General features: G+C 36.1%; 49 protein-coding genes and 2 tRNA genes (1 of these 51 running past the window's edge). 20 read left to right on the forward strand and 31 right to left on the reverse strand.

What is annotated here, in order from left to right; genetic code table 11:
- Nucleotides 1–566: 566 nt before the first annotated feature.
- Nucleotides 567–2,522 carry a putative porin gene (locus tag RLT85_RS04975; RefSeq protein WP_311400935.1) on the reverse strand — a complete coding sequence of 652 codons (1,956 nt, stop codon included), beginning with the start codon at nt 2,520–2,522 and terminating at the stop codon, nt 567–569.
- A gap of 100 nt (nt 2,523–2,622) precedes the next feature.
- Here RLT85_RS04975 and rnhB point away from each other — a divergent pair, with 100 nt between their 5' ends.
- The gene (rnhB, locus tag RLT85_RS04980) at nt 2,623–3,243 is read left to right on the forward strand and encodes a ribonuclease HII (protein WP_311400936.1); all 621 of its coding nucleotides are present in this window, start codon (nt 2,623–2,625) and stop codon (nt 3,241–3,243) included.
- A gap of 64 nt (nt 3,244–3,307) precedes the next feature.
- A complete protein-coding gene (locus RLT85_RS04985) occupies nt 3,308–5,776 on the forward strand; it encodes an NHL repeat-containing protein (protein ID WP_311400937.1) in 2,469 nt (822 codons plus the stop codon).
- Between the two features lie 6 nt (nt 5,777–5,782).
- Here RLT85_RS04985 and RLT85_RS04990 read toward each other — a convergent pair whose 3' ends face one another.
- The 3 genes from RLT85_RS04990 to RLT85_RS05000 all read right to left on the reverse strand — a co-directional run bounded on the left by RLT85_RS04990 (nt 5,783) and on the right by RLT85_RS05000 (nt 8,903).
- On the reverse strand, nt 5,783–6,979 hold the full coding sequence (locus RLT85_RS04990; RefSeq protein ID WP_311400938.1) for a bifunctional alpha/beta hydrolase/OsmC family protein: 1,197 nt from the start codon (nt 6,977–6,979) through the stop codon (nt 5,783–5,785).
- Nucleotides 6,976–7,701, reverse strand: coding sequence for a lipoyl(octanoyl) transferase LipB (gene lipB, locus RLT85_RS04995; protein ID WP_311400939.1), 726 nt, complete (start codon nt 7,699–7,701; stop codon nt 6,976–6,978). Before lipB ends, RLT85_RS04990 begins: the two co-directional genes overlap by 4 nt.
- 80 nt (nt 7,702–7,781) lie before the next feature.
- A complete protein-coding gene (locus RLT85_RS05000) occupies nt 7,782–8,903 on the reverse strand; it encodes a T9SS type A sorting domain-containing protein (RefSeq protein ID WP_311400940.1) in 1,122 nt (373 codons plus the stop codon).
- Nucleotides 8,904–9,039: 136 nt separating this feature from the next.
- Between RLT85_RS05000 and lysS the strand changes: the two genes are divergently transcribed.
- On the forward strand, nt 9,040–10,734 hold the full coding sequence (gene lysS / locus RLT85_RS05005) for a lysine--tRNA ligase (RefSeq protein WP_311400941.1): 1,695 nt from the start codon (nt 9,040–9,042) through the stop codon (nt 10,732–10,734).
- A gap of 192 nt (nt 10,735–10,926) precedes the next feature.
- On the opposite strand, the gene RLT85_RS05010 is transcribed toward lysS, so the two are convergent.
- Entirely contained in the window at nt 10,927–11,541 is a 615-nt protein-coding gene (locus RLT85_RS05010; RefSeq protein ID WP_311400942.1) for a DUF937 domain-containing protein, read from the reverse strand.
- 178 nt (nt 11,542–11,719) lie between these two features.
- Here RLT85_RS05010 and RLT85_RS05015 point away from each other — a divergent pair, with 178 nt between their 5' ends.
- From RLT85_RS05015 to RLT85_RS05025, 3 genes are all read left to right on the forward strand, one after another.
- Nucleotides 11,720–12,295 carry a hypothetical protein gene (locus RLT85_RS05015; RefSeq protein WP_311400943.1) on the forward strand — a complete coding sequence of 192 codons (576 nt, stop codon included), beginning with the start codon at nt 11,720–11,722 and terminating at the stop codon, nt 12,293–12,295.
- A gap of 55 nt (nt 12,296–12,350) precedes the next feature.
- A complete protein-coding gene (locus RLT85_RS05020) occupies nt 12,351–14,831 on the forward strand; it encodes a zinc-dependent metalloprotease (protein WP_311400944.1) in 2,481 nt (826 codons plus the stop codon).
- Nucleotides 14,832–14,919: 88 nt separating this feature from the next.
- Entirely contained in the window at nt 14,920–15,282 is a 363-nt protein-coding gene (locus RLT85_RS05025) for a hypothetical protein (protein ID WP_311400945.1), read from the forward strand.
- Nucleotides 15,283–15,310: 28 nt separating this feature from the next.
- Here RLT85_RS05025 and RLT85_RS05030 read toward each other — a convergent pair whose 3' ends face one another.
- The gene (locus tag RLT85_RS05030; RefSeq protein WP_311400946.1) at nt 15,311–15,748 is read right to left on the reverse strand and encodes an exosortase F system-associated membrane protein; all 438 of its coding nucleotides are present in this window, start codon (nt 15,746–15,748) and stop codon (nt 15,311–15,313) included.
- Entirely contained in the window at nt 15,745–16,296 is a 552-nt protein-coding gene (gene xrtF / locus RLT85_RS05035; RefSeq protein WP_311400947.1) for an exosortase family protein XrtF, read from the reverse strand. Before xrtF ends, RLT85_RS05030 begins: the two co-directional genes overlap by 4 nt.
- Before the next feature lie 83 nt (nt 16,297–16,379).
- On the opposite strand from xrtF, the gene RLT85_RS05040 reads away from it, so the two are divergent.
- A complete protein-coding gene (locus tag RLT85_RS05040) occupies nt 16,380–16,838 on the forward strand; it encodes an XrtF-associated fRMsr-like GAF protein (RefSeq protein ID WP_311400948.1) in 459 nt (152 codons plus the stop codon).
- 100 nt (nt 16,839–16,938) lie between these two features.
- Here the strand turns inward: RLT85_RS05040 and hemW are convergent, their stop codons facing one another.
- Nucleotides 16,939–18,063, reverse strand: coding sequence for a radical SAM family heme chaperone HemW (hemW, locus tag RLT85_RS05045; protein WP_311400949.1), 1,125 nt, complete (start codon nt 18,061–18,063; stop codon nt 16,939–16,941).
- Nucleotides 18,063–19,298, reverse strand: a complete 1,236-nt coding sequence (locus RLT85_RS05050; protein WP_311400950.1) for a glycosyltransferase family 4 protein — start codon at nt 19,296–19,298, stop codon at nt 18,063–18,065. The genes hemW and RLT85_RS05050 overlap by 1 nt, the downstream gene beginning before the upstream one ends.
- A 79-nt stretch (nt 19,299–19,377) precedes the next feature.
- On the opposite strand from RLT85_RS05050, the gene RLT85_RS05055 reads away from it, so the two are divergent.
- The gene (locus RLT85_RS05055; RefSeq protein ID WP_311400951.1) at nt 19,378–19,938 is read left to right on the forward strand and encodes a sigma-70 family RNA polymerase sigma factor; all 561 of its coding nucleotides are present in this window, start codon (nt 19,378–19,380) and stop codon (nt 19,936–19,938) included.
- 3 nt (nt 19,939–19,941) lie between these two features.
- Nucleotides 19,942–20,217: a hypothetical protein gene (locus RLT85_RS05060; protein WP_311400952.1), complete on the forward strand. Its 276-nt coding sequence runs from the start codon at nt 19,942–19,944 to the stop codon at nt 20,215–20,217.
- Between the two features lie 8 nt (nt 20,218–20,225).
- Here the strand turns inward: RLT85_RS05060 and RLT85_RS05065 are convergent, their stop codons facing one another.
- The gene (locus RLT85_RS05065) at nt 20,226–21,053 is read right to left on the reverse strand and encodes a UbiA prenyltransferase family protein (protein WP_311400953.1); all 828 of its coding nucleotides are present in this window, start codon (nt 21,051–21,053) and stop codon (nt 20,226–20,228) included.
- A 136-nt stretch (nt 21,054–21,189) separates the two neighbouring features.
- On the opposite strand from RLT85_RS05065, the gene gcvP reads away from it, so the two are divergent.
- The 4 genes from gcvP to RLT85_RS05085 all read left to right on the forward strand — a co-directional run bounded on the left by gcvP (nt 21,190) and on the right by RLT85_RS05085 (nt 26,591).
- A complete protein-coding gene (gcvP, locus tag RLT85_RS05070) occupies nt 21,190–24,033 on the forward strand; it encodes an aminomethyl-transferring glycine dehydrogenase (protein ID WP_311400954.1) in 2,844 nt (947 codons plus the stop codon).
- A 111-nt stretch (nt 24,034–24,144) separates the two neighbouring features.
- Nucleotides 24,145–25,206 carry a 3-oxoacyl-ACP synthase III family protein gene (locus RLT85_RS05075; protein WP_311400955.1) on the forward strand — a complete coding sequence of 354 codons (1,062 nt, stop codon included), beginning with the start codon at nt 24,145–24,147 and terminating at the stop codon, nt 25,204–25,206.
- Nucleotides 25,207–25,217: 11 nt separating this feature from the next.
- Nucleotides 25,218–25,742: a class I SAM-dependent methyltransferase gene (locus tag RLT85_RS05080; protein ID WP_311400956.1), complete on the forward strand. Its 525-nt coding sequence runs from the start codon at nt 25,218–25,220 to the stop codon at nt 25,740–25,742.
- Complete coding sequence (locus RLT85_RS05085; RefSeq protein WP_311400957.1) at nt 25,743–26,591, forward strand: glycosyltransferase family 2 protein; 849 nt, start codon at nt 25,743–25,745, stop codon at nt 26,589–26,591. It begins immediately after the preceding gene.
- 17 nt (nt 26,592–26,608) lie between these two features.
- On the opposite strand, the gene pafA is transcribed toward RLT85_RS05085, so the two are convergent.
- Entirely contained in the window at nt 26,609–28,300 is a 1,692-nt protein-coding gene (gene pafA, locus RLT85_RS05090) for an alkaline phosphatase PafA (RefSeq protein ID WP_311400958.1), read from the reverse strand.
- 112 nt (nt 28,301–28,412) lie between these two features.
- Between pafA and RLT85_RS05095 the strand changes: the two genes are divergently transcribed.
- Both RLT85_RS05095 and RLT85_RS05100 read left to right on the forward strand, forming a co-directional pair.
- Complete coding sequence (locus RLT85_RS05095) at nt 28,413–29,150, forward strand: MlaE family ABC transporter permease (protein WP_311400959.1); 738 nt, start codon at nt 28,413–28,415, stop codon at nt 29,148–29,150.
- Nucleotides 29,150–29,914 carry an ABC transporter ATP-binding protein gene (locus RLT85_RS05100; RefSeq protein ID WP_311400960.1) on the forward strand — a complete coding sequence of 255 codons (765 nt, stop codon included), beginning with the start codon at nt 29,150–29,152 and terminating at the stop codon, nt 29,912–29,914. The genes RLT85_RS05095 and RLT85_RS05100 overlap by 1 nt, the downstream gene beginning before the upstream one ends.
- On the opposite strand, the gene RLT85_RS05105 is transcribed toward RLT85_RS05100, so the two are convergent.
- From RLT85_RS05105 to porU, 11 genes are all read right to left on the reverse strand, one after another.
- Nucleotides 29,911–31,386, reverse strand: coding sequence for a DUF389 domain-containing protein (locus RLT85_RS05105; protein WP_311400961.1), 1,476 nt, complete (start codon nt 31,384–31,386; stop codon nt 29,911–29,913). The genes RLT85_RS05100 and RLT85_RS05105 overlap by 4 nt on opposite strands.
- 6 nt (nt 31,387–31,392) lie before the next feature.
- On the reverse strand, nt 31,393–32,478 hold the full coding sequence (locus tag RLT85_RS05110; protein ID WP_311400962.1) for a mannose-1-phosphate guanylyltransferase: 1,086 nt from the start codon (nt 32,476–32,478) through the stop codon (nt 31,393–31,395).
- 5 nt (nt 32,479–32,483) lie between these two features.
- On the reverse strand, nt 32,484–33,080 hold the full coding sequence (locus tag RLT85_RS05115) for a SprT-like domain-containing protein (protein WP_311400963.1): 597 nt from the start codon (nt 33,078–33,080) through the stop codon (nt 32,484–32,486).
- 9 nt (nt 33,081–33,089) lie between these two features.
- On the reverse strand, nt 33,090–33,779 hold the full coding sequence (locus tag RLT85_RS05120; protein WP_311400964.1) for an SDR family NAD(P)-dependent oxidoreductase: 690 nt from the start codon (nt 33,777–33,779) through the stop codon (nt 33,090–33,092).
- Between the two features lie 5 nt (nt 33,780–33,784).
- On the reverse strand, nt 33,785–34,759 hold the full coding sequence (locus RLT85_RS05125; RefSeq protein ID WP_311400965.1) for a M28 family metallopeptidase: 975 nt from the start codon (nt 34,757–34,759) through the stop codon (nt 33,785–33,787).
- Between the two features lie 70 nt (nt 34,760–34,829).
- Nucleotides 34,830–36,620, reverse strand: a complete 1,791-nt coding sequence (locus RLT85_RS05130; protein WP_311400966.1) for a pyruvate dehydrogenase complex dihydrolipoamide acetyltransferase — start codon at nt 36,618–36,620, stop codon at nt 34,830–34,832.
- Nucleotides 36,621–36,625: 5 nt separating this feature from the next.
- Nucleotides 36,626–37,624, reverse strand: coding sequence for a pyruvate dehydrogenase (acetyl-transferring) E1 component subunit alpha (gene pdhA, locus RLT85_RS05135; protein WP_311400967.1), 999 nt, complete (start codon nt 37,622–37,624; stop codon nt 36,626–36,628).
- A 327-nt stretch (nt 37,625–37,951) separates the two neighbouring features.
- Nucleotides 37,952–38,434, reverse strand: coding sequence for a cytidine deaminase (cdd, locus tag RLT85_RS05140; RefSeq protein WP_311400968.1), 483 nt, complete (start codon nt 38,432–38,434; stop codon nt 37,952–37,954).
- A 47-nt stretch (nt 38,435–38,481) separates the two neighbouring features.
- Nucleotides 38,482–38,916 (reverse strand): PH domain-containing protein, encoded by a 435-nt coding sequence (locus RLT85_RS05145; protein WP_311400969.1) that lies wholly within the window; start codon nt 38,914–38,916, stop codon nt 38,482–38,484.
- A gap of 219 nt (nt 38,917–39,135) precedes the next feature.
- The gene (porV, locus tag RLT85_RS05150; protein WP_311400970.1) at nt 39,136–40,308 is read right to left on the reverse strand and encodes a type IX secretion system outer membrane channel protein PorV; all 1,173 of its coding nucleotides are present in this window, start codon (nt 40,306–40,308) and stop codon (nt 39,136–39,138) included.
- A gap of 43 nt (nt 40,309–40,351) precedes the next feature.
- Nucleotides 40,352–44,119, reverse strand: a complete 3,768-nt coding sequence (gene porU, locus RLT85_RS05155) for a type IX secretion system sortase PorU (protein ID WP_311400971.1) — start codon at nt 44,117–44,119, stop codon at nt 40,352–40,354.
- Nucleotides 44,120–44,331: 212 nt separating this feature from the next.
- Here porU and gldJ point away from each other — a divergent pair, with 212 nt between their 5' ends.
- Nucleotides 44,332–46,020, forward strand: a complete 1,689-nt coding sequence (gldJ, locus tag RLT85_RS05160) for a gliding motility lipoprotein GldJ (RefSeq protein WP_311400972.1) — start codon at nt 44,332–44,334, stop codon at nt 46,018–46,020.
- A gap of 68 nt (nt 46,021–46,088) precedes the next feature.
- Nucleotides 46,089–47,366 carry a UDP-N-acetylmuramoyl-tripeptide--D-alanyl-D-alanine ligase gene (locus tag RLT85_RS05165; protein ID WP_311400973.1) on the forward strand — a complete coding sequence of 426 codons (1,278 nt, stop codon included), beginning with the start codon at nt 46,089–46,091 and terminating at the stop codon, nt 47,364–47,366.
- 57 nt (nt 47,367–47,423) lie between these two features.
- Here the strand turns inward: RLT85_RS05165 and RLT85_RS05170 are convergent.
- From RLT85_RS05170 to RLT85_RS05210, 9 genes are all read right to left on the reverse strand, one after another.
- Nucleotides 47,424–47,498, reverse strand: a tRNA-Val gene (locus RLT85_RS05170).
- A 47-nt stretch (nt 47,499–47,545) separates the two neighbouring features.
- Nucleotides 47,546–47,620: transfer RNA gene (locus RLT85_RS05175), tRNA-Val, on the reverse strand.
- A gap of 62 nt (nt 47,621–47,682) precedes the next feature.
- Nucleotides 47,683–48,900 carry a bifunctional folylpolyglutamate synthase/dihydrofolate synthase gene (locus tag RLT85_RS05180; RefSeq protein ID WP_311400974.1) on the reverse strand — a complete coding sequence of 406 codons (1,218 nt, stop codon included), beginning with the start codon at nt 48,898–48,900 and terminating at the stop codon, nt 47,683–47,685.
- Nucleotides 48,901–48,906: 6 nt separating this feature from the next.
- Nucleotides 48,907–49,767 carry an energy transducer TonB family protein gene (locus RLT85_RS05185; RefSeq protein ID WP_311400975.1) on the reverse strand — a complete coding sequence of 287 codons (861 nt, stop codon included), beginning with the start codon at nt 49,765–49,767 and terminating at the stop codon, nt 48,907–48,909.
- Between the two features lie 2 nt (nt 49,768–49,769).
- The gene (locus tag RLT85_RS05190) at nt 49,770–50,159 is read right to left on the reverse strand and encodes an ExbD/TolR family protein (RefSeq protein ID WP_311400976.1); all 390 of its coding nucleotides are present in this window, start codon (nt 50,157–50,159) and stop codon (nt 49,770–49,772) included.
- Between the two features lies 1 nt (nt 50,160).
- Entirely contained in the window at nt 50,161–50,862 is a 702-nt protein-coding gene (locus RLT85_RS05195; protein ID WP_311400977.1) for a MotA/TolQ/ExbB proton channel family protein, read from the reverse strand.
- Between the two features lie 86 nt (nt 50,863–50,948).
- On the reverse strand, nt 50,949–52,418 hold the full coding sequence (gene nhaB / locus RLT85_RS05200; RefSeq protein WP_311400978.1) for a sodium/proton antiporter NhaB: 1,470 nt from the start codon (nt 52,416–52,418) through the stop codon (nt 50,949–50,951).
- A 31-nt stretch (nt 52,419–52,449) separates the two neighbouring features.
- The gene (locus RLT85_RS05205; protein ID WP_311400979.1) at nt 52,450–53,676 is read right to left on the reverse strand and encodes a Glu/Leu/Phe/Val dehydrogenase dimerization domain-containing protein; all 1,227 of its coding nucleotides are present in this window, start codon (nt 53,674–53,676) and stop codon (nt 52,450–52,452) included.
- A 156-nt stretch (nt 53,677–53,832) separates the two neighbouring features.
- On the reverse strand, nt 53,833–54,906 hold the full coding sequence (locus RLT85_RS05210; protein ID WP_311400980.1) for an anhydro-N-acetylmuramic acid kinase: 1,074 nt from the start codon (nt 54,904–54,906) through the stop codon (nt 53,833–53,835).
- Between the two features lie 85 nt (nt 54,907–54,991).
- On the opposite strand from RLT85_RS05210, the gene RLT85_RS05215 reads away from it, so the two are divergent.
- The 3 genes from RLT85_RS05215 to RLT85_RS05225 form a co-directional block, all read left to right on the forward strand.
- Complete coding sequence (locus RLT85_RS05215; protein WP_311400981.1) at nt 54,992–56,134, forward strand: acyl-CoA dehydrogenase; 1,143 nt, start codon at nt 54,992–54,994, stop codon at nt 56,132–56,134.
- Between the two features lie 290 nt (nt 56,135–56,424).
- Nucleotides 56,425–56,628, forward strand: coding sequence for a hypothetical protein (locus RLT85_RS05220; protein WP_311400982.1), 204 nt, complete (start codon nt 56,425–56,427; stop codon nt 56,626–56,628).
- Nucleotides 56,629–57,249: 621 nt separating this feature from the next.
- Nucleotides 57,250–57,671 carry the beginning of an OmpA family protein gene (locus RLT85_RS05225; RefSeq protein ID WP_311400983.1) on the forward strand. It continues 841 nt past the right edge of the window, so only the first 422 of its 1,263 coding nucleotides appear in the window; the start codon lies at nt 57,250–57,252; its stop codon lies off the right edge, out of view.

The raw sequence follows: 57,671 nt of genomic DNA on the forward strand, positions 1-57,671 counted from the left end.
GCCAAAGCGGGGTGCAAATATACAACCTTTTATTCCTTTCTAACAAAAAAAATCTTAGATTTATTTTATATTTTTTTTAACACATTGGCGGAGAGACAGGTGCGATGTTAGATCTAAGATTTTAGATGCTAGGCCGCTTCGCTGTTAGATAATAGATAAGAGAAAAGTGAGTTCTTGAGTCTTGGGTCTTGGGTTGTCGAGTTATTGAGTTATTGAATTTTACATTTGAAATTAATTTGAGGCTAGAAGCTAAATGTGAGACTTAAGGCTTAGAACGTAAAGAGCAGGAAAAAGGCAAGTGAGTTCTTGGATCTTGGGTCCTCGGTCATAGATTATAGGTCTTAGTTCTTGAGTCTTGGTTCTTGAATCTTGGTTCTTGAGTCTTGATTCTTGAGTCTCAATTTTAAAACCAAACCTTCGTCCTAGCCCCGATTGAAATGGAAAGCCCGCAATGAGCGCAAGCGAAATGAGGACTTGCAATGAAAAGCGGGAAATGACTCCTGAAGAAGAAAAAGACTTTTGAGCTCCTAAAAATTATACTCATATTTTAAATTCTCATATTTTTTCTATAAAAAGAAGTTCCAAACCAAGCCAAAACGAATCACAAAATCGCGATAGGGATACGATGGAGCCGCATAATAGCTATTTCCAGTTAGCAGTGTCGTCATATTTTCTAATTTAAAAAAGATACGCGTTTGCTGGATCTTTGCATTAAAAAAGAAGTCTACACGGTATTGATTCTCTAATTCAAATGCATTTTGAACTACGTAATCTCCCAATATAGGATCGTAAGCATTTGGACTGAATTTTGTAAAATAATTAAATGTAAGTCCGGTTTGGAAGAATAAGGCTCTTTTGAATAAGTGATCTTCATACAACAATGTATTTCTCGTCACAAAATCTGGCGTTTTAAATACCTCTTTTCCGCTACTTACATTTTGGTACATTAATGTATTGTCTAATTTAAAGTTTCCGTAAGAAAAGACCTTATTCACTTTTAGCTTTAAGTAATCTACTTTTTGATTGGATTGAATGGGTTTTACCAAAGTGTCTGCAGCACTTTCTGTATCTGGGTTCTCTGTAAACCCGAAATGCGTGTAATTATTAATCTGAGCGAATAAGACTTCCGCATTCAGCAATTTTTTAGATTTTAAAGAAATCTTTATCTTTTGCTCTTCAATATTTTTAAAATCATTGCTCCAATTATAGTTTACATAATCGCTTTGAAACAGTAGGAAGTTAAAATCTGGTGTTCTACTCGTACTTTGAATGCTTCCCGAAAGCCTATTTTCTTCATCCAAGCTATACCCTGCCTCTCCGTAGAGATTTGACCCCGTATATGCTCCACTTATATTTGCTTCTATGTTTCCGTAAAGATCAAATCCTCCAAATCTATTTTTATAAGCGGCTCCAGCTGAAAATACATCTTCCATAATGCGATTTGGAATAACGCCAGTATTTAATATCAATTTGGTTTGATATCCATAATTGATATTGTAATGAGTCGCTCTTGCACTCAACCTCCCCAATTTTTTATTCTCGTAAATTCCCTTTAGAGTATTGGAAACATTTTGATATTCTGCCTCATCTCTTAACTGCGAAAGCTCAAAAGCTTCTCCAAAACCAACAAATGCCGCTCCTTGTTTGTAATGATATTCTTTATCGGTAAAGTTTAAGGTATGCTCTAACTTTACGAAATTAGAAGATAGAGAATCTTTGGGTGCTATAAGCGCATAATCCTGCTTTAAGAAAAAACGTTTGGCAAATAAAATGGATTCTGCATTTTCAAAATTAACTTCTAATAAATTACGCTCACTAAAATCGTCTGCTTCAGATTGGTACTGTAGATTGGCAAGACCATTTAGACCGCCATTTTCTTCCGTAGATAAATCTTGAGAAACAAAGTGTGTCTTTATATGGTAGCGTTTATTCTTGGTATGAAAACTACCGCCTATGCGAAAACTACCCTGACTCGTTAAATTATGTTGGTAATTACCCAAAGATCGCAAACCTCTATAACCTATAAATAAATTAACCTGCGGACTTATATTAGAAGTGAAAAAAGCATCGAGGTTTTGGCCTTGCTGAAAGGTAGTCTTAAAAAATAGCTCTGATAACGGCGTTGGCACATTGTAATAAAATATATCGCCTACCTTTAAATACGGAAATTGTTTTGCAGAAGCACCAATGTCCGGAACTAAACCATCATCCTCCAGAGAGTAGCCTAATTTTGTGAAAGGCTGTCCGATATTAGAAAAAGGCAACAACTCAAAATTATCTTTTCGGGTATAATTAAACTTGTAGTCCTTATATACATTAAGTGTAGTATCTACATAAGTAGTATCGTTTTCTACCGAAATGATTTTATAATCTGTTATGGGAGGCTTTTCTCGCTTATCTATCACGGTTTTGTTATCGCCTATTGGCGCATTGCTTGTAGTGCCATCATTATTTAACCTCAAATCTTGAGCTAAAACAATCACGGGAAGCAGTAATAGTAATAAAAATAAAATCTTTTTCATGGAGCACTTTAAGTCCACAAAAGTATAATTTTTTCATCAATTTAATTTATCTTAAAAAGATAGCTGCCAACTGTCTGCTAAATATGATAACTTTGTCCTTATGTTAGACCTTCAATTTACGAAAAACAAAGTGGAATGTGGCACAGATGAGGCTGGCAGAGGTTGCTTGGCGGGCCCTGTTACCGCTGCTGCTGTTATTTTAAATAAAAACTTTTCTAACTGCGTTTTAAATGATAGCAAACAACTTTCTCTAAAGAAGAGAAATCTTTTAGAAAAACTTATTAAAGAGGAAGCCGTTAGCTATGGAGTTGCTCACGTGATGATGGAAGATATTGATGAAATTAATATTTTGAACGCTTCTATAAAAGCAATGCATCATTCTATAGATCTATTATCAATTAGACCTGAATTTATTTCAGTTGACGGAAATAAATTTCATCCTTATCCTTCTATAGAACACTCTTGTATTACAAAAGGAGACGCTAAGTATTTGAATATTGCGGCCGCTTCTATTTTGGCGAAAACTGCAAGAGATGCTTTTATGATAAAAATTCACGAGGAATTCCCCATGTACAATTGGAAAAAAAATAAAGGTTATCCCACAAAACAGCATCGGGAAGCTATAAAAAAATACGGAATCACAAAATACCACAGAAGGAGTTTTAAGCTATTACCTACATCACTTCCCGCAAAATCGAAAAAGCAGCGAAACAATTCTTAGTTTTAAATTTTGTTTAACAAAAAAGCGTATCAAAAATTTCTACTTTTACCTTATAAGCTTCTTTATGAAAAAATTACTTTTCTTCTTCTTATGTATTTCTTTATGGTCTTGTCAGGAAGATGAGAAAAGACCTTCAGATCTTCTTAATTTTGTGCCGCCAAATACGGCAGCCATTTTAAGTACAGATAATTTGGAGGAGTTTAGCGAGGAGCTTCAGCGAAATACATACCTCAGCAACAACAAAGCATTTCCTCTTAGTTCTTTCTTTACAGAACATTTTACCAATTTAGAATACATTTCAGTTAAAACAGAAAGCTTACTTTGTTTTAATAGAATAGGTAAAAAAGATGTAGCGCTTACCTTAATATCAAAAGAAAAACCTGCTATAAAAGATCTTTCTAAAATTGCCAATAAAAAAGTGTTGAGCTATACCTACGATGAAATTGAAGTAGAACATTATACATTAGAAGATATGGAAGCCTATGTAGCAGATTTACCTACATTGCACGTGGTGAGTACTTCTAAACTAGTTATAGAAAATATTATCAGAATTTATAATGAGCCTATACCCATAGATACAAATCTTAAGAAAATATATGCTGTAGCCAATGATTCTCGAGCTTCGCTATTCTTTAATTATGAAGATGTGATGCGCATCTATCAAGATTATAGTATAAAATCGCTTAATTCTCTCAAAAAGTTTACCGATTGGAGCGTATTAGATTTAGACGTACAAGAAGATGCGATAGAGCTACACGGCGTAACCCAAACAGACCCAAAAGAAAAAAGACTTCTTTCATTGTTTAAAGATATCAACCCCTTAAAAAGCACTTTAGCAGAAGTGGTACCTCAAAATGCTACGGGATATTTTTCATTTACTTACGATAGTTTTGAGAATATCCAAGACAACCTCAACGATTTTCATCAAAGAGAAAAGAAGGAGATTAAACAAGCTGCACTTTTTGAATCTGCCCAAGAGATAGGAATCATTTATCAGCAAGAAAAACCAGTACTGATAGTCAATTCTATAGATCCAAATATTACTAAAGATGCACTTTTGGCGAGTCAAGAAGTGTTCAAAGAGTTTAGAGGAGTTCCCATTTACAACTATGAACATCCTAAGGTTTTTTCTGAGACTTTTGATCCCTTAATTCAGCTTCAGCAATTAAAATATTACACGGTGGTAGATCATTATTTCGCTTTCGCGGAAACATCTAGCGCCCTAGAAAATATCATAGCTAATTTTCAAAACCGAACCACTTGGAGTGCGAAAAAGTCATTTCAAAATACGTTAGATAAATTAAGTAGCGAATCGAGCATGCTTATCATAGGTTTTAACGAAGAGTTTTACAAAACCTTTAGCTCTTATGTAAAGAAAGATTTGCAAGAAAACGTAAAAGATATTAAGGTGAGCGATTTTGAAAGTACTGCTATACAGTTTATTTATGATACTAATTTTGCGCATACCCACATCATTTCTCAAAAAGCAGATGCGAAAAGTAAGAGCTCTGGTAGCCAACAAATTTCTAGTATTAAGACCGAAGATGAGATAAGCGGAGATCCTTTTCTTTTTACCAATTGGCACAATGAACGTAAACAAATAGTGGTTCAAACAAACGATAATGAGCTTAGAGCTTACACTATTCAAGGTAAACAAAATTGGAAAAAGGAATTGGACGGAAAAATTATTGGAACGCCAAAAGAAATAGATATCTACAATAACGGAAGAATCCAACTTGCTTTTAATACGGCTCATAAATTTTATATTATAGATAGGAATGGAAATGATGTAAAGCCATTTCCATTAAATTTTAAAACACCCATAACGCAAGCGGTATCTGTTTTTGATTATGCAAACAACAGCAAGTATAGGTTTGTTATAGCACAAGATAATGCGGTAAGTATGTGGAATAAAGATGGGAAACAAGTAAAAGGGTTCAAGTTTTCTAAAACTGCTTCAACCGTAAGTCAGTCTCCAAAACACATCCGAATAGGCAACAAAGATTATATTGTGGTTCCGGAAGAAAATGGCACTTTACATATTTTAAATCGGGTTGGCGATACTAGAGTGAATGTGAAAGAAAAAATTGATTTCTCTAGCAATGATTGGTATTTATACGACAATCGATTTACCTCTTCCAGCCTTGATGGTAAACTAATACAAATCAGCGAAAGCGGAAAAGTAACTCAAAAGAATAAAAACTTTACGGAAACCAATCGAATAGATGCTACATCCAATACCTTGGTGAGCCTGTCTGAAAATGAATTAAACATAAAAGGAAAGGAGGTAAAATTAGACTTCGGACTTTATACCGCGCCTAAAATATTTTACCTCAACAACAAGATTTACATCGCCCTTACCGATACACAAGCGAGTAAAGTTTATATTTTTGACAGTCAGGCTGAATTGCTTCCTGGTTTTCCTGTATATGGGAATTCCCAAATTAGCCTAGAGAATATTGATGCTCAGGGCAGTTTGGAGTTTATTGTAAAAGGTGAAGACAATAGTGTTCTTCTTTACTCTTTAAATTAAAAAAGCTTACTTTTTCTCAAAAGTAACCACCTTTGATGTTTGATGTAGTGTTTTATGAACTGGGCATTTATTGGCAATTTCAATAAGTTTCTCTCGCTGTTCCACATCTAATTCTCCTTTCATTTCTATGTGCCTAGTGAAAACGTCTTGTTTTGGGCCAATATCTCCTGTTCTTTCTTTGGTGTGAGAAATATGTACATGCACATTTTGTAAATCCCACTCCTTACGCCTCGCATACATGTGAAGCGTCATTGCAGTACACGCCGAAAGACCTGCAGTTACCAACTCGAAGGGATTGGGACCAAAATCATTTCCGCCAACACTAAGGGGTTCATCGGCTAGCATATAGTGACTCCCCACTTTCATTCGAGTAAGGAAATTGTCTTCTTTAGCCAAGCTTGCCACCACCTCATCTTTTGTATCTAACTCTACAATCTCTGGGATTTCTACATAACGCGAAGCCCAGCTTGCAATGACCTCTCCTACATAAAGAGAATCTTCTTTTCTTGAAAGCAAGTGATCTGCTTGGTCTAAAGTGATAAAGCTTTTAGGATGAAACGCTGCTTTAAAAAGTTTTTCTGCATTCTCTATAGTGACCACACGATCTTGGGGGGAATGCAAAATTAAAAATGGCTTTCTTAAATCTGCCACTAACTCTAATAAAGAGTTATTTTCTAAATCATCTAAAAATTGTTTTTTGATGGTAAAGGGTCTTCCACCAAGAGAAACTTTAGCGTGTCCTTTTTCAGAAATTTCTTCTACACTATCTTGAATTAAGTTTTTTACATGTATAGGTTCACTTGGAGCCCCAATCGTAGCGACTGCCGTTACGCTATCAATCATACTCGCTGCAAAAAGAACCGCCGCGCCTCCCAAAGAATGTCCTATCAATAAACTGGGTGCAATATGTTTTTCTTTTAAGTAATTTGCAGCAGCAATTAAATCTTGAATATTTCCCGAGAAATTAGTTTCGGCAAAATCTCCTTCACTTTCTCCTAAGCCTGCAAAATCAAACCGAAGTACACCAAACCCATGGCTTGTTAGCGCATTGCTTAGGTTTCTTATGGCTATTAAGTTTTTAGTACAAGTGAAACAATGGGCAAAAATGACAAAATTATGAGGTTTTTGATCTACGGGAAGACTAATCTTCCCCACCAATTCTTGTCCTTGTTTGTTGGTAAAATTTACTTTATCTGATTTCATAACGTTTCTAATTCCTGTTCCGATTGCAATTCTGCTTCGAACAAATTACTAAAATGTTTAAGGAGTTTTTTCTTGACTTCTTTTTCTGAAACTTCTATCTTTCCTAATTCTACGTGCAAAGAGGTGACCGCTTTGTCTTTTATACCGCAGGGAATAATGTGGTCAAAATAACCTAAATTGGTATTCACATTTAAGGCAAATCCATGCATAGTGACCCACCTACTCGCTCTCACTCCCAAGGCACAAATTTTTCGGGCAAAAGGAGTTCCTACATCTAACCATACGCCAGTTTCCCCTTCGCTACGTTCGGTTTTTAAGCCGTATTCTGCTAAGGTTAAAATCACCATTTCTTCTAATAAACGCAAATATTTGTGAATATCTGTAAAGAAATTTTCAAGGTCTAAAATGGGATAGCCCACAATTTGTCCCGGGCCGTGATACGTAATATCTCCGCCGCGATTAATTTTATAAAAGGTAGCTTTTTTTGATACTAATTGCTCTTCTGTCATCAACAAGTTGCTTAGGTCTCCACTTTTCCCCAAGGTATAAACGTGAGGATGCTCCACTAAAAGCAGTGTGTTCTGAGTCGGCTCTTGAATAGACTCTCTCCTATTTCTAATTTTGGAATCTATGGTCTCTTGAAAAATCTTCTGTTGATAATCCCAGGTTTCTTTGTAATCTTTTAAGCCTAATTCTTGCAGCTGAACTAAGTGGTTTTTCATAAAGCTTATCTTAGCGGTGTTATCAAAAAACAAAGGTACGATTTTCATCGTACCTTTTAAATCATCGGTTATTTATAAACCTACTTAATCATTACTTTCTCTATACTGGTTATACGACCGCTTTGCAGTTTTATAAAATAAGTTCCCGCAGTTAATGTAGACACATTTAAAGAATAGGTATCTTGGGTTTCTGTAAAGGAATGTGTCATTATTTTTTTTCCTGCGAGGTTATATAATTCTATATTTCCATTTGAATACTGATTTGATATATTAATATAAAGTGTTCCGTTTGCCGGATTTGGATACGCAATCAATTCCGCTTTAGCTAAACCCTGTACCGCTAAAGTTACATTAGATTCTAAATAATCTGCCACGCCACTATTATCGGTATCATCATCGGTAGGGTCTCCATTATTGTTATAATCCTCATCGGCAGTTAAGACTCCGTCACCGTCATCATCATTATCTTCATAATCTCTTAGTCCATCATCATCAGTATCATCATCGTTTAAATTACCGTTGGCATTAAGGTCTTCCTCTGCAGTAGCCACTAAATCATTGTCTACATCTATACTACAGTCCCAAGTTAATATTCCAAAATTTGTTATAGCAGAACATCCCGTATTCATATTTTCAACAATCACCCAAATGCTTTGAGGCTGTACGGTATTTGTGTAAGATGAAGGGTTTACGATTTCATTAGTGTTATTTTCGGCATCTGTTTGACTTTTATAGTAAGTCAGCATAAAATCGGAAACATTTTGTGTCCCTAAAATAATGCTATCATTAAGCGTTAAATCAAAATTTGCTGTTCCATTACCTATCTCACAGTAAATTAATTCGGGTGCTTGGTTGGCGATAGGCGCATCATTTACGATAAGATCTAAGATAGCAGTAGCAAAATTACCTGTTCCTATATCTTGCACCCTAGAAAAAAGAGTTTCATTATAAGGAGTCATATTAACATAAGGCGATGAAAGTTGATTCATGGCAGCATCTGCATCTACTATGGTAGTGTAATAAGAAACGACATAGTCACTGGAAGACTGAGACCCCAATACCTGAGCATCTGCCGCTGTTAAATCGAAGTTAGCAAACCCATCGTTATCGTCATCGCAAACTGCTAGCGTTGTAGGATTGGCGGTTTGAGCAAAGGCATTTATTTGAAATGTAATTACAAAAAATAGTAGTAGTCTTTTCATGGTTGTAGCTTTTTGCTTAGTACTAATAAAACAATTTCATATAAAAAACTCCTACTTGGACTAAAAGCTTCGTTTGCTTTTTTTGATTGCTAAAAAGTTTGTAATTACCTTTGCAGCTTCAAATTAAATAGAAACTATGCAATTATCTGAACAAGAACTTGTACGTAGGGAAAAATTAGCTTCTCTAAAAAAATTAGGCATCAACCCTTATCCGGCAAATGAATATCCGGTAAATCATACTTCAGCAAAGATTAAACAGGAGTTTGAAGAAGGCAAGAAGGTGGTGATTGCAGGAAGATTAATGTCTAGAAGAATTCAAGGGAAAGCTTCTTTTGCAGAATTGCAAGACTCTCAAGGGAGAATTCAGGTATATTTTAATCGCGATGAGATTTGCACTGGTGAGGATAAAACGCAATACAACGATGTGTATAAGAAATTACTAGATATTGGTGATTTTATTGGGATAGAAGGAGAGCTTTTTACTACGCAGGTAGGAGAAAAAACCGTGATGGTGAAAAACTTTGTATTGTTAAGCAAAGCTTTAAAACCTCTCCCCTTACCAAAGAAAGATAAGGATGGAAACGAATACGATAAGTTTAACGATCCAGAAATGCGTTACCGACAGCGGTATGCAGATTTGGCCGTTAACTCTAAAGTGAAAGAGGTTTTTATAAAGCGCACCAAGTTATTTACAGCGATGCGTGATTTCTTTAATGACAAAGGTTATTTTGAAGTGGAAACGCCTATTCTACAGTCTATTCCTGGCGGAGCTGCAGCAAGACCTTTTATAACGCATCACAATGCCTTAGATATTCCGCTTTACTTAAGAATTGCCAATGAGCTGTACCTTAAAAGGTTAATTGTAGGCGGTTTTGATGGCGTTTATGAGTTTTCCAAAAACTTCAGAAACGAGGGAATGGATAGAACCCATAATCCTGAATTTACTGTAATGGAAATCTATGTAGCCTATAAAGACTACAATTGGATGATGGACTTTACGGAAAAATTACTCGAACATTGCGCCATTGCCGTGAACGGAACTACCGATGCTACTTTTGGAGAACACAAAATTAACTTTAAAGCTCCTTATAAAAGAGTGACCATGACAGATTCTATCAAGGAGTTTACTGGTTTTGATATTACCGGAAAAACAGAAGAAGAACTTAGAGCTGCGGCATTAGGTATGGGCTTAGACGTAGACGAAACCATGGGGAAAGGAAAACTCATCGATGAGATTTTTGGTGAAAAATGTGAAGGAAACTACATCCAACCTACTTACATCACCGACTATCCCAAAGAAATGAGTCCGCTTTCTAAAGAGCACCGTGATAATCCAGAGTTAACCGAGCGTTTTGAGTTGATGGTTTGTGGGAAAGAAATCGCCAATGCCTACTCCGAGCTGAATGATCCTATCGATCAACGCGAACGTTTTGAAGACCAATTAAACCTGGCTAAAAAAGGAGATGATGAAGCGACAGAATTTATAGATCAAGATTTCTTACGTGCTTTAGAGTACGGAATGCCGCCTACCTCTGGATTGGGAATTGGAATGGACCGACTTATAATGTTTTTAACGAACAATCCTTCCATACAAGAAGTACTATTCTTCCCACAAATGCGTCCAGAGCGTAAAAAACTAGACTTAACGGAAGAGGAAAAAACAGTATTGGACTTATTAAAGAAAGAATCTCCCCAAGAACTAGAAGTTATTAAAAATGCTTCTGGTTTAAGCAATAAAAAGTGGGATAAAGCCACTAAAGGTCTAAGAAAGCACAATCTGGCTAAGGTGAATAAAACCGAAGAAGGTTTGTTTGTGGAGTTGGAGGATTAGTTTTTTTAGTTTGTCATTATGAAGTTGATTTATTAAGCATTATGAGACCCTGAAACAAGTTCAGGGTGACAGGACATAGTATTTATATAGTTTCCGAAAAGTATAAATTAAAAAATCAGCTCAACAAAAAATCCTTCTCAAAAAGTTTACTTTTTGAGAAGGATTTTTTGTTTAAATCATTAGAATGACCTTCTAGAAAAGACCGCCAAGACCTCCGCCGCCTTTTTTATCTCCGCCTAAAAATTTTCCTGCAAGATCATCCATTACACTTCCATCACCATCGGCATCCAATAAGCTTTCTAGCATAGAAGCATCTTTATCACCACTTGTTCCCATGGCAGAACCAAGCATATCCATTAGACCTCCGCCCCCGCTACTTTGTTTTTGTTTCCCTAAAAAGCCCATGACCAATGGCATTGCCATCTTTATAATCTTGATTACAGAAGATGCGTCAACTCCAGTCATTTTACTAATGTTTCCAGCAAGTGCAGATTCTTTTCCGCCGCCAAGAACGTGACCTAGAATATCGCCACCTTTGCTAAGCAAACTACCACTATCTCCACCACTTAACATTCCGCCAAGGTTACTTAAAATCGAACCATCGTGTTCTTTAGACTCTAATGCGTTGGTAAGACTTTTCTTTCCTTCGGTTGTATTAGCGTTAGATTTCATAGCTCCCAAAATTGCCGGTAAGGCCATAGAAAGCACCGATCCTGTTTTTTCTTTAGAAACACCGGCTTCATTACTGGCTCCGTTGATAAGATTTTGCCCTGCTTCTGTTTTTAATACATCTAAAATGGATGACATACTGTTTGTTTTTGAATTAATGCTACAAGTTAATTCATTTTTGGGAAACAGATTTAAAAAAACTTTATTCTCTTGGTAAGTAAAGAAAAATGCAGTGAAAACGATAAATTATCTTAAATTAGAACCTTAGGGTAATTTTACTCACTATTGTATTAACCAAACCTGCAGATTTCATTTTATGCTTGCCAAAGAAATTCCCGAACAACGACATTGGATTATTTCTTATTTTGACGTAGGAAAGTTGCTCTACCTATCTTTGGGTTTGTTCGTCTTAGAATCTTTCATCTATGGTAGGTTTTTAATACACTCATATCAAAAAGAATCTTCTTTTTGGATCTTCTTTTGGATGGTCTGCTTTATATTTTCTTTTGTTCATATTTTTTTAGTTCTTATGGATGGTTGGTCTCGTTTTCAAAATTATAAAAGAGTAAAAGATCAATTTTATATGTATGGTTTTATCACTAAGACCGCCAATCACTATAAGGGATCTAAATGCCAAAGAAATGCTATTCTTGTGGCTTCAAAAGAATTAGGACTTGAACGAGAGGCGATATCTTTTTACAAACGTCAAGGCATAAAATGGTATTATTTTATTCCGCAGTTTATGGTAAAAGATCCGCTTTTTATGCTGAAAAATAGCTTTTGGTCGAGAACCTTTATGGAGAAAAAATACACTGCCAAAATTGATTTCAGTAAAATCCATTCCGACCAAATACAAAGTACTTTTTCCATAAAATCCCCCGTGAGGGATTAAACCTTTCTACTTTTTTAAAGTCAAATTCACAGCTTCATTAAAATCAATTATATTTATGAATAAATCACTATTAGTTAAAACATGCCTTATTGCCGTATGCCTTTCATTAAGCAGTTGCGCTATTTTTCAGAAAAAGGAAAGTCCGCAAACAACGAAAGAATCCGCTAAAAAAGGGGATATTAAAGACTACAAGAAGGTAATTACCAAAGATGCAAAATCAGATAAAGGTTTATTTACCGTTCATCAAGTAGACAAAAAGTATTTCTACGAAATTCCAGATACGCTTTTTAACCGCGAGATGTTAATGGTAACGCGTATTGCTAAAACTGCCACTGGACTTGGTTTTGGCGGCGGAAAACAAAATACTCAAGTGTTAAGATGGCAAAGAAAGGGTGATGATGTTTTACTAAGGGTGGTTTCTCACGAAATTGTAGCAGCAGATTCTCTTCCAGTACACGAAGCCGTTGTCAACTCCAACTTCGAGCCTATATTATATTCCTTCCCTATTGAGGCATTTCATAAAGATTCCATTAGCAAAAATACGGTCATCGATGTATCAGATTTGTTCGAAAAAGATATTGCAGCGCTTGGTTTTCCGCAGGGAAGAAGAAAACAATATAAGATATCGAGTTTAGACGCAAATAGATCTTATATAGATACGATTAGAAGTTTTCCAGAGAATATTGAAGTTAGACACGTAAAAACGTACAAAGCGAGTAACCCTCCTTCCAATAGTTCTACAGGTTCTATTTCTTTAGAGTTTAGCAATTCGATGATTTTGTTGCCAAAAACTCCTATGAAAAGACGCTATTTTGACGAACGTGTAGGTTGGTTTGCTAGAGGTCAAACCGATTATGGGCTAAATGTGCAAAAAAGTAAGAAGGTCAAATATTTAGACCGTTGGAAATTAGAAGTAAAAGAAGAAGACAAACAAAAATTTTTAGATGGTGAATTGGTAGAGCCTAAAAAGCAAATTGTATATTATGTAGATAGAGCAACGCCAAAACAATGGATTCCTTACATTAAACAAGGGATTGAAGATTGGCAAGTGGCTTTTGAAGCGGCAGGATTTAAAAATGCTATTATCGCCAAAGAAGCGCCAAGTAAAGAAGAAGATCCAGATTGGAGTCCAGAAGATGTGCGTTATTCTGTAGTTCGTTATTTGGCCTCTCCTATTCCTAATGCCAATGGTCCGCACGTGAGCGATCCTAGATCTGGCGAGATTTTAGAGTCAGATATCAATTGGTACCACAATGTAATGACGCTTTTAAGAAATTGGTTTTTTGTTCAAACGGCAGCCATTAATGAAGATGCTCGAGGTGTAGAATTTAAAGACGAAGTGATGGGAAGACTTATTCGCTTTGTATCTTCTCACGAAGTAGGTCATACGCTTGGTTTACCGCACAATATGGGAAGTAGTGTTGCGTATAAAGTAGAAGATTTACGTAAACCAGAATTTACCAGCAAATATGGAACTGCTCCGTCTATTATGGATTATGCCCGTTTTAATTATATCGCTCAACCTGGCGACGGTGATGTGGCATTGATGCCAAACATTGGTATTTACGATAAATACGCCATTAGCTGGGGATACAAACCCATCTTTGATAAAACAGCAAAAGAAGAAAAGCCAATTTTAGATGAGTGGATTTTAGCACACGCAGGAGATCCTATGTATAGATTTGGGAGTCAGCAAAGCGGAAGCACCATCGACCCAAGTTCCCAAACAGAAGATTTAGGAGATGACAGTATGTTGGCTAGTGAATATGGTATTAAGAATTTAAAAAGAATTGTACCCAATCTTATTGAGTGGACCGCAGAAGATGGTAAAGATTACCAAGATTTGGACGATTTGTACACCCAAGTTTTAAGCCAATATAACCGTTATATGGGTCACGTAGCAGCAAATATTGGTGGTGTTTACGAGCACTATAAAACTTACGATCAAGAAGGTGCCGTGTACACTCACGTTGCCACGGAAAAACAAGAAAGAGCAATGCAATTTTTACAAGATCAACTGTTCACCACTCCAAATTGGCTTTTAGATCCTTCCATCTTTAATAAAATTGAATTTGACGGAAGCGTTGAACGTTTAAGAACCTACCAAGAAAGAACCTTAAACAATATTTTAGACTTCGGAAGAATGGCGCGATTAATTGAAAATGAAACCATCAATGAGGATGCCTATGGTTTATTAGATATGATGACTGCTTTAAGAACTGGTGTTTTTCAGGAGTTAAGCCAAGGAAATAACATTGATATTTATAGAAGAAATCTACAAAGAGCTTATGTAGATAGAATGGGGTATATAATGACCGGAAAGCAGAATTCTATACCTGCTAAGTATAGAAATTGGGTGAATCACAGTAATATTAATGTAGAACAAAGTGACATTCGCCCAGTAGTTAGAGCCGAATTGAACAATTTAAAAAGAGATATTCAGCGTGCCATTGGTAGAACTTCAGATAAAATGAGCAGGTATCATTTACAAGATTTACTAGAGCGAATAGATATAATTTTAGACCCTCGAGGTTGATTTTTAAGGTTACATTAACTTTATTTTAAATAAAAATGTATATTTACATTTCATTTTTAACCAAAAATCATAAATAAAAAACCAAACCATGAGAAAAATAATATCCTTTATTGCGCTAAGCATTGCTTTTTTAGCTTTTACACCAGAGATGAATGCACAAGATAGTAAGAAAACTGAAGAGATGGTTCGTGCTGAAACTATGAAGCAAGTAGATATGTTATCTGAGTCTTTCAATTTAAATGCTAATGACCAAGAGAAGTTACACAGAAGCCTTTATGCCTATAACATTAACACCACCATACATACTAAAAATGTTACTGAAAAAGATGATGCTTATTACGCAAATAAAAAGAAATTTGACAAGTCTTTAATTGAAGGGTTTAAAACCTACTTAAAAGAAGATCAAATAAACAAATTAGTGAAAATGCTTGAGATAGAGCTTTATAAGTAGTCTAATCTGTCTTTATATATAAACCGACTTAAGAGTCGGTTTTTTTTATGCTTTGTTGGTAGTAAAATGCAGGTAGTAATAAAAGAAGAAAAACAGGTTGTATTAAAAATCGCCGTACATAAAACAGGAACATATAGTTTTTGGTTTCTAACGGAGAAAGAAGAACAAAAAACACACTTATCAAGACCACAAAGGCGAGACCATAAAATAATGCGGAAAACTTCAAAATACTTTTTTTAGAAAATGCTAAAAATAATATCAACAGCGATAAAGTGGTATTCATAAAAAAACGTAGCGAAGTGAATCCAATCAATTTCCATGTGTCAAAATGAGGCGGATCCATTTCATTGAAGTTAGATTTATAAAAACCCACCAAGGGATCGTGAAAGAGCACATCTTCAAACAAGCGGATACTTACCAAAAGCAATACACAGCCTATTCCTAAAATCCATTTAATTATTTTCACGAATCTTCCGTTTTTCTATTAGAATTCATGCGCACCCATAACATCCATAGCAAAAACACCAATCCATAAATAAAACCAGGAAAAATTATGTCATGTAAAAAAGGAGCATACTCTGGATATTCGTGAATTCCTATGCATAGCAATGCAACTCTAATAATATTTAATCCATAAATGAGAGTAGCACCAGCTAACCCAAACAAAAAAGTCTTCTTAAAGCTGCTGTGAAAAGCGATGATAAAAGCTACAAATAAGATCATTACACTTATCGCATTACACCCCTCAACAATTCTTGCAACATAATCATTATTTAGAATAAATTTCATAGAGAGATCTGTGGGATGCGGCGTAATAACTACATCATACCCCAAAGTTTCTGCGAAATATTTGCTTTGGTGAGAGACCAAATGTGTCACATAATCTGGGTAATATTTTTCCGAAGAAAAATAAGATAAATACGCTTGATAGCCTAAAGCTAAAATCAGGTAAGAACCCCCAAACAAGAAAAGGAATTTTACAACAGATTTATTTTTTTTAATTAGTTCTCTCAAGACAGTCAAATTTTATACAAATTTATAGAATTAGAAATTTTAATAGCGGTATTTATTAAATACTTTTGTGTAAAAAATTGAATATGAAATTTCAAGAGTTAGAAAACAAAGCGGTGACGCTAATTCAAAACGAGCATTTATCTATAGATCACCGTCTAGGTGAGCTGTGTTCTCTCTTAAAAGAAAATGTAAGCTATTACAATTGGGTGGGCTTTTATTTTAAGAATGGAGATAAAAGAGAACTTAAGTTACGGGCTTTTGCTGGCGCTCCTACAGAGCATACCATCATTCCTTTTGGGAAAGGAATTTGTGGTCAAGTAGCGGAGTCCAATACCAATTTTGTGGTACCAGACGTTCAAGGTCAAGACAATTATATTTCTTGCAATATCGATGTAAAAAGCGAAATTGTAATTCCGTTATTTGTAAACGGTGAAAATGTGGGACAGATTGATATTGATTCCAACACTGCAGATCCCTTTACCAAAGAGGATGAAACTTTTTTGGAAAACATCAATAAAGAAATTGCTAAGATTTTAGGTTAAGGTTTTGGGCGTTCCCCTACGGGTCAGGCTTTCGCTACTCGCTTTTTGCTTTTCACAAAGCAAAAGAGCTCACACAGGCCGCTCAATCCTTAACGCAAAATCAAGTTATATAAAACAAATCTGCAGCAATACCATCGCTTAAAAACTTTCCTTTTTGAGTGATGGTATATTTTTTATTTTCTTCTTTTAAAAGGCCTTTTTGCACAAAAGCAGGAAGTTCATTTTCTAGGTAACTTAGATATTTAGATCCGAAAAGTATTTCTACTTCTTCAAGATTAATTCCCCACATAGTTCGTAACCTTGTCATAATATATTCATTATACATATCGTTAACGCTTAATTTTTCTTGTTCTAAGGGAAGTTTTTTATCTTGAATCGCTTTTATGTATTTGATGTTGTTAGCCACATTCCAACTTCTAACCCCTTGATGATAACTATGCGCTGAAGGTCCAATCCCTAAATAGGATTCTCCCATCCAGTAAGCGGTATTGTTTTTAGAAAAATAACCAGGTTTTCCATAATTTGAAAACTCATAGTTTACAAATCCTGCTTTAGACATTACCCGCTGTAAAATATCAAAATGTGCTTTCGCTAAGGCATCATCTACCGGAGCTACTTTTCCTTTATCAATCATTTTCTTGAGTGCCGTTTTCGGTTCCACCGTCAAAGCATAACTAGAAATATGCGGTACTTCTAATGACAACGCGGTCTCCAGATTTTCTCGCCAGCGGGCTTCGCTCATCTTCGGAATGCCGTAAATGAGATCCATAGAAATATTATCAAAATTCTTCTTCGCATTTTGAATAGAAGATAAAGCTTCCGCCTGGTTGTGAGCTCTATTCATTAACTGCAGGTCTTCCTCAAAAAAAGACTGCACTCCAATACTTAATCGGTTGATGTGAGTTGCTGCCAATTCTTTAATCTTCTCTAGAGATAAATCATCTGGATTGGCTTCTAGAGTGATTTCCGCGTTAAGCGAAACCTCATAATTAGCATGTATCGTTTCTAAAATGGAAGTAATTTGTTCTTTGGTAAGTAAACTCGGCGTTCCTCCACCAAAATAAATAGTATTTATCTCTGGACTCTGCTCCTCTTTTCTTAAAATAATTTCTTGCGAGATAGCGTCAACCATTTCGGGCTGGCGTTTGAGTCCCGTAGAAAAGTGAAAATCACAGTAATGGCAGGCTTGTTTGCAAAAAGGAATATGTATGTAAATACCAGCCATTACTTATGCTTGTTTTTTTCTTCAATCCAAAGCGACATATATTTGGTGCTTTGCAAAGTGTGATGCATTAACATTGCGCCCATAAAATTTTGCTGGCGGTGTTTAGAGAGTTGGTGTTGCAAGCGATGTATACTATCAAAAAAGTTGGCGCTAAAGCTTTCCTTTTGAAAACGATTCTGAATAATTTTAAAACCGTTTTGCTGCGCTTTTAACCACCTTTTTTCTCGGTTATAAAGCATAAAAGCGGCTTCAGCAATTTCTTGATCGTTGTTAGATATTTCTCCGTTCCAAGGATAGATGCCGCAAATGCCTTCGGCACCAATCGTGGTGGTAATACTAGGTGTACCGGTAAGCATCGCGTCTATAAATTTGCCTTTTATTCCCGCGCCAAAACGCAAAGGAGCCAATAAGACTTTATAATTTTCAATGGTACTTAAAGCTTCTTTAGCTCTGCCTTTTACCAAAAATCGCTCTTTAGGATTGTGCTGTTGTTCTACTTTTTGTGTCGCATAAGCGCCATAAATATGAAGCTCTGCTTTAGGAAGCTCTTTTCTTATGAGCGGCCAAATGTATTGCTTTAAATATAGGACTGCATCCCAATTGGGATCGTGTAAAAAATTTCCTATAAAAAGAAAATGTTCTCGTTCTTCAAAACTTTTTAAATTTTCCGTTTGGGAAGTGCGCTTTTGAGGCACTAAAAAAGGAATATAAAGCAAGAGATCTCTATCTATTCTGAATTTTTCTATGAGTAAATCGCGTTCCGCTTCAGAAATAATCAACGTCAAATCGCAACGTAAAATACTTGCAATCTCTCTTTTTGCTTCTTTAGAAAACAAATCGGCTTTGGTTAACACTCTATTATTTTTGGCAGCTTCATACCTCGCTTTTCTAAAAAAGTGTAAATCTTCCGTATCCAAAATCCGTAAGGCATCTGGACAATTTTCCGCAATTCGCCATCCAAATTGCTCTTCCATCATAAAGCGATCAAACATCACAATATCTGGCTGAAGCTTTTTTAACCAAGAATCAAATTCACTTTTATTGGCTTCTATTTGTATTTGTTGAATACCCATTTCTTCCAAATTCACGGCATATTCAGAGAAATTTGCAGGACAGGCGTACGTGATTTTATACTCTTTGTCTAGAAAAAGATCTATGAGCTGCATCATTCTGCTCCCTGCGGCAGAAGAAGCGGGTTCTGGCCAAATGTATCCAATAATAAGAAGCTGCTTCATTTTATGTTTTATTTCACAGTTAACACGAAAATTATACCTTATATTCTTTGTAGCTTTAGCTTATAAATACCTAGTAGTTATGCCACCGAGCAAAGAAAACCAAATTAAACCAGAAAATTGGGTAGATCGCTACTCAGATTTTCTTTTTAACTATACTATAACTCGTGTGAATAACAGAGAAATTGCAAAAGACCTTATTTCTGAAACTTTTCTTGCCGGTTTAAAATCTATGAAAAACTTTAAAGGCGAAGCCAGTGAACGCACATGGTTGGTTTCTATTTTAAAGCGAAAAATTATTGATTATTATCGAAAAATAAATTCTAAGAAAGGAAGAGCAGAAGTTAAGATTAATTATAAAAATGAGGGAGATGATGGAGAATGGCTAGAAGAGCAAGTGAGTAATCACGGTAATGTAAGCGCAGAAGATGCCCTGATGAATGATGAATTAAAAACTACGATCTTTAATTGTCTTGCTACACTCCCCGAACAACAAGCCAAAGTTTTTAAAATGAAAACCATAGATCATTACGATACCGAAGCAATTTGTAATGAATTAAATATTAGTGCGTCTAATTTATGGGTAATTATACATAGAGCCAGAAAAAAAATGGCCGAGTGTATGGAAGACAAATGGCTTTAAATGATGAGTAAAACAGAAGAATTACATCAATCCAATTGCGAAAAATATGGTGTATTTTGTGAGAAATGCCAGTACAACGAAGCCAGCTATTGGGAGCGATTAAAACTCAAATTTCATTTGCTATTCTGTGGTGGTTGTAGAAAATATTCTAAAAAAAACACCCATTTAAGCGCTGCTATTAGAAACGCAAAATTTAGTAATCTAACCCCTGAAGAACAAGAGAATTTCAAGCAAATGCTGCAAAGTAATTTTGTGAAAATCCGTTTAAACAAAAAATAATACCTTCCTCAATTTCTTCCGTAAAGAGCTATTAGCTCCAATAAAAACCACAAGATAGGAATCGCTTCTACCCAAAATGAAGTGTAGTATATAGACTGATTTCTTTTTGTGTGGGCAATAGCACAAATGCTCACTACTCCTATTATAATGGTGGCAATCATTTCCCAAAATTGAAAATTGGCTATCCAAACCTGAATAAATATGACCAAAACCAAAAAGAAATAACCCAGAGCTTTCACTTTTTTAATGCCTAAGAGCTGAGGCAAGGTACCTAAGCCTTCAGGATCGTATTTTAAATCCCGCACCTCAAATGGGATGGTGATTGAAATCACAAATAAGAAAATTTGGCACCACTTGAGAATTACTGGCAGGGTGAAGAGGGACATAGTATCTACCACGGGTAAAAAAACACATACGCCAGCCCATACAAATGCGATGATAAAAATCTTTGTTCCCTTTAAATTTCTAAGATTGGTATGCTTCGGTAAAAAAGGAATAGAATAGAATAGTGTACTTAACCCCATTAAACAAGTTAAAATCCAAAACTCTTTAGATTGAATCGAAAAAAAATAAAGCAGTGTTAAAAAAGCGACTAACGAGAAAATTTGAATCACTTTCAGGTTCTTGGTGAGACTCTGATGATGCAATTTTGCTATTCCTGCATATTTTACAAAATTGTATCCAGAAATCGTTCCTAAAAAGATAAATGCCAAAACATTTGTTCTGAGATGCCCTACCAACTCCAACCTCGTAACCGCAGCAAGAGAAGTCACCGCTAAAGCCACGTGAATACTACTGTTGATATAAAAGTTAAATCCTTTCTTTACAAAGCTCATAAATCAAAAATAAAGTTTTTCATCGACACCAATACTATATCCTTAAAACTATCACTTTATGCGGTAGAATTAACAGTTTCTTATCCATAAAAAATGTACTTTTGCAAACCACCAACACAACAATATTTTTTACTACATGAACACAGATTCTTTTGCATTAAGACATATTGGTCCAAGACCAGAGAAAATAGCAGAAATGCTAGAAACTATTGGGGTTGATTCACTAGATCAACTTATCTTTGAAACGATCCCAGATGACATTAAGCTCAAAAAAGGTCTAGATTTAAATCCAGCTTTAAGCGAGCACGAATACTTAGAGCACATCACTAAGCTTGCCGCTAAAAACAAAATGTTTAAATCTTATATTGGTTTAGGCTATCACCAATCCATAACACCTCCTGTGGTGCAGCGCAATGTATTAGAAAACCCGGGATGGTACACTGCCTACACGCCTTATCAAGCAGAAATTGCGCAAGGCCGTTTAGAAGCTTTGCTTAATTTCCAAACGATGGTTGCAGACCTTACGGGAATGGAACTTGCTAATGCTTCTCTGTTAGATGAAGCTACCGCGGCTGCAGAGGCAATGACTTTACTTTTTGCGGTAAGAGATCGCGCCCAAAAGAAAAGAAAATGTGTGAAATTTTTTGTTTCCGAAGAAATTTTACCACAAACTCTTGCTTTGTTACAAACCAGAGCCAATCCTTTAGAAATAGAACTCGTTGTAGGAAACCACGAAGAATTTGACTTTGTCGAAGATTTCTTTGGTGCAATTCTTCAGTATCCAGGAACGAGCGGTAAAATATACAATTACGCTCCGTTTATCTCCAAAGCAAAAGACGCAGGAATTAAAGTTGCGGTCGCTGCCGATATTTTAAGTTTAGTAAAACTTCCAGCTCCAGGTGATCTTGGTGTAGATGTCGTAGTAGGAACTACGCAACGTTTTGGGATTCCATTAGGATATGGAGGACCACACGCTGCTTACTTTGCAACCAGAGAAGAATATAAAAGAAATATCCCAGGAAGAATTATTGGGGTGACGAAGGATATTGACGGTAATTTAGCGCTAAGAATGGCGTTACAAACCAGAGAACAACATATAAAAAGAGATAAAGCAACTTCTAATATTTGTACCGCACAGGTATTGCTTGCGGTAATGGCTTCAATGTACGGCGTATATCATGGTCCTAAAGGTCTAGAATATATTGCTAATAAAGTACACCGCTCTACAGCAGAGTTAGCTGATGCTTTAGAACAATTAGGTTATTATCAAGAAAATGAACTTTACTTTGACACCATTCGGGTAAAAGCGGATCCTGTTAAAATTAAAGAAATTGCAGAGGCTAGTGAAATTAATTTTTACTATCCAGAAGAAGATACCGTTGCCATTAGCTTGAATGAAGCAACTAGCTTAACCGATTTAAATAATATTATCGCAGTTTTTGCACACGTAGCTGGGAAAACTTCGTTTAAAATTACCTCTCTAGAAAAAGATGTAATCGACAAACAAAACCTTTCTAGAGAAACGGAGTTTATGACGAATGAGGTATTTAACAAATACCATTCTGAAACTGAGTTAATGCGCTACATCAAAAAACTAGAGCGTAAAGATTTATCGTTGAATCATTCTATGATTTCTTTAGGTTCTTGTACGATGAAGTTGAACGCTGCTGCGGAAATGCTTCCGTTAAGCTATCCACAATGGGGTAATATTCATCCTTTTGTACCTATTGAGCAAGCGCAAGGATATCAGGAAGTGTTAAAGAGATTAGAAGATCAATTAACCGAAATTACAGGTTTTCATGCTACATCTCTTCAGCCTAACTCTGGTGCGCAAGGAGAATTTGCCGGTTTAATGACCATAAGAGCTTACCACGAATCTCGTAACGAACACCATAGAAACATTTGTTTAATTCCTTCTTCTGCCCACGGAACCAATCCAGCAAGTGCAGTAATGGCAGGAATGAAAGTGGTAGTAACCAAAGCAAATGATTCTGGAAGTATTGATGTAGATGATTTAAGAGCAAAAGCTTTAAAATATAAAGACAATCTTTCCGCAGTAATGATTACGTACCCGTCTACACACGGAGTATTTGAATCGGCTATTAAGGAAATTACACAAATTGTTCACGATAACGGGGGACAAGTATATATGGATGGTGCAAATATGAACGCGCAAGTAGGATTGACAAATCCTGGAAATATTGGCGCAGACGTTTGTCACCTTAACTTACACAAAACCTTTGCTATCCCTCACGGAGGTGGCGGACCCGGAGTAGGACCTATATGTGTAGCTAAACAATTAGAACCGTTTTTACCAGGAAACCCTATTATTAAAACAGGAGGAGATCACGCCATCAACGCAATTTCTGCCGCACCTTGGGGTTCATCTTTAGTTTGTTTGATTTCGTACGCATACATTACGATGTTAGGTCCTAAAGGATTAAAATCAAGTACAGAACATGCCATTCTAAATGCCAATTATATAAAACAGCGTTTAAGTGGACATTACGAGACGCTATATTCTGGAGAACGAGGAAGAGCAGCTCACGAAATGATTATTGACTGTAGACCTTTTAAGGAAAGAGGGATTGAAGTGGTAGACATCGCCAAGCGTTTAATTGATTATGGTTTCCACGCACCTACAGTTTCTTTTCCAGTTGCAGGAACGATGATGATAGAACCTACAGAAAGTGAAAGCAAAGAAGAATTAGATCGTTTTTGTGAAGCCTTAATTTCGATTAGAGAAGAAATTAATACCGTAGATAAAGACGAACCTAACAATGTATTGAAAAATGCTCCGCATACATTAGCCATGTTAACCGCTAACGAATGGGATTTCCCGTATTCTCGAGAAAAAGCAGCTTACCCGTTAGCCTATGTGTCAGATAATAAATTTTGGCCAACAGTGCGTCGCGTAGATGATGCCTATGGAGATAGAAATTTAATGTGCACTTGCCCTCCAATGGAGGAATATATGTAAGGCTTTTATCAAGTACAAAAAGCCTGTAAATAACTACAGGCTTTTTTATTTTTAAAATTTTCCCTTTGAAAATAAAGAATTGATTAAATTGTAAAAAATTATAGATTTGATATGGCAGAAGTAATTACGGGGGTAGGAAGTTACATCCCTCATATAAAAATAGCAAATTCTCATTTTTTGGAGCATCAATTTCTACAAGAAGATGGATCTGTCATCGATAACTCCAATGACACCATCATAGAAAAGTTTCAGGCCATCACAGGAATTGAGGAACGCTTATACCTTGAAAAGGGAATGACCGCTTCTCATATGGGTAGTATTGCAGCCCAAAAAGCCATAGAAGATGCCCATATTGATCCAGAAACATTAGATTACATTATCGTTGCACACAATTTTGGAGATATAAAAGATAAAAATACCCAAGGCGATACAGTACCTAGTCTTGCTGCAAGAATAAAATTTCAATTAAAAATTAAGAATCCAAATTGTGTAGGTTATGATTTACTTTTTGGTTGTCCTGGCTGGCTAGAAGGTGTGATTCATGCTAGAGCCTTTATAAAATCTGGAATGGCCAAACGCATTCTTGTCATTGGTACCGAAACCTTATCGAGAGTTGTAGATGATCATGATCGTGATAGTATGATTTTTAGTGACGGCGCAGGTGCTGCCATTATTGAATATAAAGAAGTGGAAGACCAAGGTATTATTACGAATAAATCTGCCACCTACGCTTTGGCAGAAGCGAATTTTATCAACTTTGATACCTCGTTTAATAAAGAGAATTCATTAGCTACCAAGTATATAAAAATGAAGGGTAGAAAAGTGTATAATTTTGCACTTACCAAAGTTCCAGCTGCGATGAAAGCCTGCTTAGATGAAAGTGGGTATAGCATTAAAGACGTCAAAAAATTATTTATTCATCAAGCGAATGAAAAAATGGATCAAGCGATTTGTGATCGTTTTTATCAGTTGTTTAGTGTAAGCGCTCCAGAGCATGTGATGCCCATGACGATTCAGAAGTTAGGAAATAGTTCGGTGGCTACCTTACCTACTTTACTTGATTTGGTCACAAAGAAAAAAATGGAAAACCAAGAGATTGAAAAAGGAGATGTCGTAATCTTTGCTAGTGTTGGTGCAGGAATGAACATCAATGCTCTTGTTTATAAATTTTAAACTATTCGCAGGTGTACGAGCAAGATTTTCCGCATAAGCGTTACCAAGAGACTTTAAATTTTTTAGAGAAACATATAGCTAAAGATTTAAATATTTTAGATTTAGGAGTAGAAAATCCGCTGACTGAGCTTCTAAAGAAAAAAAACTATAAAGTAGAAAATACCAAAGGTGAAGATTTAGATCTTGATTTTTCTAATGTCAAAAATTCTTCCGCAGAAGTGGTGACTGCTTTTGAAATTTTTGAACATCTCATCGCTCCATTTAATGTACTTCGGGAAATTAAAGCCGACAAACTTGTCGCAAGTATTCCGTTAAGCTTATGGTTTTCTTCAGCATATCGCAGTAAGACCGATAAATGGGACAGACATTACCACGAATTTGAAGATTGGCAATTTGACTGGTTATTAGAAAAAGCAGGCTGGAAGATTATCGATTCTAAAAAATGGACCAATCCTGTTAATAAAATAGGTATTAGACCATTACTGCGGAAAATTACGCCGCGTTACTATATAGTATACGCGCAAAGAATAGTATAAATGGATATTTATATCGTTATCCCCGCGCATAATGAAGCTGAATTTATAGAAAAAACGCTTCAATCTCTAGTAGAGCAAACATTGCTTCCGAAGAAAATTATGTTGGTAAACGATAATTCTTCCGACGATACCGAAAAAATTATCTTTTCCTATTCCCAAAAGTATAATTTTATAGAGTACATCAACATCTCCTCTAGTGAAGAACATTTGCCAGGCAGTAAAGTGGTTAAAGCTTTTCATAAAGGCTTAGAAAAGCTGGATAAACACTACGACGTGATCTGTAAGTTTGATGCCGATTTAATTTTTCCCCAAAATTATTTAGAGAAAATAAAAAACATGTTCACTAACAATCCTGATTTAGGCATGGCGGGCGGCGTTTGTACTATATCCGCTCAAAAAGGGTGGAGAGTAGAATCCTTGACCAATAAAGATCACTTAAGAGGGGCTTTGAAAGCCTATAAAAAAGATTGTTTTGAGAAAATTGGCGGGCTGAAGCATGTAATGGGCTGGGATACTGTAGATGAATTATTGGCCCAATATCATAATTTTCATATAGGAGTAGATCAAAATTTGGAGGTCAAACATTTACGGCCTACAGGAAAAACGTATCACGTTAATGCTAGATACAAACAAGGAGAAGCTTTTTACCGTATGCGATATGGCGTTTGCATAACCGTAATCGCTTCACTTAAACTAGCCACGAAAAAGAATAAATTCAGCTTATGTCTAGATTACCTCAAAGGCTTTTTTATCGCTAAGAAAAAACAAATTCCTTATATGGTTTCTTCCGAAGAAGGGAAATGGATAAGAGCTTACCGTTGGAAAAAAATAAAGGAGAAGCTCTTTTAGATTATTGCCAGTTCTTTTTACTTCTTTTCTATAACTTCTTGTAACACATTTCCCGTAATTGCGCTAGGGAAAGCTATACCTAATAAAGCTGAAAGTGTTGGTGCTATATCTATAATTTGAGTTTTTGCAAAAGTTTGTCCTTTTTGAATTCCATTTCCGTAGAAAATTAAAGGCACGTGCGTATCATAGGTAAACGGACTCCCGTGCGTACTTCCCATTTCTGGATAAGAAATATAACCTGGTTCATACAAATAAACTACATCGCCACTTCGCTGTTGATGAAAACCATTTTCAACAAAACTCATTATTCTGTCGTTGCTACTCATCGCCCCTATTTCATTTCTGGTATAGGTTTTATAAATATGAGGCTGAGCAATTAAAAAAGATTTTAACTCATTCGCCAAATCACTTGCTTTAATATTCTTCTTTTTCAAGTTTTCTTTACTGAAGAAAATTTGGTTGTTAGAAATATGATCTAGTAAATCTAGATTTCCGTATTCTTCTCCTAAAAATTGCTTGATTTTCTTCCGCATTGTTCTGCTACTTACATATCCTGCCGGAATTTTTTTGCTCTTCAAATAATTAGGTACGTGAACCGCACCGTGATCTGCAGTTAGAAATAAAGTATAATTCCCTGTGCCTACTTTTTCGTCCAAGTTTTTAATTAGTCTAGCAATATCTTGATCCAAGCGAATGTAATTATCTTGTATTTCTTTAGAGTTCACCCCAAAACTATGACCAATATAATCTGGACTAGAATAGCTTAGCGCTAGAAAATCGGTTGTGTTATCTTTTCCTAAATCTTCCCCATCAATAGCAGCGATGGCAAAATCTGTCGTGATATTATTTCCGTAGGGAGTTGTTTTTAAGATATCAAAACCGTCGTTTTCTTTACTTAAAGTTTCTAAATCATAAGGAAAGGTAGGTCTTTCTTTTCCTTCAAAAACATGTTCAAAATCTGTATCATCGGGTCCACTTTCTATATACGTATCTATAGGTTTTAACGTATTCCAAGGTTTCAAGTAACTTTGAACCGTATTGGAAGCATTGAAATCTTTTACCCATTGTGGTAAATCATTCCGATAAAAAGAGCTAGTAATAAAATTTCCCTCTTCTTTACCGTGAAACCAATAAGCAGCATTAGCCGTATGGCCTGCAGGTAAAATGGAGCTACGGTCCTTTAAAGCAATCCCAATCGTCTTTCCTTTAAACTGTGTATGTATACGATTTTGGTCTGTTATGGTTGTAACTTGTAATCGCAGAGGAGACATTAGCCCTGCTGCATCCAAAGTTCCAATACTTGTTTGCTGCTCATCATCTGTACAATAAACGTATTTTTTTGACGTCTTATCATACCAGGAATTCGAAATAATACCGTGATTTTTAGGCGAAGTTCCCGTATATATGGAAGCGTGCCCAGGAGCTGTATAAGTGGGAATATAGTTGTAATGGTTGTTTTTGCACGTAAATCCTTCATTTACCAATTTTTTAAAACCCTCCTCACCAAAATGATTCCAAAAACGCGTAAGGTAATCGTAACGCATTTGATCTACCACTACTCCCACCACTAATTTAGGCTGATGCACAAGTGAATTTTGAATAATGGAATCTTTTGCGGCTACATTAGTCTCATTCTTTTTGGAGAAATCCTGAGTTTTACATTGTAAAAAAAAGATTGATAGAGTAGATAAGAGGATAAATTTCTTCATAATTGGGCTTTGATGTCGCAAAAATACACATGTTAAAGAGATAAAAAATTAATTGTAAGTTAAATGCTTTTGTTTTTGGCTATTCTATTTTAGATTTACAAAAAATAACTGAATGAGTTACCTTCATAGTATTGGAGAGTATTTTATAATGTTGAAGGACATTTTTAGAAGGATGACGAAACCTTCGGTACTCAAAACATTAATTTTTAAAGAAGTAGATGACCTTATCATCAACTCCTTGGGAATTGTGATATTTATTTCGTTCTTTATTGGAGGAGTAGTTACCATTCAGACTGCATTAAACCTAAATAACCCGTTAATTCCTAAAAGTTTAATTGGGTTTACCGCAAGGCAATCTATTATTCTAGAATTTGCACCTACGTTTATTTCTATAATTATGGCAGGTAAAGTAGGATCATATATCACCTCAAGCATAGGAACTATGCGCGTAACAGAGCAAATTGATGCTTTGGAAGTGATGGGAATCAACTCGGTAAACTACTTGGTTTTTCCTAAAATCATCGCCATGCTTTTGTATCCTTTTGTAATTTCAATCGCGATTTTCGTAGGACTTGGAGGTGCTTATTTAGCTGGTGTAATGGGAGGTTTTGTAGCTAGCGAACAATTTTTAGAAGGACTACAAAGTGATTTTATCCCTTTTCATTTGGTCTACGCCTTTATTAAAAGTTTCTTTTTTGCTCTTATTTTGGCTACCGTCCCCGCTTATCACGGTTATTATATGAAAGGTGGCGCATTAGAAGTAGGACAAGCAAGTACCACTTCTTTCGTTTGGACTAGTGTCATTTTGATTATTACCAATTATGTACTCACTCAATTACTATTAAGCTAATGATTAAAGTAAACAATTTACATAAAAGCTTTAGCGGAGAAGAAGTTTTGAAAGGAATCGATACCGAATTTGAGAAAGGGAAAACCAACCTCATCATAGGCCAATCTGGTGCTGGTAAAACCGTATTTTTAAAATGTCTTCTGGGTTTAATTACTCCTACGGAAGGCAGCATAGAATATGACGGGCACGCCTACTCTTCTTTAGACAAAGAAGAACAGAGAGAGTTAAGAAAAAATATGGGAATGGTTTTTCAAGGCGGTGCTTTATTTGACTCTATGACGGTTGCCGAAAATGTGATGTTCCCTCTCAAGATGTTTACCAAACAATCTAAGAGCCAGCGTTTAGAAAGAGTTAAAGAAGTATTAGATCGAGTAGATCTACTCAATGTCGATAAAAAATTTCCTTCAGAGATTAGTGGAGGCATGCAAAAAAGAGTTTCTATTGCTAGAGCAATCGTTAACCGACCTAAATATCTCTTTTGCGATGAGCCCAATTCTGGTTTAGATCCTAGAACCGCTATTCTTATTGATAATTTAATTCAGGAAATTACAAAAGAATATGATATCACTACCGTTATCAATACGCATGATATGAATTCGGTTTTGGAAATTGGTGAAAATATAATTTTCCTTAAAGATGGTAAATTAGAATGGCAAGGTGATAAAAATATCATCTATAAAACCAAAAGTGAATCCTTAAGTAATTTCGTTTATTCATCAGATCTGTTTAAGAAAGTAAGAGAAGTCCAGCTAAAAGGAACTTAATCCTTCTTTTTAATTGGTTTTTTTTCCGTTTTCTGAAGTCTAGAATGAATCAATAACGTATCAACGTTCAGCTTAAACTGAAGCCAATTCTTTAGCTTTTCTTCGTCTTTCACACGTTTCTCTTTACTGATGCTGTCGTTCCATATCACATTAAATTCTGGAATGGTATCAATCGTTTTAAAGTCAGATATGACGGTTTGCGCAAATCCAAACCCTCTAATATCTTCATAGTTTAATTGTACCTCTCTACTTATTCTTTCAAAAGGAATCTCATTTCGTTGAAACCTAGATAAATTCGTTACTTCCTTTTCTAAATAAGCAATACGTTCATCTTTATTGAGAATACTCAAAGAATCCCTACGTTTAAACTCTTTCATATATTCCACTTGGTTAAAAGATTCGGTACGCTCATTTTGTAAAATAATCAAAGATGTATTTTTTAAATTAGGATAGCTTTTCATCTTTTCGCGCCATAAACCAATAATAGAATTGGGTATTTCTTTACCTAAAAATGAAACTTCTATCTTAGGATCTTTACCCGCATCGTAAGTAGCAATTGTAGCATTTTTTTGAAGAAAAGATTCTTTATAAATCATCAACTCTTCCTGTACGAATTTTTGAGCATCTTGCTCAAAGTAAGATTCCTTTAGCATAATATAAAACAGATAAATACTGGGAATCATTACAATGATTGCAATTGCCGAAGCCATTTGCGCAATAAATTTTCTTCGTTTAGAGTTGGCATATTTCACCAACGGAAAACCTAATAATTTAGATACTACAAAAGTGGAGAGCGCGATAAAAGTGGCGTTAATAGAAAATAAATATAAAGCTCCTCCTGCATCAGACCAACTTCCTTGTGCTAATCCATAGCCTACCGTACATAGAGGCGGCATTAAGGCTGTAGCAATAGCGACTCCAAAAATCACACTTGCAATTGTTCCTTTTTTGGTTTTTGCCACAATCAAGGCCAAACCACCAAAAATAGCTACCAGTACATCAAGAATTGTAGGATAAGTCCTTGCTTCTAACTCGGCATTACTTTCGCTTAAGGGAGAAATTAAAAAGTACAAAAAGGCCGTAAGCACACTCAACACCAACATCACGCCCAAATTAATGAGCGAACGCTTAAGCATATCTACATCGTTAATTGCCACAGAAAGTCCCATTCCAACAATCGGTCCCATAAGAGGAGAGATTAACATCGCTCCAATTACCACTGCGGTACTGCCCACGTTTAAACCTATAGAGGCAACAAAAATGGAGAAAATAAGAATCCAAGCATTGTGTCCTTTAAAGGTAATGTCTTTTTTTACCGCCTCAATCGTAGAATCTCTATCGGTATCACTTCGAATGTCTAAAAGATCTTTTAAAAACTGTTTTAAGTTCGCTAAAGTGCCTCTTAAATCCTCCTTAACGACCTCTTCTTGAATCTCGTCTGTCGCTTGGCTATGTATATTATTTTCTTCCAACCAGATTTATATAAGTTCTTCTCCAAATTTTTCCTTTACGGAATTTCTCAAGATTTTAATTTCTTGCTCGTCTTTCTTAGGACAAATGAGTAAAACCTCTTCATTTTCGACTACAATATACTCATTTAAATCTTTTAGTACTACGGTTTTACCCTTAGTAGTTCTAACAATATTGCCTGAAGAGTTTTCTATATAAGATTTTGCATTCACAACAACGTTGTCGTTTTGGTCTTTTTCGAGTTTGTCATAGAGCGACCCCCAAGATCCTAAATCGTTCCAATCGAACTTAGCAGGTAAAACGGAAACCTTTTCAGATTTCTCCATAATTCCGTAATCTATAGAAATATTCTTAGATTTTGCATAATTCTTTTCGATAAAAATTTTTTCTGATTTTGTGTTATAATCTTTCCTTCCTGCCGAGAAAAGTGAATACATATCTGGCAAATGAGTTTCAAATGCCAATAGAATTGCTTTTGCACTCCAAATAAAGATCCCAGCATTCCAAACATAATTTCCTTCTGTAAGAAATGTCTTAGCGGTAGAATAATCTGGTTTTTCAGTAAATTTGATCACTTTCTTTATAGGAGTTTTGTCCTGCTCTTCATACTGAATGTAACCATATCCCGTATGCGGAAAACTAGGCTGAATCCCCAAAGTCATTAATAATTCTCGATCGCTTTGGCAAGCATCAAACGAAGCCTGTACGTTCTCTATAAACGCAAATTCATCTTCAATCCAATGGTCTGATGGCGCTACAATCATCAAGGCGTCGGGATTTTCCTTTTGTATTTTTAGCGAAGAAAGCAAAATACAAGGCGCCGTATTATTCATAGAAGGCTCCAAAACTATCTGCCTGCCTTCCACTTTAGGCAATTGCTCTTTCACCAAATCTTCATAAAGCTCGTTGGTAAGAATATAAATATTTTCCGCAGGAATTAATTTCTCTAGTCTTGAAAAGGTTTTTTGAATAAGTGTCTCTCCCGTTCCTAACATATCATGAAATTGTTTGGGATATGATTGCTTACTTACTGGCCAAAAACGAGAACCTACACCTCCTGCCATCAAAACGGCATAATAATTTTTATTTTTCATCCACTTCAAACTTTTATTAATTCTACTTGAGCATTGGGCTGGAAGATATACACTTTTCCCGATTCCATTTCTAAACACTCATAGCGTTTTACCCTCTTTTTTCCTTTTTTAAATATTCTACCGTTTGGAATTCTAAACGTACTCCCCATGGGGATTTCAAAGATATAATTTTTATCAGTATCTGGGTCGTATTCTTTAAGCGCAACAGATAAAACAGCATCTGTATCACTACTAGCCGTAGGATTTTTAAAATGTCTTGCCAAAAGCGGCAATAACCTTGACGGAAATATAGAAGGATTTATAAACGGCAACATCAATTGTTGAAACGTATGTTTCCATTCCCGCCCGTGAGGTTTTATATACCTGCCGTATTTCTGAAAAGCCACCAAATGAGCTATTTCGTGAACTAGCGTAATTAAAAATCTATATTTGTTTAAATTGGCGTTAATGGTTATTTGATGCGTTTGCCCAGTTTGCCTATAATCTCCATGCCGTGTTTTTCGTTCATTTACAATTTTTAAATGAATGGCATGACTTTCAATAAGCTGAAACAAAGGCTGCACGGCTCTCTCTGGAAGGTATTTTATTAAAACCTGCTGCATACCCTGTATCTATGGCGTAGAGTTAGAAACCTGAAGCATTTTGCCGTTATAGAACTTATTTCCATTTAATGAAAAATCGAAGATATATTGTGCCATTTTTTTGGCTGTGGTCGGTACTTCATACCCAGGAAATGCTTCTTGTAACATTTCGGTTTGTACCGCTCCTAATGCCAATACATTAAAGCTAGGTCCAGACTCTTTATATTCTTCGGCAAGGATTTCGGTTAAATTAATCACTGCCGATTTACTAGAACTATATGCCGTTAATCCAGGAAATTTCACACTTCCTTGTACGCCTCCCATACTGCTTATGGTCACCACATGTCCGTCTCTAGGCATTTTACTCAATAAACGTTGATTAAGCTGAAATACACCAAAAACATTGGTTTGGTAAACCGTCATTAACTCCTGCGTAGTAATCTCTGCAAATGGCTTATTGACTAAGCTTCCGGCATTATGAATTAAAATATCGACGCTTCCTTCCCACTGCTCATCTACAAAATTTTCGACTTGCTGTAGATCTTTCCCTTCATTCAGATTAAAGGAAAAACTATGAATATTGGCATGTTTTAAGTTTTGAATGGGAATGTGATTCCGCGAAAGCGCTAACACTTGATGTCCTTCTTCGGCAAAAATTTGTGCCAATTCAAACCCTATTCCTCTGCTGGTTCCAGTAATGATTACTTTCTTCTGACTCATGTTCACTATTTTAATCGGATAGATTTTTCTTTTTCATTTGCCAAAGCTTCTACTCCTGGCGCCACTTCTTCTACTAAACGCAACATATGTTTGGTATCCAAAAACTCCACCTCATCATCTACATGATGATAATAAGGATAATTTTCAAAATCAAACGTACACAAAGTTTGTGCAGGTACGTTTAACTCTTGATAGAAAGGATAGTTATCACTTCGTTTAAACAACTGGAAAGACTTTGCTTTTTCAAAAAAACCAAACGTATTTTTTCCTGTTTTCTGATTAAAATTTTCTGCCAACGTAGAATTCTCAAAACCGGTGAGATACGCCAAATAATCTTGGTGTGGCAAGGGAACGCCAATCATCTCAAAATTAAGCATAAAATATACTGGAGCTTCTTCTTTCTTTAAACGTTTTGCCAAATGTGTAGAACCTAAGAGCCCCAATTCTTCCGCAGAAAAAAGCACAAACATGATGCTTCTTTTGGTGTCTCTAGAAGAAAAGTACTTTGCCATTTCTAATATGGCTACACTTCCGGCAGCATTATCATTAGCGCCGTTTGCGATAGAATCCTTCTTAATAATCTTCTTACTTTCGGTTTGCACGCCAATATGGTCATAATGAGCTCCTAGTACAATAATTTCCTCTTTCAATTGAGGATCTATTCCCTCCTTAAAAGCAACTATATTATATCCTGTTTTTTCTTTTACCTCAAAAGAGTCTTTATAGCTAGTATAATAAGGTTTTAAATTGTACTTTTTAAATACATCTTCGGCATATGCAGCAGCGGCTTCAATACCCTTACTTCCCGTATCTCTGCCTAACAATTCATCTGAGCTTAAGAAGTGTAGTGATTCTTTAATATCACTTTCTTGAAACTCGTACTTTTCAGTTTTGACCGATGCGTCTACAGCTTTATTTCCTGGCTTTTGCGCACAGGCCGTAACTGCTATAAAAGCAATTAAATAGATTATTTTTCTCATAGCGCTAAAGATAAAAAAATCCCGCTTTTTAGAGCGGGATTTTCAAGGTTTCTTATTTTATATAAGCAACTTAAGCCAACATCGTTACTGGATTTTCTAGATAACGCTTTAAAGTCTCTAAAAATTTAGCTCCTGTAGCGCCATCTACCGTTCTGTGATCACAAGCCAAGGTTACTTTCATGGTATTCCCCACCACGATTTGTCCTTCTTTCACTACTGGTTTTTCTACAATCGCTCCCACCGACAAAATAGCGGAATTAGGCTGATTAATAATGCTAGTAAATTCTGTAATCCCAAACATCCCTAAGTTAGAAACAGTAAACGTACTTCCTTCCATCTCTTTAGGTTGTAATTTTTTATTACGTGCTTTCCCTGCCAATTCTTTTACATTTCCTCCAATTTGCGTCATACTCATTTGATCTGCAAAATTAAGTACAGGAACAACCAAACCTTCGTCAACGGCTACGGCAACTCCTATATGGATATGCTTAGCTATTTTTGTAGTATCGCCAGTCCATTGCGAATTTACTCGAGGATGTTTTCTCAAGGCCATCGCCGAAGCTTTTATCACCATATCATTGTAAGACACTTTCGTATCTGGCAAGGCGTTAATTTGCTTGCGAGAAAGCATGGCATTTTCCATATTCACCTCTACGGTTAAGTAGTAATGTGGTGCCGTAAATTTAGATTCTCCTAAACGCTTAGCAATGGTTTTACGCATTTGAGAATTTTTAATCTCCTCAAAGCTTTCTTCTCCTGCGGGCATATACGCCTCAACTGGACTTTTCTCTTTTGAAGCTGATTTTTCTGATTTCGCTTTCGCGGAAGCTTCTTGCTTCTTAGGCGTATAGTTTTCGATGTCTTTCTTAACAATACGACCGTTCTCGCCAGAACCTTCTACAGTTCCTAAATCGATTCCTTTATCTGAAGCCATTTTTTTAGCTAAGGGAGAAGCAAAAATTCGATCTCCGCTCGCATCTTCATGCTGTATTTCGCTAGACTCGCTTTCTTCTGACTCGTCTTTATTTTCTTTGGAATCTTTAGAATCTTTTTCCTTAGAACTTTTATCTTTTTTAGGCTTAGAAGACTTTTTAGAATCGGCTCCAGAGCCTTCCAGAATTGCCGAAACATCGGTTCCTTCTGGTCCAATCACAGCCAATATAGCATCTACAGCAGCAGTTTCCCCTTCATCTACACCTATATGAAGCAAAGTTCCTTCGTAGAAAGACTCAAACTCCATGGTTGCCTTATCGGTTTCAATTTCGGCTAAAATGTCTCCTTCTTCAACTTGATCGCCTTCTTGTTTTAACCACGTAGCAACAGTTCCTTCTTCCATCGTATCACTTAGACGTGGCATTTTTACCACTTCTACACCTTCTGGAATTTCATTATCACCGCTGTCTTCTTCAGATTCTTCTACATCTTCCGATGTATCTTGAGCTTCTTTCTTCGTTTTTTTCGAAGAATCTTTCTCTTTCTTAGAGTTCTTTTTTTCTCCTTCTGAATCTTCTTCTGACTCCTTGTTTTCTTCCGAAGTATTTTTATCCTCTTTCTTCTCTTCTTTATCTGAATCTTCTTCTTCAGCAGAACCTTCTTTCTCTAAGATTTCAGAAATATCTTCTCCTTCTTCGCCAATAATAGCCAAAAGTTGATCTACTGGAGCAGTATCTCCTTCGGCTACGCCAATATGCAGCAGAGTTCCTTCATAAAAGGACTCAAACTCCATAGTTGCCTTATCGGTTTCAATTTCGGCTAGAATATCTCCTTCTTCTACTTTATCTCCCTTTTGTTTTAGCCATTGTGCCACCGTACCTTCTTCCATGGTATCGCTTAAACGAGGCATTTTAATTACATCTGCCATAAGAATTATATTTTATGAGGCGTGAAAGGATAGTCTTCTTGTTCGTAAACTGCATCGTACATTAAGCTAGTTTCTGGATATTCAGACTCATCTGCAAATTTTTCACATTCGCTCACTAAATCTTTCACACGCTTATCGATGGTTTTAATTTCCTCTTCGGTTGCCCAATCGTTTTCTTTAATTTTATCTAGAACTTGGCTAATTGGATCGATTTTTTGATACTCTTTCACCTCATCTTTAGTTCTATATTTTTGTGCATCACTCATAGAGTGACCGCGGTAACGATAGGTTTTTAAATCTAAAAATGTGGGTCCGCCGCCAGATCTTGCTCTATCAATAGCTTCACTCATGGCTTCTGCCACTTTTTCTGGATTCATGGCATCTACAGGTCCGCAGGGCATTTCATAGCCTAGCCCTAGTTTCCAAATATCTTCGTGATTAGAAGTTCTTTTTACAGAAGTTCCCATGGCGTACCCGTTGTTTTCTACACAAAATACTACGGGAAGTTTCCAGTTCATCGCCATATTAAAAGCTTCATGAAGTGTACCTTGTCTTGCTGCACCATCGCCAAAAAACGTAAGAGTTACATTGTCTCTTTTAAAATATTTATCACCAAAAGCGATCCCAGCACCTAAAGGAATTTGACCTCCTACGATCCCATGACCTCCATAAAAACGGTGTTCTTTAGAGAAAATATGCATAGAACCTCCCATTCCTTGAGACGTTCCTGTTTTCTTTCCGTAAAGTTCTGCCATTACTCTTCTAGGATCTTCTCCCATTCCTATGGGCTGCACGTGATTACGGTAAGCGGTAATCATTCTATCTTTTTCTAAATCCATGGCATGTAAAGCACCAGCCAAGATTCCTTCTTGACCGTTATATAAGTGCAAAAACCCACGTACTTTTTGTTGAATATATACTTGCGCTAGTTTATCTTCAAACTTACGCCAGAAATACATGTCTTCATACCATTTAAGGTACGTCTCTTTGGTGATTTCTTTCATGAAAATTAAATTTTACCGCTAAGCCATTTTTAGCGAGAAACAAAAATAATATAATAACTACTAAAGGAAAAACTCTTTAGCGCATTAATATTTAAAACATTATTGTACGATAAAGAACCTAAATCGCTACGCTCATAGAATCAAGAAATAAGACCCGATTCTAACTACCTGAAAAACAGAAACTACTTAAGCTAAAAACATACTCTAGCTTTCGGTAAAATCAATCTCAAAAAAGCAGGTTACCTTCTAAAAATCTTTTTAGATCTCATAAATTCAGAGGCTCATCAACTGTACAATATTTTGAGCCCGAGACAAATAAATTTATATTTATAAAAAACTGGCATCAAAAGCCAAAGGTAACAAATCTAACAATGCTTTTGCCTTAATGATCTTCCCTTCTTCTCCCATAAAATAAATTTCTATAGGTTGGTCTTGTTTGACTTCGTATTCTGCAATTGCTTGCCTACACGCACCACAAGGTGCAATAGGTTTTGTCACCACTTTAGATGAAGATTTAACGCAAATTGCCATTGCCTTTACCTTTTTATTAGGGTACTGAGATCCTGCATAGAAAATAGCAGTACGCTCTGCACATAAACCAGAAGGATATGCCGCGTTTTCTTGGTTGCTCCCAGTTACAATTATATCGTCTTCTAATTGAATTGCTGCTCCTACTTTAAACTTAGAATAAGGCGCATAAGCTTGATCTCGTATAGCTTGAGCTTCTTTCATAAGAAACTTTACCTGTGGTGGTAATTCTTCTATATTTTCAAAAATTTGAATACTAGTGGTGATTTTTCTTTCTTCCATTTTTGCTTTTTTAAGTATGTAAAACTGCAAGCTTTACATTCTATTTTTCAGTTTGTAGTAATTTTAATGTATTTATTATATTCCAAAATTTTATTGACAAAGGTTTCGTTTGTTTTTGGACTGATATAAATTTCTTCATATTCGTCAAACTTTATAATTAGCCCATTTTTTGCAGTTGCAGGCTTTAAACCAGACCATAGATTTTTTCCTTTAATTATTTCTTTTATTCGGTAGATTTCAATTTTCCCCCGTAAAGGTCCGCTTTTATATGTTAGTTCGGTTGGGGAGAGTTGGTAATGAGTTCCTAAATACAACCAAAATAGAAAAACAATCGTCAATAACAACACTACATCAAACCAAAAAAATTCATAATTAAATTTACCATTTGAAAATGATCGAAACAAAATGAAGCCTATAATCAATATGCTAAAACCAAATACGAATAGTTGAAATAGGATATCTTTTCTACTCTCAAATTTCATTACCTATATAGATTTTACTTTATTTTGTTAAAATTTCTGGCGCAACTATATAAAACAAAAAAGAGGCTGTCTAAAAAGTTTTGGAAACTGTCATTCTGAATTTATTTCAGAATCTCATCATATTGATTCGAAAATCTTTATGAGAACCTGAATCAAGTTCAGGTTGACAGAATCGACTTTTTAGACAACCTCTTTAAAATTATCTTAAAAAGGGAAGCTTTAATATTCGCTATAATCTTCTCCAAAATTGAAAGACAAACTAAACCTTAAAGTTCCTTCTAATGGATTTGCTACTGCTTTTGAAGTAGAGAACAAATAAGAAACATCAATTTGAGTAATAGAATACTTAAACCCGGCTCCCAAGGTTAAGAACTTTCTAAACCCTTTGTCTTCACTTTCATTAAAATATCCTAAACGGAAAGCAAAACTGTCTTCATACCAATATTCTGCCCCTAAAGACCACGTAACTTCTTTGATTTCTTCACTAAACCCATCTGGCGCATCTCCCCAAGAAGAGAAGATAGATCCGAAAGAGCTTTCGTTGTACCAATCATCTTCTGAGTTAATTCTATTATCTCCATTAGAATCACTTGGTGTTGGCACTAATAACTTATTAAATTCTCCATAAGCACCAATGGTGTTGGAAGCGTCTAAAATAAAGTCGAATCCTAATCCTCCTTTAAAATTGGTAGGGATAAAGCTTTCTGAACCTGCGTCGTCATATTTTAATTTTGGTCCAATGTTAGAGATATTTACACCTCCACGCCAGCGGCCATTAAAATCATTGTAAGCAATCTCTTCACTTTGGTAAAAAGCAGAAATATCTACACCAAAGGAATTTGCTGCACTGGCATCTCCATTAATTCCAGGTATTTTTAAATCTGAACGAATGTAACGTCCTGTTACTGCCATAGAGATTTCTTCTCCTAAACGTAAAGCATAAGATACATCCAAACCTAGTTCATTAGGCTCTACAACTTGTGGCGCTTGATCTGGAGTATCTCTCAGTTCAATTTCTCCTTGTCCAAAATAACGTAAGCTAGCAGATACGGCACTACGATCGCTAAAACGGTTATAGTACGAAAGCACACCCAAATTAATATCGGTTACTAATTCTCTTAGGTAAGGAACATAAGAAAGTCCCACCCCTTGTTGTTTTTCCGCGAAAGCGAATTTAGCGGGATTCCATTGCTGGGAATATACATCTACTGGTGTTGCCACCCCTTGATCTCCCAAACCTGAAGCCCGAGCATCTCCCGAAATCAATAAAAATGGAACCGCCGTGGTAATCACCCTGTCTTTAATAGTGGGTGCTGGCTGCTCATTTTGCGCGTTTGCTTTATAGCTAAGTAAGGCGATGGTTCCTAAAAGGAATATGGTTATCTTTTTCATAAAATTTCTTAAAATGGTTGCAAATATATGGTTTTATTCGAGATTAAAGAATCACGAGTTTTTCAAATTTTTCAACTTTCTTATTGGTCAGCATAGATTTAACGGTTAATTTATAGATATACACTCCTTTTCCTATGGCATCTCCAAAATCATCTTTCCCGTTCCAGGTGATTTCTCTAGATAAAAATCCTTTGGTATTGATTTGCTGATTTCTTGTCCAGACTACCTTTCCTGTAACCGTAAACACCTGAACTTGTACATCTAAAGGCTCAAAAGGCCGATTATGATTGAACCAAAATTCGGTATAATTATGAAACGGATTGGGATAATTTAAAACATTCGAGATTTTTAAATCCTCACTCCCCGCCACCATAAATTGAATCTCTGCCGTGCTAGAATTGTTATACACATCCCAAGCTTTAAACGTAAGCGTATGCAAACCTTCTTCCAAATCTCTTAATTTATAATTTACCGTTCCGCGCATAAAATCATCGAGTTCGGTTTCATAAAAATCATTGACAACAAAAGGTTCGGTTTCATTCCCATCTAAAATAGCCACCAAATCGTGACCTATTCCGCTTGCGGTATTGATTCCGTTTTCGTCTTCCAGTTTTGCCAGTAAAAACGGAGAAGAATTGGTAATTCCACCCGAAACAAAACTTTCGTCGTTCATATATAACTTAATTTTTGGCCCTATATTATCTTCAGGTGCATCTTCATTTATTCCGCCCACGACAATATCATTGTTATATCCTTTATTATCCACTAAAGCATTTCCTTTTTCGGCATAAAAACTCATCCTACCGTTTCCTACAGGAATAGCGATGTCTTTGGGTGCAACAAAATCAAATTCAAATTTTCCGTTGTTTACCGAAGCTCTTCCTCTAAAGATTATTTCTCCCAAGGTGGTAAAATCAAAGAAATCAGTGTCATCATTATTTAAGGTGGTTCTATCAATGCGCTTATCAAAAATGGTGGTGGATAGCTCTCCGTTATAATTACTTAAAAGACTACCGCCTTGATTCACCAATTCTCCTGCCACTTTCACGTAACCTAAAGCTTTAATGGTATCCATGGACTGACCAATTGGGGTATCATTAATGGCAGTTAATCTCACCTGCGGATCTGGAAGTTGTAATCTCATGGCGGGATCACCAAAGTAAAAAATTACTCTACCGCCACTAGACAAAGTATTTTTTCCTTTTCTCACTGCTTCGGCAATACTATCGTCTGCTCCATTATAATTAAATAAAAACGGAGCAAAATCATTGTTAAAATCCACTCCATCTGTTACAGATATAGAACGTGTGGTGGTTACCATAGCCACAGAGCCACTTTTTTCCCTAAAGAGATTGGTTTCTCCTGGCGAGACTCTTAACGGATTATCAAAACGAGTAAACTCACAGGTTACGGTTACAAATACGTTATAACGATTTTCATTTTCCCAACTTTCTATATCTTGAACGGTGACAATACGCTCTGCTGCCAATCCATTTTCTCCTCCGTGTCCTAGGTAATTTATTACAGTTGCGCCTACTTCTACAGCATTAGATATGGCTTCATTCACTTCGGGATATCTAAATCCTCCAGAGGTCGAAACTTGTTGAAACGCATCACTATGTATTTTTTTAACATTTATAAAAGGTTTATTCTCAGATATATTATTCCCCAGTGAATCTAGAGTTTTCTGAATACCGTAACCTCCAGCCCCAAGATTCTCGGCATCATCAGAAATCAATACAAAATTGTTGCGCCAGCTTCCGTAGGACTCTTTACTTTCATAAGCAATAATCTTATCTACCCATATTTTTGCTAGCGGTGGCGTATCGGCTAAGATTCTTCCCATAGCGATATCTAATTTATCTGCCGTACCCATAGTGCCTTCTTGGGGATCCATCATTCCGTAGAAATCATCTGACGCTGCAGAACTGGAACTCACCACCAAACTAGAAAGGTATTCAAAAGTAGGAACGATATCGTTGTTATTTTGTAATCTATTTTTATAATCTACGGAAGCATCTCCAAAAAGTCCCACATATTTAATGCGATTGGCAGGTGTAGAAGCATTATCGTAAATGTATTTTATAAAATTGCGAATCGCTCCAATATCTTTTTTACCCGAGTTAAATTCCGTATAAATATCTTCTGCTAAAACCACTTTCACGCTTAGTCCATCTTGATCTCTTCTAAACTGTGCCAAACGATTGGCTTGGTTCATTAGACTTTGATTGGTCACAATTAAATAATCTACATCTTGAAAGTTTCCCTGGTTATCTTTAAAAATATTGCCTTTTAGATTGATATTGGCTACATTAGGATTGGCTTCTTTTAACGGTGTGTAATAATCATTTGGAGAAATCGCAATATAGGTTCGTTTTTCTCCCATTACTGCCTTAAAGCTCAAGCTTGGCGCATTATCTAGATTAGCTATAGTTTTTACATTCTGGTTGTTGGTGATATCCCAGATTTGGGAAATACTGCTGGTATTTTGTACGACATACTCTCCTATTCCAGTAGTTACTGCCGCATCTTTATACGTGAATTGCATTTGCGTATTATCTGCTTTCAAAGAACGTTTAGCTTGCACCCGTAAATAGTCTAAATAAGCTAAACTAGAAGGATTTCCTGCATTGCTATACACCAAATTTAAGGTAATATCGTCCCCACTCACCGTTGCTTGGTTGGTTAAGCTACCTATGGCCGGTCTTGCATACACGTCATCGGTTATAGTGCCAAAAGTTAAGCTTGTTAATCCCTGTCCATTAATAGAAACTTCCATACTGGTAGCACTTTCTGATGCCGCTACGGCATCGAGTATAATATTTACGGGTTCTGAAGCAATTCGGTTTTTAAAAGTGAATTCGTAAGATCTTTCATTCTCCACATCAAACCTATCCCCAAACCATTTTCTACCTGCTTTGGCAACACTGTATTCATCCACTTCATAGATTTGCTCTTCATCGAAAGTATCTATAGTTGTTTGCGCATTCCCAGAAGGTTCTGCGTAAGCGGAAACTCTTAATCCGGGATTTCCACCAGTAGTGATATAATAATAGGAACGGTCTGCATATAAATTTTGGGTGGTTTCATTTTCTTCACTCCATGAATTGTGGACGGCGGTAGCATAAAAAAGAATATAATCGCTGCTATCAAAACTGCCATTTTCTGCTCCTACTACCTGAATAGAAACTTGAGGCAGATCGAAAAACTCGTTTTCATTATTCCTTAACGGAAGCATTTCTCCCCCATGCCCATAAATTTTTATAGAACTAGGATTGGATAGGTCTACCCCAAGATTGTTTAAAAAAGATTTAGAAAGTTTATAAACTCCCGTTTTAGGCACATAAAATCTTGCCCATTCCCCTGAAGCTAACACCGAATTAGAAACTGAAGGCGTACTTGAAAACGACACCGCTCTTCCCGAATCTTTTGTATAACTGAAGCTAATCGAACTGATGCGCTTGATACTTCCGTTTTCTTTCACCAAAGGATTGACCGAGGCAACAAAATAATTTTTATCTCTAGCTTTAGCACTTACCAAATTTACAGAAGGAGAAGACGGAATGGTATTTTTATCCACTTGGCTTAGATCTAACATTCCCATACCTGCGGCGTAAGAAACGTTTTTTACTAGTAGAGAACCTATTCCCCCGTTTTCTTCCCAAGTAGAAGAATAAAGCATTTGCCGATCCTTGGAATCTATAGAAAAATTAGATTTTTCTTGAAAATCATCTGGAATCAAAATGGTTTTTTCTTGAGCAGAAAGTGACAGTGTTCCTAAAAAAAATAAAATGTACAAATACTTCATCATCAAAATAAACGCTAAATATATTATTGTAGTATATTTACGGCTTTCAAAAATAAATTAAATAATTAACATACGATTCTTTAAAGAGATACGTTATGCTATTTAAGAAAAGCGCAAGAAAATGTAATCTATCTGCTAAATTTCCAAAACAAACTTGTTAATTTGGCGTTAATTACTATATTGCAAGCCCAAAATAGTTACAAACTTACTGTGATATGAGATTAAAAATAGTTTTTAAATCAGTCTTTTTAGTTGCTTTAGCTGCTTCATTTACTGCTTGCAACAACTCAAAAGACTACAAAGACAACTCCCGTGCTACCGGATGGAGCCTAACTGGGAAAGATGGTAATACAAAATACAAAACCGATTACGACGAACAAGAAACTGGTCCTGGTTTAGTGTTCATAGAAGGAGGAACTTTTACCATGGGTAAGGTTCAAGACGATGTAATGCACGATTGGAATAATACTCCAACGCAACAGCACGTTCAATCTTTTTATATGGATGAAACTGAGGTTACAAACCGTATGTACTTACAATACTTAGATTGGTTAAAGAGCACCTTCCCTCCTACAGAGGAAAAATATAGAAACATTTACCATGGGGCTGTACCAGATACTTTAGTTTGGAGAAATAGATTAGGGTATAATGAAACCATGACCAATAACTATCTTCGTCATCCTGCTTACCAAAATTATCCTGTAGTGGGAGTAAACTGGATTCAAGCGACAGAATTTAGTAAATGGAGAACCGATCGTGTGAACGAAATGGTTTTAGAAGAAAAAGGTTTTACTGCAGACAAAGCAAGACTTAAAGCAGATCCAAGTACAACGTTTAGCACAGAAACGTATATCAATTCCCCAACCAAAGTGTACGGAGGAGATGATGATCTTACTAGAGGAGGAAAAGCTTCAGATAGAAGAGAAAAAGAAAATACGCCAAAAGCCAAAGGCTCACAGTCTGCGGGAGAAGCTAAAAACTTATACATACAACGTAAAGATGGAATTTTACTGCCTGCTTATAGATTACCAACCGAAGCAGAATGGGAATATGCCGCTTTAGGAATGTCTTCTGTAAGAGAATACAACCAATATAGAGGTAGAAAAAAATATCCTTGGGATGGTAAATACACCAGAGCTGGAGATAGAAAGAAACAAGGAGACCAGTTAGCCAACTTTAAACAAGGAAGAGGTGACTACGGAGGAATCGCAGGATGGTCTGATGACGGCGCCGATATTACAGCCGAAATTAAATCTTACTCTCCTAATGATTTTGGAATTTATGATATGGCAGGAAACGTAGCCGAATGGGTTGCAGATGTTTATAGACCAATAGTTGATGATGAATTTAATGATTTCAACTACTATAGAGGTAATGTGTACACTAAAAACGCTATTAATAAAGACGGGACAGTGAAGCTTGTGCAAGCAGACAGTGTTGCTTACGATACGTTAAGCAATGGTAGTATTATTGCAAGATCTCTTCCTGGAGAAATCATACAAGAACCTGTAACTGCAGAAGACACGTATTTGAGAACCCAATTTTCAGAAAGTGACAATAGAGATTTTAGAGATGGAGATCCTAGTTCTACTAGAGATTTTACCGAAAGAGATAAAGATAGAATGTACAATTCTCCACAACCTAAAGTAAATGTAGAAAGAGATAGCTCTGGTACTGCAACAGGTTTAGACAGACAGTATGATACTGATGCTAGCAGAACTACGCTAATCGACAACGAAGCAAGAGTTTACAAGGGAGGTTCTTGGAGAGATAGAGCATATTGGCTAGATCCTGCACAAAGAAGATATTTCCCTCAAGATATGGCAACAGACTATATTGGGTTTAGAAATGCAATGTCTAGAGTAGGTTCTAAATCTCAAAAAGGAAAAAGAGCAAGAGATTAAATTTTAATTATATCATATCATTCAAAAACCCTTTCTTTACGGAAGGGTTTTTTTATAACATTATACCAATGAATATACCTCAATTACATCAACTTTATTTAGAAAGTAGTGGTATTTGTACAGACACGCGCAACATACAACGCAATAATCTTTTTTTCGCCTTAAGCGGAACAAATTTCAACGGTAATCAATTTGCTGCGGAAGCTTTAAAAAAAGGAGCTTTTAAGGCAGTGATTGATGATGAAAAATACAGTTCAGACAATAGTGTTCTTGTGGAAGATTGCCTGATTACCTTACAAGCTCTAGCTCAGTATCACCGAAGATATCTTGCGCTAAAAATCATAAGTATCACTGGAAGCAACGGAAAAACCACTACCAAAGAACTACTTACTCAAGTGCTTCAACAAAAATATAAAGTAGTAGCCACAAAAGGAAACCTCAACAACCACATTGGTGTACCACTCACACTGCTTGGAATGACCACAGAAACCGAAATTGGAATCGTTGAAATGGGTGCCAATCATCAAGGAGAAATAAAAGCTTTATGCCAGATTGCCGAACCAAATTATGGCTTTATTACCAATTTTGGAAAAGCACATTTAGAAGGTTTCGGCGGAATTGAAGGCGTTATTAGAGGTAAAAGTGAACTCTACGATTACCTTATGGCCAATAACCAAACTGTTTTTATGAATATAGAGGATAAAATTCAGCAAGAAAAGACTAAAGATTATAGCAAGCGCATTTCAATAGGAAACAACCAAGAAGCAGATTATCCTATAAATAGTTATACCAAAGAGTTTCAAGCCTGTATTAAGTACAAAGAAAAGGAAATCAGCTCTCAGCTCACTGGAAGCTATAATAGCTCTAATATGGCTGCCGCAACTGGAATAGGCTTATATTTTGATGTGAAGATAGAAAAAATTCAAGAAGCCATTAAAAACTATATCCCAAGTAACAATAGATCTCAGCGTCTAGATTTAAACGGAAATCAAATTATTCTAGATGCCTACAATGCTAATCCTAGTAGTATGGCTTTGGCAATTGAGAATATAGTCTCCCTTCCTGCCAAACGAAAAATACTTATTCTTGGTGATATGTTCGAGATAGGATCTACTTCGCATAAAGAACATCAGCAAATCGTTAATATTCTAGAAACCCTGAATGTTGAACTAGCGTTAATTTGCGGTGAAAATTTCTATAAAACCGAAACCGAAAAAGTTCTTGCTTTTCAGCAGTTTGAAGATTTGCAAAAATACTTGTCTAAAAATAGTATAAAAGACAGCACAATTCTTATTAAAGGATCTCGAGGAATGCAACTGGAGAGATTGATAGAACTCTGGAAATAATTGAAAATATAGAAATAAAAAAAGGCTTCCTTTAATTAAAGAAAGCCTTTTTTTGTGTGGGCGCTGAGGGATTCGAACCCCCGACCCCTTGGGTGTAAACCAAGTGCTCTGAACCAACTGAGCTAAGCGCCCGTGCATTATAGTAGATTAAAAAAACCTGAAGAATTCTCCAGGTTTAGTGGGCGCTGAGGGATTCGAACCCCCGACCCCTTGGGTGTAAACCAAGTGCTCTGAACCAACTGAGCTAAGCGCCCGCACGTAATGCGAGTGCAAATATAATACTTTTTTGAGATTCCGCAAGAAAAAAATAAAACTTTTAAATTATTTCTGCTACCGTGAAGGTACTGCCTCCTACAAAAATCACTTCCTCTGGTTTAGCATTTAATTTTGCTTCTGCTAAAGCTACTTTTACAGATGAATAGATATCTCCTTGAAGCTGATGAATTTTAGCTTTCTCTGATAAAATGCTTACTTCCATTCCTCTTTCCACATTTGGAGAACAAAAATAATAAACCGCTTCTAGAGGAAACATAGGCAAAAGTTGATCTAAGTTTTTATCGCTCACAAAACCCAAAACAATATGTAGCTTTGTCGCATGGAGTCCTTTTAATTGATTCAACACGATTTTTAAACCCTCTTCGTTATGTCCTGTATCGGCAATTACTTTAGGCGTTTTTTGCAATATTTCCCACCTTCCTCTTAAACCTGTATTCGCGACTACATTTGAAAGCCCGTTTTGTAAATTTTCACGAGAGATATTCCAACCTTGGCCTCTAAGACTTTCTACAGCTACTGCAACGGTATGCTTGTTTTTCTCTTGATAATCACCTTTTAAATCTGATGTCAAGAAAACAGATTCAGATTCTTCCGCAAAAATTATAGGAGCATTTACAGCTTCGGCTTTAGCCAAAAAAACTTCTTTTGAAGCAGTGGACGTTTCTCCGATAACAACAGAAGTATTCGGCTTGATGATCCCTGCTTTTTCTTTCGCAATTTCTGAAATGCTAGTTCCCAAAAACTGGATATGATCCATTCCTATATTTGTGATGATAGAAAGTTCTGGATGAATAATATTGGTACTGTCCAGTCTTCCACCTAAGCCAACTTCTATAATCGCCACGTCTACTTTCTCGTAACTAAAATAATCGAAAGCCATACCTACCGTCATTTCAAAGAAAGACAATGCTTGCTTTTCTAAAAACACTTGGTGCTTTTCTATAAAATCAATAACAAAATCTCTACGGATTTCTTTTCCGTTAATTTTAATACGCTCGGTGAAGTCTTTTAAATGCGGAGAAGTATACAAACCCACTTTATAACCTGCTTCTTGCAAAACGGAAGCTAACATATGACTGCTAGAACCTTTTCCATTGGTACCACCTACGTGAATACTTTTAAATTTTTTTTGTGGTTGCTGTAAGACTTCCGCGAAAGCGAGAATATTAGTCAGGTCTTTTTTAAAAGCAGATTTTCCTTGTTTTTGATACATAGGTAATCGCCCAAACATCCAAGTTAAGGTTTCTGGATACGTCATACATTTTTACTCAGATAATTTAAACTCGTACTCAATATAACCCGTTTGTTTTACCGGTGCATCAGCATCTGCATTAAATTTGGTCGCTAGAGCAGCACGTTTGGCAGGCTCCATTAAACAACGAGCGGTATTGGTAGTTCCTCGAGATCCTGCAGAAGCATTAATTACTTTCCCCTGCTGGTTCACTTCAATTTTCACCACTACAATGCCAGATTCGTTACAGTCTTGTACAAATTTTTCTTTGTTCAATGCCTTTCTTCCGCCTAGACGGTAATTTCCATCGCCATCAAGCCCTTTCCCCTGTCCGTAATACGATTTTGCATTAGGATCGCCGTCTGGATCACCTTTATCTCCAGCTTTATTATCGTTTCCTTCTCCTCCATTCGCCTTTCCATCTTTCTCTGGTCCATTTAAAATACTGTTTAAAGCATCTGAAGTGGATTTTTCGGGTTGTGGATCTGGTTCTTTTTCGGGTTGTTTTTCTTTGGGCGGTTTTACTTCTTTAACGGGCTCTTTCGCTTTCTTTTCTTCTTGAGACTTATTTTTTTTCTTGTCTTTCTCTTTTTCGATTACGGGAGCTTCTTCGGTATCCTGGGTGGTCACCTCTTCCTCTACCGGTGTACTCGCCTCCTTTTGAGGCTCATTTGGCGGAGTGGTATTTTTCTGCGGAGAAGATTTTATAGGTTCTGTAGGTTGAATATTTCCAGAGCCTACTTCATTAGTTCCAAAATTAATGGCAATCCCGTTTTCTGGCGGCGGATCTAAATATGTAAAACCAAAAAGCAGTAACAATAAAATAAGCGTAACTGAAATTACCGTAGTAATTACAGCCGACTTCTTTTCGTATTTGGTTTCTAATAAACTCATATTTATGGCTTTACAGCTAGAACAACTTTGTATTTATTTCTTTTGGCGATATCCATAACGCTTACCGCATTTTGAATGGGTACACTTTCTTCTGCGCGTAAAATAATGGTAGGATCTTCATCCCCAGACAGTCTTCGTTGCAATTCTAGCTCTAATTGATCGCTAGACACACGGTCTGAATTGATAAAAATCTCTAAATCTTTATTGATGCTTACGGACAAACTCTGCACATTGCTCGTCTTCCCTTTTGCTTTAGGGAGAATAAGATCTAAGGCTTCTGGCGTAATGGCCGGAGATGTCAACATAAAAAAGATAAGCAAGAGGAAAACAATATCTGTCATAGACGACATGCTAAACTCTGGACTTACTTTATTTCTTCCTCTTAAGTTCATATTACGCAGGTTCGTTTAGTAGGTCTAAGAAATCAACGGCGGTAGCTTCCATTTGGTGCACTACTTTATCTGTTTTTACTACTAAATGATTGTAGCCAATATAGGCAATAATTCCGACAATTAATCCGGCAACGGTAGTTGTCATTGCTGTATAAATTCCTTCCGCTAAGGCTCCCATTTCGGCTTGACCACTACTGGTTGCCAATTCGTGGAATGCCAATACCATACCAATTACTGTTCCTAAGAAACCAATCATAGGCGCAGCTCCTGCAATGGTAGCTAAAACACTAACATTCTTTTCTAACTTATATACTTCTAGTCTTCCCGCATTTTCTATCGCTGTATTGATATCTTCTAAGGGACTACCAATACGAGAGATGCCTTTTGCGGTAAGTCTAGCTACGGGAGAATTTTCTTGAGCACATCTTATTTTTGCTCCTTCAATATTTCCAGTAGCTACATGGTCTTTAATTTGATGCATAAAATTAACGTCTGTTTGCGAGGCTGCCTTAACCGCAAAAAGACGCTCAAAATAAATATAACAAGCTGCCACAAATAAAATAAATAGGATGCCAATAATAATTTGACCGCCTATTCCTCCACTGATTAATAAATCCATAAAAGAAAGTGTTTTTTCTTCTACGACTGCCTCTCCATTTTGGGCAGCAGCTTCTGCAGTTTCTTGTAAAGTAATCGCTAGCATAAATTTTTTATTTAGTATATATAGTTAGTAACGAAAAAAAGAATTATAAATTATATAATGAGTTAAAGCTAAGTTATAATTTGATGTTAAAGAAAAAATAAAACTCCTAGATATCCAACAATACTCAACACAATAGTATAAGGCAGCGCCATTTTTGCCATTTTACCATAACTTAAATTAATAAGTGGCGCTAAAGAACTGGTTAATAAGAATAAAAATGCAGCTTGCCCATTAGGCGTCGCTACACTAGGTAAATTTGTTCCTGTGTTTATTGCTATAGCCAAGCGTCTAAATTGATCTGCGGAAATGTCGCCGGCATCAAAAGCGCTTTTCACCTCTCCTATATACACCGTTGCGACAAATACATTATCGCTTATCATCGATAATACTCCATTAGCGACATAAAAAACAGCTGGTTGGTGATCTGGTTCTAAAGATAAAGCCCAATCAATAATAGGGTTAAACAGATGTTGTTCATGAATCATTGCAACGATTACAAAAAACACTACGATTAATCCCGTAAACGGCAAGGCTTCTTCAAAAGCTTTCCCTAAGCTATGCTCTTCTACAATCCCCATAAAGGCAGTTTGTATAACGATAAGCCCAAGACCTATAAATCCAACTGGCGCAATATGAAATGCTAAACCTAAGATTAAAAAGACTGCGGAAATCGCTTGTACTAGAAGTCCGTATTTTTGTGAAGCCGTGCGGGTTCGGTCTTGTTTTAGCGTATAGTTTTCTATAATAGTTCTAGCAGGTTTTGGCAATTTACTACCAAAACCGAAGATTTTAGTGGTTTCTAAAACCACGGTAGTTATCATTCCTGCCACTAGAACTGGAAGCGTAATGGGAGCCATATGAAGAAAAAAGTCTACAAAATCCCAACCTAATTTCTCTCCAATCAATAAGTTTTGTGGTTCACCCACTATAGTACAAACACCTCCTAAAGCTGTCCCTACAACCCCGTGCATTATCAAACTTCTTAAGAACGCCCTAAATTGTTCTAAAGTTTCTCCTCCTAGTTCTTTTCTATCTAAAATTCCGCTTTCATTATAATCGGTGTCTGTAGAAAGAATTTTATGATAAATTCCATAAAACCCAACCGCTACTCCTATCAACACCGCTGTTACAGTTAAAGCATCCAGAAAAGCCGACAATACCGCTGCCATAGTTAAAAATAGCAAAGAAAGCATCACCTTAGATTTTACTTTGATAAAGACCTTGCTAAAGATATACATGAGCAAAGGCTTCATAAAGTAAATTCCAGCCACCATAAACATCAACAGAAAAATAACTTCAAAATTTTGAATTACTTCTACTTTGGCAGCTTCTGGCGAAGTTAACCTTAAGATAAGTATTTCTATGGCTAACAATCCCCCCGATTGTAATGGATAACATTTTAATGCCATTGCCAGCGTAAAAATAAACTCTGCAATAAACAGCCAAGCGGTAACCGTAGGTCCTAAAATATATAAGGAAAAGACATTAAAAATAAGAAAGAAAACAATGGTATATTTGAACCAAACAGGACTACTTCCCAAGAAATTTTTTAACATGAGGCAGGTATTGAAGTGACAAGCCCAAGGCTTACACCAATTGTTTTAAAGCTATTTCAAAAGCTGTTTTACTTATATTCTTTTTATCACTGCTGTGATCAAAGCTATTTTGAATTGCTTTCTTTATTGTCATGGAAGTGTCGCTAAAAATTGCCTCATCTGTCAGTTCTACTTTATTTTCCATTAGGTAGGCAAATACTCTTGCCATTCCGCAGTTAGAAATAAAATCTGGAATCAAGCTGATGCGTTCATCGGTGTATTCCATAATGCTTCCGAAGAAAATTTCTTTGTCAGCAAAAGGAACATTAGCTCCGCAAGAAATTACTTCTAAACCGCTATCTATCATCGCAGAAACTTGCTCTTTGGTAATTAATCTAGAAGCGGCGCAAGGCGTAAATATCTCGGCGTTTAACTTCCAAACTTTCTCGTTAATTTCTTCAAACGGAATCATATCTTTAGAGACTAGAGTATTCCCATCTTTGGCTAAGAAAAGCGCTTTCATTTCTTCATAAGAAAAACCCTCTTCGTTTATCACTCCGCCATCTCTATCGATAATTCCTACTATTTTTGCACCCATCTGCGCCAAGTAATAAGCAGCAGCAGAACCTACATTTCCAAAACCTTGCACAATGGCGCGTTTTCCAATTACATCTCCGCCATAAACAGCGTAATAATGCTTAACGGCTTCGGCTACACCAAAACCAGTAATCATATCTCCAACCGTATATTTTTCATTCACATTTGGAGAATACTCAGGAGTTTCTAAAACTTTAACTACGCCTTGACGTAACTGACCTATCCGATTCGTTTTTTCTACATCGGTAGGTTTAAAGTGTCCTTGAAAAACACCTTCTTGCGGATGGTCTACTCCAAACTGTTGAGTAATAGGAATCACTTCACTTCCTTGATCTACATTCATATCGCCACCCGTCCCATAATAGGTCTTTAGTAATGGAGAAACCGCTTTAAACCAACGTTCTAAAACTCCTTTTTTTCTAGGGTCTTGTGGATTAAAATTAATTCCAGATTTTGCTCCTCCAATGGCAGGGCCAGAAACGGTAAATTTCACTTCCATAGTTTTGGCTAAGGAAAGAACTTCATTCTTATCTAAACCTTCACGCATACGCGTTCCTCCTCCGGCAGCACCTCCTCTAAGTGAGTTGATCACCGTCCATCCTTCGGCTTCGGTTTCAGAATCTTTCCAATTAAAAACAATTTCTGGTTGCTTATTCTCGTATTTCTTCAGTAAATCTTTCATGAGTATACTCTTTTTTTATGGTCAGAAGTGATGTATTATGCCTTTTTCAGTGCAAAAAAGCCAAAATATTGCCGACTCATTCCATAAGTAGGTTAATTTTTTGCATCGCAAATATAGACAAATCAAAATGTTAAGAAGACTTTAACCTTTAGAAATTTACGGAAGAAAAATCTTTCCCGAAGAGTGGTCTTTGGAAGCTCCCGTAACCGACTTTAATACGTTCATTTTACCGGTCAATTTTAATACACCTAAAAGCCCAAAAACTAAGGCTTCTTTATATTCTACCAGTTCGTTTTCTGGAATTACCAATTGAATTTCGCTAAGGTTTTGAATGTGTTTTATTAAGGTGGCGTTAAAAGCACCGCCACCCGTAATCAATACTTTATGGGAAAAATTTCCTTTTAGCTGAAGCGCTATTTGCTGCGCCGAATGAAAGGTGTATGTGGCGATTTTATCTTTTACAGAAATTGAAGCTTTATTTATTAAAGGGAAAATGGTGGCTTTTACCCATTCTATACCCAAAGATTTTGGCGCTGATTGTTGATAAAACGACAACGCGTTTAAGTTGGCCAAGAAGTTATCATCTATTTTACCTGAAGCGGCTATTTTCCCATCTTCATCAAAACCACAACCCACCTGTTCTGCCAAAAAATTAAGCACCGTATTTACTGCACAAATATCATAGGCAATGCGCTTTCCGTTTTTTTCTGAAGAGATATTCGCAAAACCACCTAAATTAAGGCAATATTCATACTTTGCAAAAAGCAATTGGTCACCTATAGGAACCAAAGGAGCTCCTTGTCCGCCTAATTCTACATCTTGAACTCTAAAATCGCAGACTGTTTTGATACCTATTTTTTTCGCTAAAGCGGAATTGTTCCCAATTTGAATTGTAATTCCGTTTTCTGGTTGATGTAAAACCGTATGCCCGTGGGAGCAAACGGCGTCTAAAGAGTCTTGAGAAAGTTTATTCTTTTTTAAAAATTGCTGAATTACTTCCGCCAAGTAAAGTGTATACTCTTTATCAATATCTGCTATTTCCGTTTTAGATAGTAAGGAAGCATTTTCTAGTTTTCTCCGCCACGTTTCAGGATAAGCAAGCGTTTCCCTAGCCATGATTTTAAACTCCCAAGCCCCCTCTAGTTCTAAAAGTTCTATGCATGCAAGATCAATTCCGTCTAAAGACGTACCAGACATCACCCCCATAACTTGGAACACTAATTTATTCATAAGTGTAAAATTAAAGCTATTTCATTGATTTTCGTCCTCGAAGAAGTATATTTGCAACGTTTTATTCAAATTAAATCAACAACTAATGGATTTTAAGTTAACAGAAGAGCATCTAATGATACGTGATGCTGCAAGAGATTTTGCCAAAACTGAGTTACTTCCTGGAGTAATTGAAAGAGATGAGAAACAAGAATTCCCTACCCAGCAGGTGAAGAAAATGGGGGAATTGGGTTTCTTAGGGATGATGGTTTCGCCAGAATATGGCGGCGGTGGAATGGATACCATTTCTTATATATTGGCTATGGAAGAAATTTCTAAAATCGATGCTTCTTGTTCTGTCATTGTATCTGTCAATAATTCCTTGGTATGTTGGGGACTCGAAACCTATGGAAACGAAGAGCAAAAGAAAAAATATTTACCCAAGCTTGCCTCTGGAGAATCTATTGGAGCGTTTTGTTTAAGCGAACCAGAAGCTGGTAGTGATGCGACTTCGCAAAGAACTACGGCAATAGATAAAGGAGATCATTATATCCTTAACGGAACAAAAAACTGGATCACTAATGGAAATAGCGCCGACTATTATTTAGTCATTGCTCAAACCGACAGAGAGAAAAAGCACAAGGGGATTAATGCGTTTATTTTAGAGAAAGGAATGGAAGGTTTTGAAGTGGGCCCTAAAGAACAAAAATTAGGAATCCGCGGAAGCGACACCCATACGCTTAACTTTAATGACGTAAAAGTGCCTAAAGAAAATCGCATTGGCGAAGATGGTTTTGGATTTAAATTTGCAATGAAAACACTTTCTGGAGGAAGAATTGGAATTGCCGCTCAAGCCTTAGGAATTGCTAGCGGTGCTTACGAATTAGCCAGAGATTATTCTAAAATTAGAAAAGCTTTTGGAACAGAGATTTGCAATCACCAAGCGATCGCCTTCAAATTAGCCGATATGTATACTGAGATTACTGCAGCCAGACATTTGGTTATGAAAGCGGCCTGGGACAAAGATCAAGGCAATAATTACGATATGAGCGGAGCTATGGCAAAATTATACGCCTCTAAAGTAGCAATGGATACTACAGTTGAAGCGGTGCAAGTACACGGCGGAAATGGTTATGTGAAAGAATATCACGTAGAACGCTTGATGAGAGACGCGAAAATCACTCAGATTTATGAGGGAACTTCAGAAATTCAAAAAATTGTCATTTCTAGAGGTCTATTAAAAGACTAGAAATTGATAATATAGACAATATAACCCTGCAATTGCAGGGTTTTTTTATGTAAAAATATAAGTGACAAAAAGTATGTAGACTCAAGATTTAAATATTATAGCCTATAAACAAACTAAAGTCACTTTAAAGCACTAAAAACCCATACATTGCTACTTGTTAGAAACGTAGTTCCACGATATCGCAAAACCATACATCGAAATCACACTACTCTTAAACGGAAAAATATTAGAACCGTTTGAAGTCAAACACTTACCTATATCTTTGTGTTAGTTTAAAAACATAAATAGATATGAAATTTAATACATCTCCGAGAGTGATAGTCATGATGACCATCTTTTTTTTAATTGTTTCGGCGCCATCTGTTTTAGCCCAAGGTTCTCCAGATTTCAACGATAATGTAGATGATTCTGGAGCAGCAGCACCCATTGACATGTTTATTTATTTGGGAATCGCGGCTGGAAGTCTTTATGGCATTAAAAAAATTAAAAAGTAATTTTGCCTCATAAGAAAAAAGACTGGTCGATATTGTTTAGCTTTTATAATCTTTTCTACGTTAAATTTTACAAAATAGCCATTAGTGTAAGGGTTAAAAATTTGATAGCCTAGTTACACATCTAGGCTTATTTTTGTAAAAATATTCCCCCTTGGAAGAGATCTCTTTTCATAAAACTCATTGATCTTCGAAATTTTTAGAAGACGCTAAAATAATATTAGTGCGATCAGTAGCAATTGGGAATTCTCAATTCTCATCGCACAAATGAATATTTGTTTGAGCCTCTTAAGTCCACCCAAAGAAAAACCGCCAAACTCTATTTGTACGCTGGATCCCAACACCTTTCAGGCACAATATGCCGAAATAAAAAGAGTAAAAAAAAGCGCGAGATTACATTGATTAAATTGATTCTAATGTAAACTATACAAACAAATTATATATATAATTTAATTGCATTTATTAAGTTAAATTAATCTTAAATACTCTCTAAATTAACAATAATCTAATGAATTTAGCTTCGTTCAGCTTTTATGAAATAAAATAATATTTCTTTTTTATGAATAAAAACTGTCTTATATTTGTCCACAAAACTAAATGTAAAACCATTACATTAATTATATTATGAAAAAACTTACATTATTACTTTCGTGTTTTCTTGCAACTGTTGTGACTAACGCACAAGAGAAGGATTACAATCACTGGTCTATTGAAGCTGGTGGAAATATGAGCAAGCCCACAGATGCTTATGTTAGTACCGACTACAATTCCTCTTTCACTAATTCTTTTGGTGGAGAATTGGGAGTTAGGTATATGATCAACGAGAAGTTTGGTTTCAAACTTGGAGGTATTTACAATAAAATTACTGAAAAAGATAACTCTCTTCCATTTGAAGCAACATATTCCAGAGCTACGATAGAAGGAGTTGTAAATCTGGGTAATATTCTTGGCTTTAGAGATTGGACGCAGCGTATAAATTTAATAGGTCATGCTGGAGGTGGTGTGGCTATGATTTCTTTAGGAGATAATAGTATTTATGAAGATCG

It is taken from the genome of Mesonia ostreae (assembly GCF_031845265.1).
Classification (GTDB): domain Bacteria; phylum Bacteroidota; class Bacteroidia; order Flavobacteriales; family Flavobacteriaceae; genus Mesonia; species Mesonia ostreae.

Excerpts from the sequence above, each read along its gene's own strand:
- RLT85_RS04975 (WP_311400935.1), bottom strand. The coding sequence starts at position 2,522 with ATGAAAAAGATTTTATTTTTATTACTATTACTGCTTCCCGTGATTGTT.
- RLT85_RS05220 (WP_311400982.1), top strand. The coding sequence starts at position 56,425 with ATGAAATTTAATACATCTCCGAGAGTGATAGTCATGATGACCATCTTT.
- lysS (WP_311400941.1), top strand. The coding sequence starts at position 9,040 with ATGCAATTATCTGAACAAGAACTTGTACGTAGGGAAAAATTAGCTTCT.
- lipB (WP_311400939.1), bottom strand. The coding sequence starts at position 7,701 with ATGAAAAACCACTTAGTTCAGCTGCAAGAATTAGGCTTAAAAGATTAC.
- RLT85_RS05115 (WP_311400963.1), bottom strand. The coding sequence starts at position 33,080 with ATGCAGCAGGTTTTAATAAAATACCTTCCAGAGAGAGCCGTGCAGCCT.
- RLT85_RS05145 (WP_311400969.1), bottom strand. The coding sequence starts at position 38,916 with ATGAAATTTGAGAGTAGAAAAGATATCCTATTTCAACTATTCGTATTT.
- RLT85_RS05125 (WP_311400965.1), bottom strand. The coding sequence starts at position 34,759 with ATGAGAAAAATAATCTATTTAATTGCTTTTATAGCAGTTACGGCCTGT.
- RLT85_RS05095 (WP_311400959.1), top strand. The coding sequence starts at position 28,413 with ATGAGTTACCTTCATAGTATTGGAGAGTATTTTATAATGTTGAAGGAC.
- pafA (WP_311400958.1), bottom strand. The coding sequence starts at position 28,300 with ATGAAGAAATTTATCCTCTTATCTACTCTATCAATCTTTTTTTTACAA.
- rnhB (WP_311400936.1), top strand. The coding sequence starts at position 2,623 with ATGTTAGACCTTCAATTTACGAAAAACAAAGTGGAATGTGGCACAGAT.
- RLT85_RS05020 (WP_311400944.1), top strand. The coding sequence starts at position 12,351 with ATGAATAAATCACTATTAGTTAAAACATGCCTTATTGCCGTATGCCTT.
- hemW (WP_311400949.1), bottom strand. The coding sequence starts at position 18,063 with ATGGCTGGTATTTACATACATATTCCTTTTTGCAAACAAGCCTGCCAT.
- pdhA (WP_311400967.1), bottom strand. The coding sequence starts at position 37,624 with ATGAAAGAAATCACCAAAGAGACGTACCTTAAATGGTATGAAGACATG.
- RLT85_RS05185 (WP_311400975.1), bottom strand. The coding sequence starts at position 49,767 with ATGAGTTTATTAGAAACCAAATACGAAAAGAAGTCGGCTGTAATTACT.
- RLT85_RS05025 (WP_311400945.1), top strand. The coding sequence starts at position 14,920 with ATGAGAAAAATAATATCCTTTATTGCGCTAAGCATTGCTTTTTTAGCT.
- RLT85_RS05165 (WP_311400973.1), top strand. The coding sequence starts at position 46,089 with ATGAATATACCTCAATTACATCAACTTTATTTAGAAAGTAGTGGTATT.
- RLT85_RS05210 (WP_311400980.1), bottom strand. The coding sequence starts at position 54,906 with ATGAATAAATTAGTGTTCCAAGTTATGGGGGTGATGTCTGGTACGTCT.
- RLT85_RS05130 (WP_311400966.1), bottom strand. The coding sequence starts at position 36,620 with ATGGCAGATGTAATTAAAATGCCTCGTTTAAGCGATACCATGGAAGAA.
- porU (WP_311400971.1), bottom strand. The coding sequence starts at position 44,119 with ATGATGAAGTATTTGTACATTTTATTTTTTTTAGGAACACTGTCACTT.
- porV (WP_311400970.1), bottom strand. The coding sequence starts at position 40,308 with ATGAAAAAGATAACCATATTCCTTTTAGGAACCATCGCCTTACTTAGC.
- RLT85_RS05065 (WP_311400953.1), bottom strand. The coding sequence starts at position 21,053 with ATGAGCTTTGTAAAGAAAGGATTTAACTTTTATATCAACAGTAGTATT.
- gldJ (WP_311400972.1), top strand. The coding sequence starts at position 44,332 with ATGAGATTAAAAATAGTTTTTAAATCAGTCTTTTTAGTTGCTTTAGCT.
- RLT85_RS05195 (WP_311400977.1), bottom strand. The coding sequence starts at position 50,862 with ATGCTAGCGATTACTTTACAAGAAACTGCAGAAGCTGCTGCCCAAAAT.
- RLT85_RS05215 (WP_311400981.1), top strand. The coding sequence starts at position 54,992 with ATGGATTTTAAGTTAACAGAAGAGCATCTAATGATACGTGATGCTGCA.
- RLT85_RS05075 (WP_311400955.1), top strand. The coding sequence starts at position 24,145 with ATGGCAGAAGTAATTACGGGGGTAGGAAGTTACATCCCTCATATAAAA.
- RLT85_RS04990 (WP_311400938.1), bottom strand. The coding sequence starts at position 6,979 with ATGAAATCAGATAAAGTAAATTTTACCAACAAACAAGGACAAGAATTG.
- RLT85_RS05120 (WP_311400964.1), bottom strand. The coding sequence starts at position 33,779 with ATGAGTCAGAAGAAAGTAATCATTACTGGAACCAGCAGAGGAATAGGG.
- cdd (WP_311400968.1), bottom strand. The coding sequence starts at position 38,434 with ATGGAAGAAAGAAAAATCACCACTAGTATTCAAATTTTTGAAAATATA.
- RLT85_RS05180 (WP_311400974.1), bottom strand. The coding sequence starts at position 48,900 with ATGACGTATCCAGAAACCTTAACTTGGATGTTTGGGCGATTACCTATG.
- RLT85_RS05060 (WP_311400952.1), top strand. The coding sequence starts at position 19,942 with ATGAGTAAAACAGAAGAATTACATCAATCCAATTGCGAAAAATATGGT.
- RLT85_RS05205 (WP_311400979.1), bottom strand. The coding sequence starts at position 53,676 with ATGAAAGATTTACTGAAGAAATACGAGAATAAGCAACCAGAAATTGTT.
- RLT85_RS05040 (WP_311400948.1), top strand. The coding sequence starts at position 16,380 with ATGAAATTTCAAGAGTTAGAAAACAAAGCGGTGACGCTAATTCAAAAC.
- RLT85_RS05050 (WP_311400950.1), bottom strand. The coding sequence starts at position 19,298 with ATGAAGCAGCTTCTTATTATTGGATACATTTGGCCAGAACCCGCTTCT.
- RLT85_RS05100 (WP_311400960.1), top strand. The coding sequence starts at position 29,150 with ATGATTAAAGTAAACAATTTACATAAAAGCTTTAGCGGAGAAGAAGTT.
- RLT85_RS05190 (WP_311400976.1), bottom strand. The coding sequence starts at position 50,159 with ATGAACTTAAGAGGAAGAAATAAAGTAAGTCCAGAGTTTAGCATGTCG.
- RLT85_RS05085 (WP_311400957.1), top strand. The coding sequence starts at position 25,743 with ATGGATATTTATATCGTTATCCCCGCGCATAATGAAGCTGAATTTATA.
- gcvP (WP_311400954.1), top strand. The coding sequence starts at position 21,190 with ATGAACACAGATTCTTTTGCATTAAGACATATTGGTCCAAGACCAGAG.
- nhaB (WP_311400978.1), bottom strand. The coding sequence starts at position 52,418 with ATGTTAAAAAATTTCTTGGGAAGTAGTCCTGTTTGGTTCAAATATACC.
- RLT85_RS05110 (WP_311400962.1), bottom strand. The coding sequence starts at position 32,478 with ATGAAAAATAAAAATTATTATGCCGTTTTGATGGCAGGAGGTGTAGGT.
- RLT85_RS04985 (WP_311400937.1), top strand. The coding sequence starts at position 3,308 with ATGAAAAAATTACTTTTCTTCTTCTTATGTATTTCTTTATGGTCTTGT.
- RLT85_RS05000 (WP_311400940.1), bottom strand. The coding sequence starts at position 8,903 with ATGAAAAGACTACTACTATTTTTTGTAATTACATTTCAAATAAATGCC.
- RLT85_RS05055 (WP_311400951.1), top strand. The coding sequence starts at position 19,378 with ATGCCACCGAGCAAAGAAAACCAAATTAAACCAGAAAATTGGGTAGAT.
- RLT85_RS05010 (WP_311400942.1), bottom strand. The coding sequence starts at position 11,541 with ATGTCATCCATTTTAGATGTATTAAAAACAGAAGCAGGGCAAAATCTT.
- RLT85_RS05015 (WP_311400943.1), top strand. The coding sequence starts at position 11,720 with ATGCTTGCCAAAGAAATTCCCGAACAACGACATTGGATTATTTCTTAT.